At 65.9% G+C, this 53,700-nt stretch carries 45 protein-coding genes, 1 tRNA gene and 1 pseudogene (1 of these 47 cut by a window edge); 11 read left to right on the forward strand and 36 right to left on the reverse strand.

Going from position 1 to position 53,700, the window contains the following annotated elements; genetic code table 11:
- Together D456_RS0114440 and D456_RS0114445 are read left to right on the forward strand one after the other, a co-directional pair.
- Positions 1-187: the end of a hypothetical protein gene (locus tag D456_RS0114440; RefSeq protein ID WP_017576896.1), read on the forward strand. The gene continues 290 nt to the left of window position 1, outside the view; the window shows 187 of its 477 coding nt (coding positions 291-477); its start codon lies beyond the left edge, outside the window; the stop codon is at positions 185-187.
- Positions 188-808: 621 nt separating this feature from the next.
- Positions 809-881, forward strand: a tRNA-Arg gene (locus tag D456_RS0114445).
- A gap of 805 nt (positions 882-1,686) precedes the next feature.
- On the opposite strand, the gene D456_RS0114460 is transcribed toward D456_RS0114445, so the two are convergent.
- From D456_RS0114460 to D456_RS25685, 35 genes are all read right to left on the reverse strand, one after another.
- The gene (locus tag D456_RS0114460; RefSeq protein WP_152442571.1) at positions 1,687-3,066 is read right to left on the reverse strand and encodes an MATE family efflux transporter; all 1,380 of its coding nucleotides are present in this window, start codon (positions 3,064-3,066) and stop codon (positions 1,687-1,689) included.
- A 39-nt stretch (positions 3,067-3,105) separates the two neighbouring features.
- Entirely contained in the window at positions 3,106-5,004 is a 1,899-nt protein-coding gene (locus tag D456_RS25670) for a RiPP maturation radical SAM C-methyltransferase (RefSeq protein WP_083904590.1), read from the reverse strand.
- A gap of 117 nt (positions 5,005-5,121) precedes the next feature.
- On the reverse strand, positions 5,122-6,741 hold the full coding sequence (locus D456_RS25675) for an FAD-dependent monooxygenase (RefSeq protein WP_083904591.1): 1,620 nt from the start codon (positions 6,739-6,741) through the stop codon (positions 5,122-5,124).
- The gene (locus D456_RS25680) at positions 6,738-7,745 is read right to left on the reverse strand and encodes an aminotransferase class I/II-fold pyridoxal phosphate-dependent enzyme (protein ID WP_160166727.1); all 1,008 of its coding nucleotides are present in this window, start codon (positions 7,743-7,745) and stop codon (positions 6,738-6,740) included. Before D456_RS25680 ends, D456_RS25675 begins: the two co-directional genes overlap by 4 nt.
- The gene (locus tag D456_RS26610) at positions 7,742-8,242 is read right to left on the reverse strand and encodes a hypothetical protein (protein ID WP_152442572.1); all 501 of its coding nucleotides are present in this window, start codon (positions 8,240-8,242) and stop codon (positions 7,742-7,744) included. The genes D456_RS25680 and D456_RS26610 overlap by 4 nt, the downstream gene beginning before the upstream one ends.
- A gap of 728 nt (positions 8,243-8,970) precedes the next feature.
- Positions 8,971-10,470, reverse strand: a complete 1,500-nt coding sequence (locus tag D456_RS0114480) for a tyrosine-type recombinase/integrase (protein ID WP_026115889.1) — start codon at positions 10,468-10,470, stop codon at positions 8,971-8,973.
- Positions 10,471-10,749 (reverse strand): MerR family transcriptional regulator, encoded by a 279-nt coding sequence (locus D456_RS0114485; protein ID WP_017576904.1) that lies wholly within the window; start codon positions 10,747-10,749, stop codon positions 10,471-10,473.
- Between the two features lie 305 nt (positions 10,750-11,054).
- Positions 11,055-11,465 carry a hypothetical protein gene (locus D456_RS0114490; RefSeq protein WP_017576905.1) on the reverse strand — a complete coding sequence of 137 codons (411 nt, stop codon included), beginning with the start codon at positions 11,463-11,465 and terminating at the stop codon, positions 11,055-11,057.
- A complete protein-coding gene (locus D456_RS0114495; protein ID WP_083904597.1) occupies positions 11,462-12,376 on the reverse strand; it encodes a DNA methyltransferase in 915 nt (304 codons plus the stop codon). The genes D456_RS0114490 and D456_RS0114495 overlap by 4 nt, the downstream gene beginning before the upstream one ends.
- Before the next feature lie 74 nt (positions 12,377-12,450).
- Positions 12,451-13,149 carry a hypothetical protein gene (locus tag D456_RS0114500; protein WP_239643838.1) on the reverse strand — a complete coding sequence of 233 codons (699 nt, stop codon included), beginning with the start codon at positions 13,147-13,149 and terminating at the stop codon, positions 12,451-12,453.
- A gap of 165 nt (positions 13,150-13,314) precedes the next feature.
- Positions 13,315-13,683: a hypothetical protein gene (locus D456_RS0114505; protein ID WP_017576908.1), complete on the reverse strand. Its 369-nt coding sequence runs from the start codon at positions 13,681-13,683 to the stop codon at positions 13,315-13,317.
- A 71-nt stretch (positions 13,684-13,754) separates the two neighbouring features.
- On the reverse strand, positions 13,755-14,528 hold the full coding sequence (locus D456_RS0114510; RefSeq protein WP_017576909.1) for an ArsR family transcriptional regulator: 774 nt from the start codon (positions 14,526-14,528) through the stop codon (positions 13,755-13,757).
- A gap of 76 nt (positions 14,529-14,604) precedes the next feature.
- Positions 14,605-15,282 carry a hypothetical protein gene (locus D456_RS0114515; protein ID WP_017576910.1) on the reverse strand — a complete coding sequence of 226 codons (678 nt, stop codon included), beginning with the start codon at positions 15,280-15,282 and terminating at the stop codon, positions 14,605-14,607.
- 101 nt (positions 15,283-15,383) lie between these two features.
- Positions 15,384-16,007, reverse strand: a complete 624-nt coding sequence (locus tag D456_RS0114520; RefSeq protein WP_017576911.1) for a hypothetical protein — start codon at positions 16,005-16,007, stop codon at positions 15,384-15,386.
- A gap of 101 nt (positions 16,008-16,108) precedes the next feature.
- A complete protein-coding gene (locus D456_RS0114525) occupies positions 16,109-16,732 on the reverse strand; it encodes a hypothetical protein (RefSeq protein ID WP_152442573.1) in 624 nt (207 codons plus the stop codon).
- A gap of 1,126 nt (positions 16,733-17,858) precedes the next feature.
- Positions 17,859-20,354: an OmpA family protein gene (locus tag D456_RS0114530; RefSeq protein ID WP_239643840.1), complete on the reverse strand. Its 2,496-nt coding sequence runs from the start codon at positions 20,352-20,354 to the stop codon at positions 17,859-17,861.
- Between the two features lie 84 nt (positions 20,355-20,438).
- Positions 20,439-20,849 carry a pilus assembly protein TadG-related protein gene (locus D456_RS0114535; protein ID WP_083904593.1) on the reverse strand — a complete coding sequence of 137 codons (411 nt, stop codon included), beginning with the start codon at positions 20,847-20,849 and terminating at the stop codon, positions 20,439-20,441.
- Positions 20,846-21,277 (reverse strand): TadE/TadG family type IV pilus assembly protein, encoded by a 432-nt coding sequence (locus tag D456_RS0114540; protein ID WP_152442574.1) that lies wholly within the window; start codon positions 21,275-21,277, stop codon positions 20,846-20,848. The genes D456_RS0114535 and D456_RS0114540 overlap by 4 nt, the downstream gene beginning before the upstream one ends.
- Positions 21,274-21,591, reverse strand: coding sequence for a TadE/TadG family type IV pilus assembly protein (locus D456_RS0114545; RefSeq protein WP_017576915.1), 318 nt, complete (start codon positions 21,589-21,591; stop codon positions 21,274-21,276). The genes D456_RS0114540 and D456_RS0114545 overlap by 4 nt, the downstream gene beginning before the upstream one ends.
- Positions 21,592-21,897: 306 nt before the next feature.
- A complete protein-coding gene (locus tag D456_RS0114555; protein ID WP_017576917.1) occupies positions 21,898-22,428 on the reverse strand; it encodes a type II secretion system F family protein in 531 nt (176 codons plus the stop codon).
- 341 nt (positions 22,429-22,769) lie between these two features.
- On the reverse strand, positions 22,770-23,666 hold the full coding sequence (locus D456_RS0114560) for a type II secretion system F family protein (RefSeq protein WP_239643842.1): 897 nt from the start codon (positions 23,664-23,666) through the stop codon (positions 22,770-22,772).
- Entirely contained in the window at positions 23,663-24,973 is a 1,311-nt protein-coding gene (locus D456_RS0114565) for a CpaF family protein (protein WP_017576919.1), read from the reverse strand. The genes D456_RS0114560 and D456_RS0114565 overlap by 4 nt, the downstream gene beginning before the upstream one ends.
- Positions 24,970-25,860, reverse strand: coding sequence for a P-loop NTPase family protein (locus D456_RS25080; protein WP_017576920.1), 891 nt, complete (start codon positions 25,858-25,860; stop codon positions 24,970-24,972). Before D456_RS25080 ends, D456_RS0114565 begins: the two co-directional genes overlap by 4 nt.
- Positions 25,857-26,486 carry an SAF domain-containing protein gene (locus D456_RS0114575; RefSeq protein ID WP_017576921.1) on the reverse strand — a complete coding sequence of 210 codons (630 nt, stop codon included), beginning with the start codon at positions 26,484-26,486 and terminating at the stop codon, positions 25,857-25,859. Before D456_RS0114575 ends, D456_RS25080 begins: the two co-directional genes overlap by 4 nt.
- Positions 26,487-26,606: 120 nt before the next feature.
- Positions 26,607-27,218, reverse strand: a complete 612-nt coding sequence (locus D456_RS26615; RefSeq protein WP_152442576.1) for a hypothetical protein — start codon at positions 27,216-27,218, stop codon at positions 26,607-26,609.
- 257 nt (positions 27,219-27,475) lie between these two features.
- On the reverse strand, positions 27,476-27,985 hold the full coding sequence (locus D456_RS0114585) for a hypothetical protein (protein WP_040699343.1): 510 nt from the start codon (positions 27,983-27,985) through the stop codon (positions 27,476-27,478).
- Between the two features lie 1,259 nt (positions 27,986-29,244).
- Positions 29,245-30,312 (reverse strand): C40 family peptidase, encoded by a 1,068-nt coding sequence (locus D456_RS0114590; protein ID WP_026115893.1) that lies wholly within the window; start codon positions 30,310-30,312, stop codon positions 29,245-29,247.
- Positions 30,309-31,184 (reverse strand): replication-relaxation family protein, encoded by an 876-nt coding sequence (locus D456_RS0114595; RefSeq protein WP_017576924.1) that lies wholly within the window; start codon positions 31,182-31,184, stop codon positions 30,309-30,311. Before D456_RS0114595 ends, D456_RS0114590 begins: the two co-directional genes overlap by 4 nt.
- Entirely contained in the window at positions 31,181-33,505 is a 2,325-nt protein-coding gene (locus tag D456_RS0114600) for a type IV secretory system conjugative DNA transfer family protein (protein WP_017576925.1), read from the reverse strand. The genes D456_RS0114595 and D456_RS0114600 overlap by 4 nt, the downstream gene beginning before the upstream one ends.
- Positions 33,505-35,337, reverse strand: coding sequence for a VirB4 family type IV secretion system protein (locus tag D456_RS0114605; RefSeq protein ID WP_239643844.1), 1,833 nt, complete (start codon positions 35,335-35,337; stop codon positions 33,505-33,507). Before D456_RS0114605 ends, D456_RS0114600 begins: the two co-directional genes overlap by 1 nt.
- Positions 35,334-36,284, reverse strand: a complete 951-nt coding sequence (locus D456_RS0114610) for a PrgI family protein (protein WP_017576927.1) — start codon at positions 36,282-36,284, stop codon at positions 35,334-35,336. Before D456_RS0114610 ends, D456_RS0114605 begins: the two co-directional genes overlap by 4 nt.
- 24 nt (positions 36,285-36,308) lie before the next feature.
- On the reverse strand, positions 36,309-38,129 hold the full coding sequence (locus D456_RS0114615) for a hypothetical protein (protein ID WP_160166728.1): 1,821 nt from the start codon (positions 38,127-38,129) through the stop codon (positions 36,309-36,311).
- Positions 38,130-38,398: 269 nt separating this feature from the next.
- Positions 38,399-38,833, reverse strand: coding sequence for a hypothetical protein (locus tag D456_RS0114620; RefSeq protein ID WP_017576929.1), 435 nt, complete (start codon positions 38,831-38,833; stop codon positions 38,399-38,401).
- An 82-nt stretch (positions 38,834-38,915) separates the two neighbouring features.
- Positions 38,916-39,752, reverse strand: coding sequence for a sigma-70 RNA polymerase sigma factor region 4 domain-containing protein (locus tag D456_RS0114625; RefSeq protein ID WP_017576930.1), 837 nt, complete (start codon positions 39,750-39,752; stop codon positions 38,916-38,918).
- Positions 39,753-40,327: 575 nt separating this feature from the next.
- The gene (locus D456_RS25685) at positions 40,328-41,851 is read right to left on the reverse strand and encodes a helix-turn-helix domain-containing protein (protein ID WP_083904594.1); all 1,524 of its coding nucleotides are present in this window, start codon (positions 41,849-41,851) and stop codon (positions 40,328-40,330) included.
- Positions 41,852-42,053: 202 nt separating this feature from the next.
- On the opposite strand from D456_RS25685, the gene D456_RS0114645 reads away from it, so the two are divergent.
- From D456_RS0114645 to D456_RS0114665, 5 genes are all read left to right on the forward strand, one after another.
- A complete protein-coding gene (locus tag D456_RS0114645; protein ID WP_040699345.1) occupies positions 42,054-42,512 on the forward strand; it encodes a roadblock/LC7 domain-containing protein in 459 nt (152 codons plus the stop codon).
- A complete protein-coding gene (locus D456_RS0114650; RefSeq protein ID WP_026115895.1) occupies positions 42,509-43,357 on the forward strand; it encodes a hypothetical protein in 849 nt (282 codons plus the stop codon). The genes D456_RS0114645 and D456_RS0114650 overlap by 4 nt, the downstream gene beginning before the upstream one ends.
- A gap of 364 nt (positions 43,358-43,721) precedes the next feature.
- On the forward strand, positions 43,722-45,044 hold the full coding sequence (locus tag D456_RS0114655) for a styrene monooxygenase/indole monooxygenase family protein (RefSeq protein WP_017576936.1): 1,323 nt from the start codon (positions 43,722-43,724) through the stop codon (positions 45,042-45,044).
- A gap of 46 nt (positions 45,045-45,090) precedes the next feature.
- Positions 45,091-45,753, forward strand: coding sequence for a class I SAM-dependent methyltransferase (locus D456_RS0114660; RefSeq protein WP_017576937.1), 663 nt, complete (start codon positions 45,091-45,093; stop codon positions 45,751-45,753).
- Positions 45,750-48,668, forward strand: a complete 2,919-nt coding sequence (locus D456_RS0114665) for a beta-ketoacyl synthase N-terminal-like domain-containing protein (RefSeq protein WP_017576938.1) — start codon at positions 45,750-45,752, stop codon at positions 48,666-48,668. The genes D456_RS0114660 and D456_RS0114665 overlap by 4 nt, the downstream gene beginning before the upstream one ends.
- A 959-nt stretch (positions 48,669-49,627) precedes the next feature.
- On the opposite strand, the gene D456_RS25695 is transcribed toward D456_RS0114665, so the two are convergent.
- Positions 49,628-49,894 carry an SMP-30/gluconolactonase/LRE family protein gene (locus D456_RS25695; RefSeq protein WP_017576939.1) on the reverse strand — a complete coding sequence of 89 codons (267 nt, stop codon included), beginning with the start codon at positions 49,892-49,894 and terminating at the stop codon, positions 49,628-49,630.
- A 140-nt stretch (positions 49,895-50,034) separates the two neighbouring features.
- Between D456_RS25695 and D456_RS26620 the strand changes: the two genes are divergently transcribed.
- The 4 genes and pseudogenes from D456_RS26620 to D456_RS24235 all read left to right on the forward strand — a co-directional run bounded on the left by D456_RS26620 (position 50,035) and on the right by D456_RS24235 (position 53,646).
- Positions 50,035-50,400, forward strand: coding sequence for a lantibiotic dehydratase C-terminal domain-containing protein (locus tag D456_RS26620; protein ID WP_026115896.1), 366 nt, complete (start codon positions 50,035-50,037; stop codon positions 50,398-50,400).
- Positions 50,401-50,516: 116 nt separating this feature from the next.
- Positions 50,517-51,647 (forward strand): annotated as a pseudogene (locus tag D456_RS27515) (lanthionine synthetase C family protein).
- Positions 51,648-51,673: 26 nt separating this feature from the next.
- A complete protein-coding gene (locus D456_RS0114685) occupies positions 51,674-52,501 on the forward strand; it encodes a thiopeptide-type bacteriocin biosynthesis protein (protein ID WP_017576943.1) in 828 nt (275 codons plus the stop codon).
- Positions 52,502-52,572: 71 nt separating this feature from the next.
- Entirely contained in the window at positions 52,573-53,646 is a 1,074-nt protein-coding gene (locus D456_RS24235; RefSeq protein ID WP_017576944.1) for a hypothetical protein, read from the forward strand.
- The last annotated feature ends 54 nt before the right edge of the window (positions 53,647-53,700 follow it).

Consider the following 53,700-nt stretch of genomic DNA (forward strand, 5'->3'; position numbering starts at 1 on the left):
CTTCTGGTGGACCTGCCTGCTCGGCCTCCTCTTCCTGCTCGTCAAGGAGAACCGCACAAGCGGCCACATCCAGGTCACGGTACAGCGGGAGGGCCATTTCCACGCCACCACGATCCCCGCGACCTCGCCGGCGGACGCTCACCGTGTCCACCAGCAGGTGAACTACGTGCGCTCCCTCAGTACCTGAACGCGGTGACCCGGTTCCGGTCCCGGGCGCCGCCCGGGGCCGGGTCGGCACTCGGCCACGGGTTCACCACCGGCGCTCCAAACACACGGCGCCGCGCACCAACTCCCGCCCCTCGTCGTCCAAGGCACGGCAAACCCGGGTTTGCCACGCAGGGCATGCATCCATACACGTAGGGCACCCTGGAGTCGAGCGCGGGAGGACCGAGAGCATGTTGTTCATCCTGGTGGCTCTGCTGATGACCACAGGTCAGTGGTGGACCTTCTGATCCTCCCGGATCGCCCGCGCCGACGGCCCCGCTTACTTCGCGAAACGCCGTGGGGGCAGCACAGCGGCACGTGTTAATCACCGGTAACGTGGTACGCGAAGCCCATAGCGACCGGTTTGGCGGAACACACGTGGTAACGAGACGCACCTACGGTTGACGGTCATTGAGAGGCTTTGCCCTCTTGTGGGCGACATCTACGAAATACCGTAGAATGTCTGTTCGGAAGCCACCGGCGCCACGGCACCGTCCCCACCCGTAGGATCGCCGAGTGGCCCCGCCACCCGGCACACGGCGCTCACCCGAGCCGACGGCGAAGCCGGCGCGTCCACCACCGCAGTGGCGACAACTGAACACGAGCACCCGTAGCTCAGTGGATAGAGCACCGGACTTCTAATCCGACGGTCGCAGGTTCGAACCCTGCCGGGTGCGCAACAAAACCCCAGGTCAAAGGGGGTGCGCGAGGGCCTTCAAGGAGGCCCCCGCTTCATTTCGGGCCCATGTGTGCTCCTCGTGTGCTCCCCAGTGCAAGGCCGCGTACATGAGGGCCGAGCATCTCGGGAGAATTTTTCCGTCCCGTGGCCCTCCGGGCTTCGGGCCGGGACGGCCCCGTGTCCGCCCACCAGCGCCCCAACACCCCACAGCCCTACCCCAGGGGCTATCGGAGCGTGTCAGCCGCCCATACGCCCTCAACGCCGTCCCCCACCCCGCGCAACAACACGACGGTCGCTTCCCCCGCCATGGCCATGTACAGGAACATCGACTAGCGCTTCCGCTGATACGTGTCTTGGACGAAGTAGATCATCACGGCCTCAATCCGGTGAATACCACCTTGGGCCTCCGTCGACGGTGGCTCCGCACGGCCAGCCGCGAGGTCGACATCGAGGTCCTCACGCACATCTCCCCGACCCGTAACTCAGCGGGTGAACCACTACGGCTTCACAGCCGTCGGCTACGAGCACGAGCTCGCGCAGCTGGATGAGAAAAGCCGCCGCCCGTGCTACATACCGTAAACGCTGACGATACCGCGACATAGCGGGCAGCTACGCAGGGGACTGCTATAGCCCGTCTGGTTCTATACGCCCCGTGGCCAGGGATTGGTCACCGGAAGCTACACCACTCCAAGAGACATGACCCGGAAAATCATCCCAGCAGTGACGGTGGGTGAGATTGGTCCACAGAAACTATGCTAGAGCCGCTTCTGATCGACGTCATCAGGGAGCAGTATGTGCAGAGATCAGACCTTCGCGCTCGTGCGCAGAAAGGCTCCTCCCTGCCCTATCAGGAGGCCAAAGGTGGTGACTGCGTAAGCGGACCAGAGCAAGGGAAGGCCCCCAACGGAAACGAGAGGGAACGTCAGCAGGACCAGCAAACCATAGAAAATCAGGAATGTGTACATGGCTGGTGTGGTTTGCTTCAGGGCTACCAAGCCCATCCCGGAAACCACCTGAACACTGTCGAAGAGCGCTACCAGGAACACGAGTGGCAGCAATGTGGCGACCATGGTCCGCACTTCAAAGTCATGGGTGAGAACGCTGAGTGCCGGATCGACCACGGACCAGAGGGCCACGGCACTGACCAGGGTGAGAGGAACAGCAACCGAGTAGCCTGAGAGCACTGTTCGTCGAACCTCGGACTGATCCCTCCGCTTTGCGGCCTTGGCAATGTAGGGGACAGTGGACTGGCCTACGGAAAGAGAGGGAAAGAACAGGAGGTTCGCGAAGAGTATGAGAAACTGGTGTGCTGCTGCGGCCTCGGCTCCGATCCGAGTCACCGCCACGATGAGAACGCTCAATGACACGGACTTGATCAGAAGTGTAGAGCCGGTGGGAAGCCCAACCTTGGCGATCTTCCACATCCCAGCCAATCTGGGAATCCCGGACAGCACAGAAACTTTCCCAAGGACAGGTATGCGGCGTACCGTGAACCAGGTGAGTGCCAGCGTGATCGTACTACCGAGGAGCGTCGCCAGACCTGCGCCGGCCAACGCCATACCGGGAAGCGGCCCCAGACCGAGGACAAGCGTGGGAACGAGCGTCAACGACAAGAGCGTGTGGACCAGGCCCAGCATAAGCACGGTGCGGTTCCTGCCCAGGGCGACCAAAAGAACCGTCGCTGATGCTGACAAGGAGACCGTGACCGCATGGCAGCCGATGAAAAGCGGGTAGAATCCCAGCGCAGAACGTGTGCTGTCAGTGACTCCGACTATAGCAGCCAGCATGGGAGTGGAGAAGATGAACAGTCCCGCCGTGGCTCCCATGAGCAGAGCCAACCATATACCATCGCGTATGACCGTGGCCAAGGCAGCGGAATTATCCTCGTTCTCCGCAATAAAAGGCATCGAACCTCGCAGGGATCCTTGAACGACCATAATGGTCGGCGCAAGAAGTGCGGTCACGAGTGCGTGTGCGGCCAGTGCTTCGGTCAGCAGGTTTCCAAGGACTCCGGCGGACACCAGGGCACCAGAAAACGACGCCACCATGGAGAAGTAGAGAGGCAAAGCCTTCTTGAGGATCCCGAAGGAACGCGAAGAAATCTTAATGCCTTGTGTTTCCCTCTCCTCTACCCCCATAACCGCCACCTGCATTTTATCTGTTTTATATTTCAAAATCCTCACAGCATTCTTACATCCAGACACACCAAGTGGCGCTTTGAGTCAGTATTGGTAAGGCAAAGCCAAGGCGAAGACCCTGCCTTGGTCCTCGATGAGAAGCCCTTCGTCCCGGCAACGGTCAATATGGGCGTTGATCTCTTCTTCTGAGGGGGCTTCGGCAAGCTGACCTACCTCCTTCACCAGGCGGGATCGACTCTTGAAGTTATCCATGCAAATGTTGTAGGCATGCGCCTGCCAGCCGCTCATAGAGATCCGACGGGCTGGAGACCTCCTTCTGTCCAAAATTTCCAGCCAACCAGGCCCCCTCCGAGCGAACATCGTAGGTCGTTTCCCCTCCTTCCACAGCGATCTCCAATTTTCCACAGCTTCCGAAAGTTCGGCCAGGGCTGAAGGGCTTGCGACTTCACTGGCATCGGCATCGAAAAAATAGGCCACATCTTCATTTCTGACCCTATTTTCTGGGTACACATGATAGTAGGAGCGCCTTGGTTTGATGTTTTTTATATGTGGACTGTGACCATTAAAATAAGGACTGAAGCGCTCCACCCAAATGGGATTAACGCCGTTAGGCGGCTCCAGGTGATGGAGAAGTGGGATTAGATTGGCTTGGAGACGGTAATCCTCATCACGCTCACCGGGAAACCCGGATAGTATATTCCAGTAGACGGATATATTAAAGTGGAGCGCCCATTTCAAGAGCCGGATATTGATGATCGAATCCGAGCCCTTTCTCATGATCTTGAGAACATTACTACTCAGGCTCTCAATCCCAGGTTGAACAGCGGTGACACCTGCACTGGCAAGGGATTTCACCTGGGCGCGGTCCAAATTAGCCTTAACTTCAAAGAAAAGGGAAAGCGTCCAGTCACTTTCAGCCATATCCTCGCAGAATTTACCCAGATACTTCATGTCAAGAATATTGTCCACCGCAGCAATAGCGGATATTTTGTAATTCCGGAGAAGTGTCTCCACCTCCGTGAAGGCTCGTTCTGGAGACTTCGCCCGGTAGTCCATACCCAGCGCGTTCAAGCCACAGAAGGTGCAGTGGTGCTTAGCCCCCCACCAACAACCACGGGAGAACTCAACGAGCAACTCTACTCGTCGTCCACGAAGGAGGCTGTCTCCCCCGTATTTCTCCAAGGTCTCGAAGTAATCTGTATAATCAGGAGTGGGTATGAGATTTAGATCAACAATGGAAGGTGCTCGCACCTCCTGCGTGGACGGAGTGATCGAATTATGGCGAGAGAGAACTCCCGACATCTTGATCTCTTTCTCACCCAGGGAAACTCTTCGGACAAGTTCAGGGAAGACCTTCTCGCCCTCGCCGATCACTGCGAAATCGATGAAATCGTGCGCTCGAAAAAATTCGACCCCCATAATCCCATCGAAGTTCGCCCCACCAAAGGCGATGGGGATCTCGGGAGATCTCTCCTTGATCATTCTTGCGAGCGCCAACGCTGATACATTCTGCATGAACGTCGAAGAGAAACCGATAAGGTCATATTCCATCCAATTCCTCTGGGAGATTTCGTCGAGCCATTCCGGAAAATTCTCTTCCCTGAAAAGAACAAGCTCCTCCTCGCTGATTCCGAAATCCTTTGCAGTTTCAAGCACTTCGGGGAAATCTGTTATGTATTCCCTGGCGTCTCCGGCGTCAGACCTGTAGGCGGCCCGACTGAAAAGCCACTCACCGAGCAGTGTGACACGCTCAGAACTCAAGTCACTGAAAGACTCGTAAGCCTCAACTCCGAGGTCTACCGCGAGTTCAATGTTCAGGTAGTGGACATCGACCTGATGCCCCTCAGCTTCGAGCACAGACTTCAAGAGTCCGCACTGGATAGATGGAGTGTCTATCCGTGACCAAGGCATGTTGATCAAGGCGATCCTGCAGACACGAGGGGGAAGAACTGAAGACATTTTTTGTGGCCACAACAGTTCCATATCACTAACCTTCGATTTGGGTAACAGAAATATCAGAAACCTACTATACCCGAGACTTCAAGTAATCTTCCTCCAATGGAAAGGTTCACCGCTACGAAGTCCCTTATAGGAAAGAAATCACGAATCTCCTTGTGCTGATCTTAGAAAAGAACCAAAGGAGTCAAATATCGTCTCCGGAGGGCAAACCATGTCTGATTCAGACCTGAATGCCACATAACCGTCCGGGCGGACAATAAGGGCACCGGTTTGGCTCACGACGGGATCCGGCCGGCCATGAGTGACATCCGTGACCTCCACCTCGAGCTGTTGGATCTGGATTTCCGGTACTTTCATGGGTGGGTTCTCTAGGAATTCTCGCCAACCGTGTGCATGCTGGCCAAGGAGGGCCAGATAGCGGTAGTCGGCTAGTTGAAAGGTTCCCAGCTTGCCACGAGACGTACAAAAGAGCCGGTGCGGCGCCCGATAGCCGACCTGACCAGACGGAGCCCCTGGGTCCTCCCAGCAAGCGTCTCCGACCTGACCGTCCTGGTTCGACCCTCGAGAATTGACTCCCATGCCAAAACCAAAAACGGAGGTGATGTACGGTACAGGTTTTCCACGTATCTCGCCCTTGAGATGCCAGGCTTGTCGGTTGGCATAGTAGCCGAAAGCCTGGTGAGCGGCAAAGCGAGCGAAAGCTCGGCGTTCGTTCGAATACTGGTCGAGAGTTTCCACGAAATCTGTTCCCTCGATGACCTCCGCTAGGCGCCAGGCCAACTCGGCTCCATCTTGAATCGCGGAGTTTCCTCCAAAACCTCCAACCGATGGAATGATGTGCGCCGCGTCTCCTGCAAGCAGGAGCCTACCGTCACGCAAGGAACGCGGTACCCGTTCGGCCATGGTCCAACTGGTCACCTCACCTATGCCTACCTCCAGGTCCTCGATCCCTGAGACCTCGCGGACAAGTTCCTCAGCAAACTCCTTGCCCCTAGTAGGGCTTTCGCTTGCTTTGGGAACTTCCATGGAGAGCACATATCGTCCACGAATATCCGTTGAATGCAACGTACCAAGCCCGTGTGTGGGATGACGAATGAAGAAGAGTACCTCTTCGGCCCCAATCGTATCGATAAGGTCGGCAGAGAAAACGATTCGGATGTACGTGGCTATGTCTCCTCTCCCATCGGTGGCGATGTCCATACTTTTTCTCAGAGGGGAGCGCGGGCCATCGGCTCCAACAACCCAGGAACTGTCAATAATCCTCGAAAAGCCTGTCTTTTTGTCTTCGACCACCGCAGTGACACCGCTGTCTCCGTGTCGTATATCCGTGAGGTTGCTTTCAAAGTCCACTCGAACTCCTAGAGCAAGGGATCGGGCCACGAGCATGCGTTCAAGGTTCTCTTGGGAGATCATGCCCCACGCGCTTGAACTTATGTGCGAGGTGTCGGGTGGCGTTGTTCCGAGAGCCTGCAATTGCTGAGTGAAGTCCTCCATGAGTGCCGTACGTCGTGTCCGTGCACGCGATTCGTCTTGCGCGATAATTCCCTCCTCCAAGTCGAGGAGTGCCAGGAGTTCCATGGTCCGCGCGCTGATTCCACGGGCCTTCGGTTGTACCGACGTTGACGCTCTCCTCTCGATCACTGTGGATCTGATATTCCGCTTTGCGAGGAAACAGGCAGTGGAAAGCCCAGCGAATCCTGATCCTACAATCAGAACAGGACTGAACTCTCGTTTTCGAAGTATTTTTTCGCCATTTATCATCTATCGCTGCCTCCTTCTGACGCCAGAGAATTCAGGCCGTCTAGAGTTCGTTGGTTCACAGTCACTCGCAAGAGCCCTATATTCGGGTGAAATTTACTTGAAGTTCTTTCTACTATATCTTCCAACATTCCCCCAGGAATTCCTTTCGCGTATATCGAAATAAAATTGGTCTGCGATTTCTGTATTTCGTGTTTTGGTAGGATTCGGCGAATCAGAGATTCTACGTGGTAGCGAAGAGCGATTGTGTCTTTTATCGCTTCGCGCCTCCAGTTTTTCCCATCCTCCGAGAATAGGGTGATGAGTGTGGCGAGTTGCAGGTGGTCCATGGAGAAGGTGTGCGCCATTTTTGACAGCTGGTGAATAGTTTCGGCCTTAGCGAAGACCAGGCCAAGACGCACTCCGGCCAGCCCATATGCTTTCGAAAGACTCAGAATGGAGATAGTATTTGTTTCTGTCAGCTCCTTTAGGTTCTCCGTATGCGGATCCACAGAGAAGGGATCATAAGTGAGATCGAGCACTACTCCAGAGGAGGCACCCGAGGCATCGAGAATAGACTCTCGCGTGTAGACGAAACCTGTGGGGTTCTCGGGCGAGCACACTACGGTCCAGCTCCCAGGAAAGCTGTAATGAGCCGGATCATCGCCAGAGGGATAATATAAGAATTTCATCCCAAGCTCTTTAGCAATCATGGCGAATCCGAAGTAACTGGGCTCAGGGATGTTAAGAGAGAGACTCTGGCTTTGGACAAATCTGAAGGCCAAGTGTAACCCCTCAGTGCACCCACGGACAAGGAGGACGTTTTCTGCTTCGACCCCATATGAGTCTGCAATGTCCTTGATCAGCTCTGGTTGTATTCGGTCAGGGTACCGACGCCAGGGCGTGTTCCCCACGATTTCGAGGACGCGTGATTTGAACCATGCAGGAGGATCTTGATTAGATTCTGTCAAATCGATACTCGGTGGAGGAGTTTCAAGGGGGATCTCAGATGCATTCTTCTCTTTCACTTGTTGTCCACACTGTCGGCAGAGCGCCCACCTGTCTTGGATTCTCCGGCTGTGTTGATGGACTCGAGGTCAAGCCCCATTTCGTTCATCAAGTAGAGACAGAAGGACCAGCAGCGCGCGCTTTCCTCTGTAAACCTTCCAAAAGTCTGAACATAGTCAGGTATCCACGAGAGGAGTTCGCCAATAGATTTTTCGACACCGATCTCCCCTGCGTAGTCCTTAAATGCCAAAGACGTATGATGTAAGAATTTATTCCCTGGCAATCGATCACAGAGTTCTGCATAGAAGACGGTCTGCAGGATCAACTCATGCCAGACATCATCGGATTCTTGGGTGAGAGGCATGAACTTACTCCCGCCGTTCTTAGAGGCAAGATATAGGAAGCGCATACACTCTTCAATTTGAACTGAAAGAACATCCCCTTTCCGCTCTGCGAACCTCCCCTCCAAATGTTCCTTAATTTCTTTCGGCAAGTACTCCGAAGTAATGTTTTTCATTTATTCATCTTCCTGTTCTGGTATTTGTAATATTTATTCGATCAGGCGGGTTCAGTATTGACACTAAAAAGGGATCCGCTGCCCCATTTTGGAGCTGCGAATCCCCTCTCTTTTACTCGATATCCACCCAGCAGTTCTTGGCGTACTCGGAGAGAGTTTCGTTCCCGTCGTTCTCGATCGAGTCGATGACGAGGTCCTTGACTTCTTCAATAGTCATCAGAATTCCCCTTTCTATTTCTTCCCTGGGTCAGGGTTTTATCATTCTACATTCGTTCAAATTAAGAATCAAGGAACTTGGTCACGTTTATTTATCATGGGGTTTTTGTTGCTCGTGTTTCTGTAGTGACTATAGGGGCTTGTGCTCCATTTTCTGAGAGGAATGATCAGATAAGAGAGCTTTTTTCTGCTGGGCACGTATGGTGCGCACCGCGTGCCTGGGACATGGACAAGGAAGCCATCACACCCGGACATCTGGAACGTAGGGAGAACGCTCCCGACCGAGCTCTGACAGCTGTTGTGCGTGCCTCTCCTGTATCCTGAGTCTGGCTGAACCCGCATGTTCGAACAGCAAGGCGCACCGGTGCCATTTCAAAGGCCATCGGACCTTTGATTTGATGGTCGACCAACCTCCTCCATGAGGAAAACCCAGGCAAGGACGGGCGTACCCGTCTGCTTACCTGGGATCGGTGGCACGGCACCGTGGGGCTCCTGGTGTACCCCGGTATTGGCTACCGCAGCGGAACTGAGCTGCTCGCCTGAGAAGAGGGCGAAGTTCCGCGCAACAGCGCGGCGGTGGCCTCGGCTGCGGTCTTGGCCACGTCCGGGAACACGGTCTGGTAAGTGTCTTGGGTGAAGTGGGCAGTGGAATGACCCAGCTCGTTCGAGACCACCTTCACGTCCGTGCCGGCCGCCAACGCCATCGAGGCAGCACCGTGTCGCAACCCGTGCAGGGTGATCGGCGGCAGTCCCGCCGCTCGAGCGATCCGGCAGAACCAATCACTGACCTGCCCCGGATGCCACCCGAAACCGTCCGACCGGGTGAAGACCAATCCGGAATCGGCCCACCTCGACCCCGCTTCCAACCGGTACTGGTTCTGCAACCGTTTCCACACGCGCAGCACCCGCACCGTGTCGGCGTCCAAGGTGACGGTGCGCCGCCCGGCCTCGCTCTTGGGTGTGGACGTGAAGGTCTCCCAGGACAATTGGACCACTTGGGTGCGGATGTCGGCCTCGCCGTCGGTGAGCCGAGTATTGGCCCAGGGCAAGCCGACCGCTTCCCCTCGCCGTAGGCCCTTGACCGCGACCAGGTGGAACAGCCCGTGCAGCCACGCGTACTTCTTCGCGTGTTCCAGGAAAGTGCGGGTCTGCTGCGGGGTCCACACCATCACTTCCCCCGGCACTGTCCCGTCCTGCTCCCACTGGCGTACCCGGTCCGGGGTCCACACTAGCGGGCGTTTCCTGGGGCAGGAGGGCAGCCGGGCGTGGGAGGCGGCGTTGACGTTCACCGGCTCCTCGGGGCTGCGCACCGCATTGGACAACGCGCTTCGCAGCGTGGCTCGGATCCGGTGCTTGGTCGACAGCGAAATCATCCTCTGGCCCCGCACCGACGCACGTACCTTCGCATCCCGGGAATCCTTGCACTCCAGGATTCGCACGTTGCGCTCCTCGATGGCATCGAACATCGTCTCGATCTGCTGCGAGGTGAGCCGGTCCAGCCGGATCCGGCCCAGGTGCGGCACGAGGTACTTACGGATGTGCCCCTCGTAGGAAGCCCGGGTCCCCCTGGCCAAATCCGGTTTCGCCTTCACCCACCCGTGCAGGTACTCGGCCACCGTGGGTGCTTCCTGGCGCACATCCACGCCAGTGCCCAGGCGTCGGCGTACTTCGGCCACCGACGGGGCCTGGACGCGCCGTTTATGGGTGTCCTGGATCAGGTCCGCGATGTCCACCTCGATATCGGCTTCACCTCCGCCCAGGTTTAGTAGAGCCTTGAGGTGGTCCAGAGTCTGCCAGGCCTGCTCCTGGCTCTCCATACCGGTGCGACGGGCCTGACGGCGCTTGCCTTCACTCGTGCGAGGCAGCTCGAGTTGGTAGCCCCAGTCGCCGTGGCGGGGATTGAACGCCCCGTCAGGGCGCCGCAGCTTCGGACACTGCGCTCCGAGCGCCCGGCCCGAGTTCTCGTCGCGGCATCCGCAGCGTTTGAATACTCGCCCTTGGTGAGAAGCCATCTACATCTGGTCTTTCTGCTGTTCACCGCGCGCACCGCATCCACACCTGTGTGTCGACAGCCCGGGCAGGTGGTCCAGGCCGAGGTGGGCGAGCACGCCGGCTGTGGGCACCACCCACACCTTGCCCGCCCGGTGCGCGGGCACCGGAAAGGCACCCTGGCGCAGGAGCCGGTAAGTACCGGTGCGGCCCAGACCGAGCATCCGCCCGGCCGTGACCGCGTCCAGCACCACCGGCAAGGCCCCCACCTCGTCGAGGCGAACCGGAGTCTTCGCGCTCATCCGAACCACCTCTTCACCAGTGTTGACCTGCACGGATACGGTGCGCGGCCCCGCGCTGTGCGGGGCAGGAGCCATCCACGCTCGATCTCGCCGAGAAGTGCAAGCGGATTGGGTCTTGCGCCCATCGGTTTCACGCTCCCCTCAACTGCCCATCCGTTTCGGGTGGTTTGCCGTCCACACTGGTCAGGGCCGCAAACGGGCTCTGGTCGGCCCCACACACCCGCACGGGCCTACAGGGGCGAGCCCGTGCACAGGGGGCGGTGTAGGACACCACAGCGCCCGACACCGCCCCTGCCGGGTGCCAGTCAGTCCGGGTGTACGTGGCCGGTCCGGGTCAGCCAGGACCGGTAACGGGCCCGAACCCGCTCGGGGATGGCCACCGCCCGGTACCGGGCCGCCCCCACGGCGCGGCCGACCAGGTAGTGCTCGCCCTCCCAAGCCGGGATCCTCCCGAGCCGGGCCCCGACCTCGGCGACCTCGTCGAAGGCCGTGGCATCGTCATCGGTGAGTGGAAAATAAGTCATCTCCACACTCGTATGCGCGCTCACGGGCAATTCGGGGTGCCGCTCGAGGAAGGCAGCCAAGGCGCGCAGGTCCGCGATGATCCGCCTACGCGGACCCCTTCCGGCGGCATCGGTGAAGAACTCCTCCTCCCCTCCCCTTGAACTCTGGACCCCGCGTTCACCGCGCTGGTTCTGGTCGGGTCCCTTCCTCATGCAGCGACCACTCCTTCCCGAACAGTGCGCTCGTGCGCCGCCTCGCCCGGGTTGGCAAAAATCAGGACGTCCTCGTGCTGGACCACGTGCACCGGCCACCCCAACGCGCGCAACCTCCTGGTCTCGATGAGTTGGAAGAACGAGGTGCGCGAGACGACCTCGCCGTCCTTGAGCGCGCACAACAGTGCCGCGCACCGGTCGACCTGCACCAGCCCGGCCCGACGTCCGGCCTGGGCCACCTGTCCGGGAAAATCGATCAGCCGCCCCTGGAACCGGTAAGGGCGGGTGGTCACGACCACGAGCCCGCCCGGGGCCAGCAAGGGTCGGCAAGCAGCCATGATGTGGGTGAAGGAGGCCGCCAACTGCTCCGGGCGCTGGTAAGCGAGGTTGGCCGCCCTGCGATCGCGCTCACGCGTGTAGGTGTGGGCATGCTTTTCCACGCTCTGGGCCCCGTCCCTGCGTGAGCGCACCTGCCCGTGGGTCATCGCCCCGTAGGGCGGAGAGGTCAGCACCAGCTTCACCTTCCCGGCCAAGGTCTCATCGGCCAGGCTGGGCAGAGTGCGAGCCGCCTCTCCGGTGTAGACCCGTCCAATTCCCGGGGCGCCTTGGACCGCAGCGGTATCCAGGTTCAACCTCGCGATCGAGGCCCACTTGGGTTCCAGCTCCACCCCGACCGCACCCCGGCCCAGATGGGCAGCCTCGACCAGGCTGGTGCCGATGCCGCACATCGGGTCCAGGACCACATCTCCGGGCCGGGTATAGGTAGAGATGGCGTGCCGGGCGATCTCCGGGAGCATCCGAGCAGGGTGTTCCATCGACAAGCGGTTGTAGCGACGACCGCGTTGTTGGCGGGCCTGCTGCTGCCCGGTGGCCCACACCGAGCCTCCAGCTCGGCGCGAAGCGTGTGCCATGGATTCCTCACACAGGCACGCCGTCTCGCCCGTGCACTGCTCGTGGTCAGGGCCACAACCATGCATGTGCTGGCTCATGCTTCCACCTCCCCCGCGGTGTTGGCGGCCGGGGTACGGCCCTTCTTCGGAACCCGAAACACCGACACGTTCAGATGAGCGGGCGAGGTGATGGTGGCCGCAGCGTCGGCCACCGAGACCGGCAAAGCCGTATCCATCTCCTCTAGGTCGGAATCGAAATCCCGATCCCGGACGGCAATGGCAGAACCGAGTCCGAGCTCGCAGATCGGAGCGGTCACCGCCACCACGTGCTGCACGTACACCAGCCCCGCGCACGCGGCGGCCCGCACCAGGCCAGGGGCGGGATCGACCACCGATCCATCCGGCGCGTGGCCCACCGGGGTGATGGTGGCGATGATGCCGCCGGGGCGAGTGATCATCGCGGCGAAAGTGACCTGTGCTCGTGCCCTGTGTTTGCGCACTCGCGCGGGCTCATCGATAGCGGGCAAGGCAGCCACCGTGAGGTCGGCCCAGGCCACCTCGTCCTCGTGCTCCGAGGAGGTGGAGGCGACCACCTCGCTGGCGCGCCGGGCCCGTTCGGCCTGGTCGGCGACCAGGCCGGTTCCAGTCAGGTCCGCGATCGTGTCCCCGCATTGGGTGTACTCATGCACCAGCCGTTGAGCCAGCCGCTCGGGCACCGGCTGGCCACGAGCGGGGCCACAGGCCCAGACCGCCAACGGCGGGCGCCCGTGTGCGGAGGTGGTGGTGTGCGTCATCAGGAGCACCTTCTTTCTTCTCGCCCTGATAGCCCCTCAAGAAGACGCCGCAGCGGTGAATGCGACATCGCACCGGCAACAAAGGCCGCGAGAAGGTGAAGGCCCAGGACCCGCACCAGCGGTCGCTGGTGCGGGTCCTGGGCCTTCAGCCAGGGAGTAACCGGGTCAGGGGCGTTGGCCGATCCGGTGGCACGGGCACCCAGCCTGTTGCAGCATGTCCCGCACCAGGAGCGGTAGGGGCAGGGCGAGGATGATCGCGACGCGCTCCAGCGGGGTGCCGTAGCAGCACCGCCCCGTGCCGCGATCGTGCACGCTCAGGTGGTGACCGCACACTTCACAGCACGTGCCAGGGCCGCGCTCGTCGTGTTGCGCCATCCCGGGCCAGTCGCCTTCGATGTAGTAGGCGCGCAGCAGGCGGTGGGTGCGGTTAACCACCCCGACCAGGGTCGCCGTCACGCACAAAGCGGCCAGGACCATGGCGTAGGCCCACCCCGGGCACTCGGGGTCGAGGGCCGCCCAGACAACGTCGGACATGAATACTCCTCAGGGGTATATACGAGGTGGGGGTGTGGGCGGTCGTTGGCCCACACCCCTCGGGTGGTGGGTCAGGCCGGGTGCTTGGCGGAGCGGTACCGGCGGGGCTTGTCGCAGGTCTGCTGCGCCCGCCCCTCCTTGGCCAGGCGGGCGAGGTTGTTCTGGATCGCGCCGATCGAACGTCCGGCCAGCTTGTGGCTGAGAGCAGTCGCGGTGAATTCTTCGGCGGGGTCGGCATCGAGCAGGGCCATGACCATGACCTTCAACTCGCCCGGGACGAGCCGCGTGGACCCGCTGACCGGGTTGAGGTTCGGCTCCGTGGAGTCTGCTGCGGGAGGAGCCGTGGGCACGGGCGGTGCCGGGGGGTGCTGCCCGTGGGAGGTGTCGTGGCCGTGTGCCGGAGTCGTGGCTTCCTCCCCTGAGTCAGCCCTGGGTGCCGACTCAGGCGTGCTCACCTTGCTGCCGCTCCGCTCGGGTGGGGCTGGGACCTTCGGGGCGGGGTCCCGCGCCGGGTCGGTCTCGCCTGAGCCCTCTTCGCTGGTGAGGCCGGTCTCCTGGTCCGGAGACTCTGCTGAGCTGCCGGTGTCCTGCTCGGCTGAGGCGTCGGGCTCGGCCTGCCAGAGGTCGGGCAGGCGTCGGCGACCGTCACGCCCGCCCGGGGTACGCAGGGCCTGACCGTCCTTCTCCAGGGCCGGGAGGTGCGTGCCCAGGGTGGACTTTCCCAACCCTGCGGCTTCGGCCAGCTCGGTGACAGTGACTGGAGTGGTGGCCTCGGCCAAGGTGTCCAGAACGAGAGCGCGGGTCTGCGCGGCCGTACGGCGCGGAGTCGACGTGGTTGCGGTCATGGCGAACGAGTCCCTTCGGTAGGTAGGAGGGGCGCCCCGCCCCGTGTGGCGGGGCGCCCCTGGTCGAGAGATGGGGTCAGGGCCGGGAGTTGCGGTGCAGGTAGGCATCGACCGCCCCGCTCACCCGGCGAACGTTGGCGCTCGCGATGAATTGGTTGCGCAGCGCTTTGGGCCAACCGGTCACATGGCGACCGTGGTCGCTGACCGTGGTCAGGGACAGGCCTCCGCTCTGCTCCTGGAACGGGCTCTTGACCGTGACCGTGATCGTCGGGTTGGACCGGTCGGCGTAGCAGTCCTGCACCATCGGGGTGACTGGTGTGGTGCCATCGCTGGGTGTGGCGTACCGGTCGTAGTAGAACGGTGCGCTGGTCAGGTCGAACCCAAGCTTCTGCAGGTGCTGGCGTGTGCGGGTGACGACCAGGCCGGTCGCCGCCATGGCCCGGACCCTGGTGTCCAGGCACTCGTACGCGGTGCAGTCAACGGCCGCGGCCAGCACCTGCCACGCACGGCCGCCGTACTCGGAGACGCAGTCGGTGAGGTCACCGGCCAGGTCGTGGTACCCGTACACGATGAGCGGGATGTGGCTGGTGAGGTTGAGTGTGCGCGCATGGGTGACGTAGTAGTCGCCTCGGAACAGGTCGGCGACGATTACCCCGCCCGGACCGATCCGCTTCAGGGTGCGCAGCATGCGCGGAGTGATCTCGGCGTCCTCGAGCCAGTCGTAATCTGCGACCTTGGGTGCGTATTCGAACACGTGGGGTTCCTTCCTTGGGCGCGCCGAACACGGCGCTCGGCGCGATAGGGGGCTGTCTTTCCGGTGGCGGGGCCGCCCTGCGGGGCGGCCCCGGTCGGGTGTCAGGGGCAGGTGTTCTTCATGTGGCGCTCCGCCTCCAGGGGCGCTTCCCGCACGAACTTGGGACTCGCCTCGTGCGTGACGAGCTGGGTCCAGGTGGTCACGTAGTGGCCCCGGTCGTACATGTCCAAGGACGCCAGGAGGCTGGCCGGACCTTGCTGGCCGCTGCGGGAAATGAAGGTGATGCGCGGGTTTGTGCGCAGGACGAAGGTGTCCTGAACCAGCCTCGTGCCGTCCGGGGCATAGTTGAGGACGGGGCGGCGGGTCAGGTCCATTCCGCACACGGTCATGTCCCGGCGCAGGGCGCGTGCCAGCGGACTCATGGCCCTGGAGAACGTGGCCCAGTGGTCGAGCTGATCCCAGGTGGTATCGGTGACCGCGTCCGCCGTCTCTTCCCAGTCCCGGTCGTAGCAGTCCAGGTCGTGGAGCAGGTCGTCGTGGCCGTAGATGGGCAGCAGGCCTCGGTTCACCATGTCCAGGTCTCGGGCGTGGGTGACCTCGTAGGCGGCCCGGCGGAGATCGGCGATGAGCAATCCGCCCGGTCCGGTGCGGCCAAGGTCCCTGAGCATGTCCACCGTGACCTCCTCATCGGCGAACCGGTCATACATCGTCGGGACGACAGTCATTACGGGGCTCCTTTCAAGGCGCGCCGAACCCAGCGCTCGGCGCAGTTGTGTGGATGGCGGGGCCGCCCCGCCCTGTGAGGCGGCCCCGAGCGGTGCGGGTGTCAGCGGCCGTGGTGCAGGGCCTGGGTCACCGTGGAGGCGACCAGGCGGCTGGTCGCGGCATAGGTGAGCGTGCTACTGGTGGCCAAGGTCCGGTCAGCAGCCGGCTCGGCTTCTTCCCAGAGACCGCTGGTGGTGATCCGGGTCGGGTCGATGAAACCGAAGGTGACCGTGACGTGCGCGGTGTGCTCACTCCCCGCAAGGCAGTAGTAGTCCGTCATTGCGGGCAGACCGCCGGTCGCGGGCATGGCGAGCGTGGGCGCTGCTGACAGGTACACCCCGGCGGTGGCCAGGTTCCTGCGCAGCTCGTGCACCTGGAGGTTCATCGCGCGGATCCCGTGCCAGTCGATCTGCCAGCCAGCAGCCATGGCGCTCAGGTCCCCGGCCAGGTCCCCGTCATTGGCCTGGCGCCCTTGGCAGGCGTAGTGTGCGGTCAGTTCCCGGAGCCCCTGGTGCCCGCTGATGATCATCCGGTCGGGGGAAGTCGTTTCCCAGGGGTCGGTGACCTCGACCTGGCAGGTGTCCTCGCTCCAGGTCAGGCACGCAGGTGTCTCCTGGTCTCGCAGGTCGGCGATGTGCTCGCGGGTGAGGCGAATCAGCGGCGGGTAAGGCATACTCGTGTGCACAGCACACTCCATTCGCTTGGTGGTGTTGGACCCGCGCCCACCTGCTGGGCTCCACACCTGTGTCGGTGAGCGCGGGCATGTGCGGTGGGGCCGGTCTGAAGGTGACCGCCTTCAGACCGGCCGCATCATTCCGAGGTAGCCAGAACCGGCTGCGCTGGCCGGTACCCCTCGGCGGTCATTTCGGGACACAGTCCCGTACCGTCCAGGTGGCTGTAGGCCGGAGTGTTCCCGAGTGGCACGATCCAGCCAGAAGGCTCGGCTTCGTGCACCTCTTCTTCGCAGTGCGGGCACATCATGACCTCAATTCCTCCTTCTTCAGAACTCATTCTTAAACCCCGAGAATCGCCGGGCGTTTCTCGTTTGCAGGTCGAGGTTCACTTGGCTGACCGTGCTTGTCAAGCTGCCCTGTGAACCTTTTTCTACCCACTTCGAAAACGGCCCCTTATCTCGGGGCGGAGCCCAAGATGACCTTGGGTTCCGCGGGTTTGTCAACTCACGTTTGGAAGTTTTTCCCGCACGCCCCGAAACCGTGCTTCCATCTCGGGAACATGACCATAGGAACTTGGCTCACGGAGCCCTGTCAACTCGAGTCACGGGGTTTTTCAGGAAAATCTTTAGGCGCCCGTTCGCAACGCGAAGGAAGCGCGTGCGCACCCACGCGCGCGTGGAGTCAGTACGGGCATGCATAGGTGCCGATGTGGCAGATTATGACGCCTTCGGAAATCCGTTGAATCTCAACCCTTCACACCCGGGAGGCTCAAAATACTTCAGTAGTGATTGAGCACAAAATGCGAATTGGTGCTTTTGAGGGAGGGTGGGCGGGGAGAGAATGAGAGTAAATAAGAATGAAGGGGAAGGAGTGAACTGGAGACACATTGTCTCTGGTGAGGGGTGCGGGTTCGCCGCCCTACGTGAAGATGACTACCCACTTGGGTAGAAGTCTGGACGGCCGATGGCCCACCTGAGTACACCGTGACCTGCGTGTATGCTGCCGGTAGGGTGGGCCGGCTAAGACCGGCCCACCCAGTGGTCCAGGCAGCGGCCCACCTGACGGCCCACTCGATCCGATCCCGTCTGACCGGGTGGAGTCCCACGTCTGCATCGGGGCGGCGCCGGCGCACTCCTCCTACTGTGACGGCACCCCGCACTCCCCGATGATGCGCCGGCTTTCCTCACTCGGTTTTTCTCCGAGCATCTTGAGCTTGTGTTTCAGGGCTCGGTACGTCTGATGAGCCCCTTCCGGAAGGCCGCTATCACGGGAAAGCGCCATCATACGCTGGTACAGCGGTTCGTTGAATTCGTCGAACAAGACGGCCGTTTCCAGGTACTGCATCTTCTCCTGACGGTCTTCCGCGGACTCGGCGAGCCTGACACACGCGTTCACGGCGACCCGGGTGCACCGTTCCCTGACCGGTTCCACCCACAACTCTTCGCGCTCATGGAGCAGGTTCTCCTTGTGCAACTCCAGGACCCTTATCAAGTACTGATGGGAGTTCTCTTCCACTGTCTTTCTAAGAGCATCGGTCGTGCGGAGGAAGTGCCATAGGTCGACATCGAAGAGGGACTTGTCTATACGGTAGCGCCCTGATTCCTGAATGACGATCGGTGCGCCAGGTGCGTCCAGGAGTGGACGCAGCGTGCTGCGCAGGCTGTGCACCGCATTGCGCCGGTGCGCGGCGGCTTTATCGGGTTTGCCGTCGGCGAAACAGGCCTCGGTGATCTGCTCGGCGTCGGCGCCCTTGGGGTGCAGTGCGAGGAACGACAGGAGGGTGCGGGCCACCGACCGTAGACCTGTCACGGGCTTGCCCTCGAAGGTGATCAACGGTTCTGCGGCGAACAGCCGCACCTGCACCACGTGCCCCGAGAAAGTGGGTGGGGCCTCGCTCGACTCGTGCTCGCCGTCGCTCTCCGGGACGGTCGTTTCGCCTTCGGCCTCCTGCGCGGTTTCCGTGTCGGGCGCTGGTTCGCCGGATTCGGTGTCCGGCGCATGTTCCTCCTTCGCTGCCGGAGGAGGAACGTGGCGCAGTGGGGCAACGATGGCCCTTTCGCCGTTCCCTGAGTTCAGGCGCACACGGTCGGTTTGATCGCACCGCACTTCAACCGACGCGTGAGCTGTCGGACCGAGCACGCACACCGCCACGTCGGAAGAGGCCAGAAGCGGTCCACACAGATCTGCGTGAGCGTCGGCCTCGTCAGCTCCGAACAGGACCAACAGTCGCCCGGTGGCAACCTCATTTTCGGCCTGTTCTACCGGTTCTTCCTCCTCGTGCTCGTGGCGTGCGGAGGACAGAAGTTCGGTATCCACCGCTACGGGCACACCGTGGATGTCGGAGACTGTGTGTATCCCCCGCGGCAGTGCGTCAGCGGTTTCTTCCACGGCGGCGGCGACAGTGCTGGTGGCGATCGTGCGACCTGCGGTGTGATCAGTGGCCACGGCTGCTAGAGCGGCTGCCGCGTACCGGCCCGTGAACGCGAGTCCTCCGCGACTGTTCACCCGAACCGTGTCCGCCACCAGCACGTAACCGTCTTCGTCGAGGGCGCCGCGGGCAGCACCGCCAGGGTCCTGGCGGACCAGCTCCTCCTCGTCAAGCCCTGTGCTCTGGGCGTCTGCAGAGGTGTCGTCGGCCTCAGGGGCCGGAGTCGACCGGAAGGACCGTGACTTGGTCGCGGAGGCCGAAGCACGCATCCGTCCAGTTGCGTACCCCGCAGCCGCGCCGACCGTGCCGGCAACGGTTCCGATCGCCACTGCAGCCGGCGTGCTGCTCTCTCCGCGCCTGGTGTCTGGGTTCACGCTTACCGATTCCGGGGAACCGGTGGCTGTCGCCGCCCCCTCCTCTGCGGGTGCTGGTTCGGGAGAGGAACGGACTTGCTGCAGGTTGTAGGCGATCTCGACCCGGCGCTGCGCCTCGTACGGCATCTGAGCTTCGGCGGTTGGTTCTGCGGCCGCGTCACCGCTGACCTGGATCTCGACAGCGTCGCCCAGGTGCTCGCGCAGGTGGGCCGCTACCGTTTGCGCGCGTTCTTCGGCCAGGGTCTGGTTGTAGGCGGGATCGCCGATCGGGTCGGTATAGCCAGTGACCATCACAGGCGTTTCTGAGTGAGCGAAGGCATCGAGCAACTCGATGGTGGGGGCCAGCGCTTCTTTCTTCTCCGGGGGCAGAACAGCCGAGTCGAAGGCGAACCCGGAGAGTGTGCGGTTCCGTTCGATGGTCTCCGATGCGGTTCCCGTGGCTTCGCCGCTCTCTTCCGGAGTGAGGTCCGGGTCGGCCGGTGCCTGAGCCATGGTGTGGGTGGGTGCGGCCATGGCAACAGTGTGCGTGCTGGTCGCGGCCGTGCCTCCGGCAACCAGGAGCCATACGAGTCGTACCAGGCCGATCCGGGGCGTCAGCCCTCGCAGGGCCGCGACGATGTCACCGGCGACCACGATCAGGTGTGCGGCCCACAACGCCCACAGGGCAACCACGAGTCCCGCGATGACGACCTCATCAGGAACGGTCCCCGAGCGCAGGTACTGAACGAACCAGGTCCAGGAGTTGTGCTCGTCCAGGGGCCAGCCGAGCCAGCGGACGAGCAGAGGCGGCCCCACCAGCAGCGCCAGCGTTGCCAGGCAGGCGCCCGCCAAGGGCCATCGGCTGTAGGACATGCTGCTTTCCTCTCCGTTTCAGCGAACGCGCCCATCAGGGCCGCACACCCCGCACGGCTTTGGTCAGGGCTGCGCAGCGACGGCATCGGCTTCGACTTCGATCCCTTGGGGACCGATCGGCAGCACAGCGGGGGTATAGGTGGTGCGGGCCAGGATGGTGACCTGTTCACCCTCGGTTGTGACCCGCCCGGACACACCGGCTCGATGCAGGTGGTCGGTGGCAGCTTGTTCGGCCGCTTGTGGGGCCAGGACCGCCTCGCCATCTGCCAGGGCGGCCGAGGTATCGACCTGTTGTGCGCCGGCCCGGGCGGCCGCGTGCGCCGTCGCCAACAAGTCGCTCTTGACGACGAGCATCTGTCCGGCTTCCCAGACCAGTGCGAAGACCACCATGACGACGGGGATCAGCAGGATGAGGAACACCGACGCGTTCCCGGCGTCCGCCTCTGTGGCGGTTGCCCGTAGTCTCCGGGTCATGAGGCCTGTCCCCGGTATGGGTCGACGGGAGAGACCGCCGACGTACGCAGCGTGCGTTGGCCACCGAGCCCGCCCAGGTCCACGACGGTGACCGTGCACGCCACTTCCACTTCCGCCGCTCCACCGGCGTCGAAGCGGGATACGTCCACGGAAGCGGTGAAGGGGTCGCAGGACACACCGCGGTCGGCTAGTTCGCCCTCGGCCACCTGCTGAGCCCGGTCCCGGGCCGAGGCGGCGTCGCGCTGCAGCGACGCGGCCCGTGCAGCGGCCAAGGCGGCGTCTTGTGTGGTCAGAGCCGCCGAGACCTGCCGTCCCGCCACCACCATCAGCATCAAGAGCACGACCAGGACTGGGGTGAGCAACATCAGTTCCACCGATGCACCACCGGAGTCTCCACGCCGGCGCCTTCCATCCAATCCGGTGATCATGGTGCGAGGTGTTCGATGGGACCGGAGACCTGCGTGCTCACCGGCAGGGTCGACCCCGGCACAACGCTGACCGCCTGGGCCCGCACCAGCACTCGCGCCTGATCGGGCTCTCGGGTGACGTCGACCTCCACCTGGCGCAGCATCACGCCGCCCAACTGTTCCTGTGCCTGCTCGGCCCGCTGGTGTGCCAGGGCGGTGGAACCGTTCAAGGCCCGTGCGCTCGCGAGGGTCTGGGAGGCGACCGCCTGCACCCGGTGTTGGGCATGGGCCCACACACCCACCTGAACGACACCCAGCACCATCACGAACACCATGGGCAGGATGAAGAGCGGTTCAGCACTGCCCCGATCGCCGCATCGCGTTCGATTCCGGCTTCCGCGCAGGCGGATGCGTGCGCTCACCGGTTCACGCCCAGATCGATGGACTCGGCCGCCGTGGTGAACTCGTTGACCAGGATCGCCCCGACCGCTGTGGCGATGGTGATGGAGACCATGATCATCAGGATCCAGTCGGTCGTCGCCGCTCCGGCGTCACGTTCTACTCGCTGTGATGGACCAATGCGTGTGCGTATCCAACTGTGGGCATACCGAAGAAAGGTCTGCACGCCAGTTTCTCCTTGTCTAGAACCCCGTGGTGATGTGGCTCAGGGCCGCGTAGCTGATGAGAAGAAGGAACCCGGCCACCAGCCCCGTGGTGGGCAGGGTCATCCGCTCGGTGGCCGCGTGCGCGGCGGCTTCGGCCTCGGCGAGTCTGCGTGCTCGCAGGGACTGGGCCTTCGCGGTCAGCGAGGTGCGGGTTCGTGCCCCCGAGGTACCGCCCAGGCGCAAGGACGCGGCCAGTTCTCCGAGCTCGCGGACCCTGGTCTGGGCACAGAGTTCTTCCAGCCCTTCCCACGCAGGACGGTGGCGGATGTTCGCGGCGTGCACGGCTTCTCGGATACGTACCAGCGCGGGGCCGTGTCCGTGTTGAAGAGCCGCTGTCACCGCTCCGGTGGGGCCGGCGCCTGCGGCCAGGCCCATCACCGTCAGGTCCGCCAGTGCGGAGGAGGCCGCGCGCAGATCCGCCTGGTGCTCGGCAGCGGCACTCCGGGCGGTGAGGTCGGGAGCCACGAAGCAGGTCACCACGAGCGTGGCCGCGAACAGCCAAACCATGAGCGACCCCGGCAGAACCCATGCTCCAACCGTGGCCAGAAGCGTTCCGAGTAGGAGTCCGAGCCCCGTGGCGGCGGCCTTCTCCGCCCGATAAGCCTCCACCGATCTACCCGCCGCCGTCAGAACACCGGCCATGCGCGGGCCTGGGATACCGACGTGCGTCAGAAGGCGTCCCGTATGGTTCCCGACCCGGTGCGACCAGCCCTGCCCCGCGGACTTTGGGGGCCCGGGTGCCGGTCGGGGGGTCAGGCGTTCGACCAAACGGGGGCGTCGTATCCCGTAGGCAGCGGCGCATACCCCCGCACCGACCAAGCCCCCGCCCAGAGCCAGTGTGAGCGTACTCATGAAACGCCCTCCACAGGCGCGGTGTCCGCCTGAGCCAGAGCGAAAGGCCGTGCCTGCTGAGGTGGAGAAGCCAGACGGGCCAACCAGAAGAACGCGGCGGCCCAGAGCCCGCCGACCAGAGCGAGGACGAGCTGTCCGGTGGGCGTCCCCAGCGGGGAGAGGAAGGCCGGGTTGAAGGCCGCCATCCCCACCAGCATGACCACGGTCGCGGCAGCGATGATGCGTACCGATGACGCGGTTCTGGCCCGAGAGGCCGAGATACGCTCCACGGTCGTGGCACGGTCCCGAGCCGCGTCCGCCAAACGGCCGAGCATCCCTGCCAAGTCACCGGCCTGTCGGGAAGCCCCCATACTCAACGTGACCGAGACCAGGTCTCCGAGATCTGAGTCGATCTCACGCGCGAAGACCGGCGCCGCTCGCTCCATGGGCTGTCCAACGCGCAAACGCGCGTCCAGAGCCTGAACCTGCTGTCGAACCCGGTCCGGTGCGACAGGCACGGTAGCGCTGACGGCCTGGTGCAGACCGGCTGCTCCGGTGAGCATGTCCCGCAACTGTTCGACCCAGGAGGCCAGAGCTTCGGCGAGGTCGGCCTCGGCCCGGGCGGAGGTATCGGAGCTGAGCAGAGTGGGCAGCCACCATCCTGCTGCGGCCGCCAGCACCGTTCCGACGGGCCACCCCGTCATCAGGCCCACCGCGGCCCCCGTCCCGGTCGCACACGCCAACCGGGTCCACACCCGGCGATCCTGCAGTGAGCCCAGCCACGGAACGTGAGCACCGCTGGTGCGCCGCCACGGGAGGAGGGTCGCGGTGTAGGCGGCGCAGGCGATGCCTGCCCCGCACAGTGCACCACCCAGAATCAGGCCGCCGAGGCCCCAGTCCAACCAGCTCGTCATGTCCACCCCCCGGCCGTGTACCCGGCACGTTCCAGGCGCCGGCCGATGTCACCTCCGGGTGCGCACACAGTCGTCCCGGTGGGCTCGTCGACCGGACGCGTGTACAGCTCGTTGGACAGAACCTGTTCGCCTTCCGCCCCGACGACCTCTCGGATGTTGGTAACCACCCGCTCCCCCGTCGAGGTGGTGTCGATGTGTGCGACGAGGTGTACGGAAGCTCCGATGAGGGTGGCCGTAGCCGAGGCCGTGAGCCGTTCGGGCGCCTGGGCACAGTAGGCGGCGATCTTGGTGAAGACCTGCTGGCTGGAGGAAGCGTGGATGGTGGACATCGAGCCGTCCGTTCCCATACTCATAGCGTTGAGCAGGGCCAGTGTCTCCGGTCCCCGGGTCTCTCCGACGATCACCCGATCCGGGCACATCCGCAGCGCGGCCCGCACGAGCTCTGCCAAGGTCACTTCGCCGATGCCCTCGACGTTGGGCGGGCGGCCCTGGAGGGGCACCACGTCCGCCTCGCTCATGTGGCGGTGCAACCCCAGTTCGAGGGAGTCCTCGACGGTGATGATCCGCTCATCGTCCAAGGTTCCCAGCAGGGCGCGCAGCAGGGTGGTCTTGCCCGCGTTCGTGGCTCCGCTGACGATGATGTTCAACCGCGCGCGGACGGCAGCGACCAGCAGGTTCCGGGAGGGCTGATCGAGCGTGCCTGATCGCAGCAGGTCGCCCAGCCTCAGGTGGCGTTGGGGATGACGGCGGATCGTCACGGTGGGGCGTACAGCGACGCCGGGCATGACCGCCGACAACCGTTCACCGCCGGACAGCTCCATCGAGAGGATGGGAGCGGCGGCGTCGAAGCGGCGCTCGCCGCCGGGTGCACGGGCGGCGGCCCGCTGCACCAGGGCGACGAGTTCGGCGTCGGTTCGTACCACCGCTGGTCGGCGCTCTCGGCGGCCCGCGCCGAAGTCGACGATCGCGTCGTCGTTACCGGTGATGTGGATGTTCTCCACCCCGGGTTCGCAGAGGAGTTCTTCAATCGGCCCCAGGCCCAGGACGCGGTCGAGCACCAGGCGGCGTAGGCGTGTCTCGTCCTGCGGAGTCAGCAGCGCACGAGTGCCTTCGCTGAGAGCGGCACGGGCGCGTCGTTCCAAGAGCACGTCCACCGCGTCGGCGGCGCGACCGGGGTTGACTGCCCCGGAGGGGTCGGCCGCGAGCTGCTCTGTGACCTGGGTAGCGATGGCCGTTGCGGCATCGCGTACCGATTCCCCGCCGGCGTCGGGCGTCGAGGACAGATCAGGTGCGTTGAGAGTGGTCATGCTGCTTCCACCTCCTGCGGACGACGGATCGGACGGGCCACGCCGATGCCGGAGAAGTCATCGCACAGCTCACTCAGGCCCTTCGCGGCCTTGATCAGCGGCATCCACTCCAAGCTTTCGGGGTCGCCCCGTCGGGCCCACCACGCGGCCAAACGATCGCGTATCCGCGCCGCAGGACGGTGGGCACCTCGTACGAGCGCCGCCCCGGACTCGTCCCATGGAACACGCGACCAGACCGGTATCTGCGCCGCGACTTGGGAGATCTCCGCGTCGCTGTGCGGGCAAGGGCCGGTCACAGCCAAACCGACACGCACCTCGTCCTGGCGCAGCGAAGCAAGTACCGGCGCGCATGCCCGCAGCCTTTGTGCGTGCCCCACATCGTTCAAGTCCGTCACGACCACGGCGACGTCGGCGTGCCGGAGCAGGGCCGCCCCCGCAGACCCTGGCACCGCCCTACCGACGTCGACGACGGTCACCCGTCCCGAGCTCAGCAACGCCGGGGTCTGAGCGATGACGTCCACTGCTCGCCCGGCCTCCAACGGATCAGCTGGCGCGGCCACCACACGCAACCCTCCCGGCAGCTCGATGGCATGGCGCAGCAGCGGGGTGAAAGCGGACGGAGTTTCATCGGCATCGGTCTGAGTCCGGGTCTGCGGAGTCATCGTTGCCTGGAGCGGCGCCCTCGAGGCCGCCGCCAATGACACCAGCCCCGAATCCGGGCGCTGGTCAGGGTCGATACCGTGCCAGGCTGCCACGTCACCGCCCGAGGCATCGGCCTCCACCATGACCGGGACGGTCAGCGGGGTGGAGGGCCAGGAGGCAGCGAGCGCGGTCGCCAGGCTCGTCACGCCGGGGGAACCACTCAGGGAGCACACCGCGATGATCATTCCGCGCCCTCGCCTTCTTCAGCTTCGACCTGCTCGTCGACGGGGTTGACGACGGCGAGCCCGACCTCGTCTCTTGCCATCGAACGGGACAGGCTTGTGGCCTCGTCTCTGGGCAGGACGACCTCGACGACCTGCTGTGCGGAGCCGAGCTCGTCTTCCTGGTGCTGCGCCTGGTGAACGACACCGGTCACCGTGTCTTCGTCCTGGGCTCCTTGATCCTCGGAGGTGGCCGTGGGAATGAGGTCGACGGTCGTGCCCTCCTCCATGCCGCTCGGCATGGAGGTCACCGGAACCGAGACCACCGCCTGGCCCCGTTCCGGCCACATCGCGGTATCAGCGACAGAAGCCGCCACCAGCGGTGAACCCTCCGGAACCGGTCGGGTCAGGACCATCCCTTCGGCCATCTCCGGTGCGACCAGCCTGAACCCGTCCGGTTCGTGAAGATCCACCGCACGTATATCGTCCCCGGTCACTGTGTGTCCGGCGGGCAGATCGTCGACCAGTACCGCGACCGTCCGCGTCTCGTCCGCCCAGGTCCCCGCTACGGCGCCCGCTCCAGCCCCGGCCGCGATCAGGACGCCGGCGAGGAGGCCCCACCTCCAACGACGCCGCGAGGTGGCGGCCAAACGGACGGAGCCCCATTCAGCGTGGTCGTCCGACCGATCGGTGCTTCGTTTGTCCCGGTCTTTTTGCCCAGGATCGGCAAGTGAGACCATCCCCGCCCTTTCTTCTCGTTCGTAGAAGCTTCAGCGAATACGTGTGATCACCGAATGGATCTCGCTCACCGCGATGGGGACGGTGGAGGTCGTGGTCAAGCCCTCCAGCTCCCCGCTTCGCCCATCGCTGGTGCTCCACGCCACCTGCCACTCCCAGTCGGCGGCCAGCTCCATCCCGGTTTCGGCCCCTTCCGTCGGAAGGGCCGTATAGGTGTGACCGCAATCCGGGGAAGCCCCGTCCTCGTGCAGGTGCGGCGTATAGACCGTGCCCGGCCCCTGGCAGACGACCTCGTTACCGTCACCCGTGCTCCACACCACCCGTTCCGGGGTCGCGGTCACGTTCACCGACCCCGCGCTCACCGATGCCGTAGCCGTCACCGGCTCCCAGGAGGTGCCGTCGACCCACATCCAGGCAGGCATGTTCACGAATCGGGGTTTGCCCAGGGGCGGTGCGGTTCCGATCTCAGGTTCAGGCGGACTCATCATGGCTCGCGCCTGTTCAGCCAGGGCCGCCGGTTCAAAAGGGGTTTCGTTTTCCTGCTGGCTTCGCCCTGTGCCGGATGTGTCGCACGAGGCGACGCCGGGAGGTGCGGCCAGGGGCCCTTCCTTGTCAGAGGACCGGAACTCGGCGTCGTCGTACACGCACGAGGGCCCCTCGTCTTCTTCGGTACCGCCGCTCTCCGGGTTTCCCTCAGATGCTGGTCCCCGCGCCGGGCTCCGTGGTTGTTCGGGGGATTGGAGCTGCTCCGGGGTGGCCGCCTCGACCTGGCATTCGCCGTTCGAGCATTCGGTGTTGGCCAAGAGGTCAGAGGCTTGCACGGTCGTAGCTGTCACCAGTGTTGCGACCACGCCGACCGCGCCAATTACAGGGAGCTTGAGCGCGAAGGAGGTCTCTCGCCTCAGCATGACCCGTAGTCCTCCAACCAGAGGTCATCCACCAGCCAGCGCTCCTCGGCGAGGACGACTTCAGCGCTGACAACTCGCCGTCGTTCCCCGACGTCTGTGGTCTCGCCATCCTCGATGACAAGCCAGTCCGAACTGTCGACGCAGTCCTCGATACTCACCGTGCTGGGCGAGTCGTCGAGTTCAGTGTCGACGACCTCTGGAGCGAACTCGGGTTCTCCAGTAGCGGTAACCCCCTGAAGCATGTCCGTGGTGAGCTCGAGCGCCTGTCCCGAGGCGTAGTCGGCCAGGTCCGGATGGCCCACAGCGCCCTCACGTGCGCCTTCGACCACCACGTCCCACATACCTCGGTAGGCCTCGAGCGCCGACTCCTCGGGCGAAGAGCTGGGAGAGGCTTCCAGGGCCGGGGGCGTGCTCGAGGCGCTCTCGGGATCGCTCTCCTGCGTCGCACAACTCGTAAGCACGAGCGCGCTCGTCACGGTCCAGCACACCATGGGTGCTCGCATGTCACCACCGATCCATCACCGTCCGCGGCACACACGCCGCGCTTTCGCAAGGTGACCGTAGCCACACGAAGAGTGAACGCACAACCTGTTTCCGAATACTCAACGTGACAGAAAATGTGGAGAACACCACGGCCTCTCGATGTCGCACGCTCTACCTGCGCAAACACCAAAAGGCGGGGGTGCCCGGAAATGGGCAACCCCGCCTCTCTTCTACCTATTCAGGCATGGCAAGCAGGTCGCTGCTGCACCCACTGACGCACCAGGCCCGCCAACTCCTCCCACTCGTCCGGCTGCTCTCGGGTATGGGATGCAGCCGTCGCGCCCGTGGCCCACTGCTTCGGAGAAAGGGCACGCCCCGACGCATGCCTCCTATGCCGCTCCCGCTGCTCATGCTGGACCACGTAGGGGCGAACGCCCCGTACGCCGTCGTCGTCTACACACCACCCCATCGGGGTTGGCACCTCGGGGCGGGGCGACCCAACCCTTGCCCCATGGTCGAGGCGGAGAGACCGGCCTCGGCTGGAGTGAGTCCTCTGTATCTGCCCGTAACGTTGCGCCCATCCTGGGTTCTGCTGCGGCTCCGGAGTCCTTGCTGGACTCGGGGCCTCACGCACGGGCACCGATTCGGTGGGAGTGTTTCGCGGCGTCGGAGTTACTCCGATGATCATTGCGAGTATTGCCCCCACGACCCATCGTGTGTGGTTGACCCAACCGCGTCGGCGTCGCCGGTGCCGACCCGTAACATGGCTCATGATTGCCTCCTGGCTGCTTCAGGGGTAATCGGCCTCGGGCCGGTGTTGGCGCACCGCCCGAGGCGTCTTCTTCGGCTGTGTACTGTTCGCGGGATGCCGTGAGAATCCGAGGTGGGGGCATTGGCTTTGGGGCCCTTGTCCCAAAGTGCACTTCCCCGCCTCGCTCCACACGGGCCAGCGGCTGCTGCTACACGGGTTACTCCTTGTTCAGGACCGACACGAGACCGCTTTCACCTGAAAAACAGGACCGCATAATAAAACCCTCATACCAGACATAAGGAACGCCCAACACGCATACTAGACAGCACAGTTCATCGGGGTGGTACGGCAGCGATATTCCCCCATACTCACGAGAAGTCTCAACCGGTCCACTCAAAAAAGCCACGGAGCTGGAGAGAAATATTTTTACGGAACTACCGGTCCGGTTATCAACGGTCCCGTACCGTCACTAGGCCCACCCCAAGCCGGAGAAGACGGTGATATGGGCTCGAGGAACTCTCAAACCTGTCAGCCCGGCCGCGTAGCCGCGACGAACACGCTGCTGTAGTAGTCGCCGTCGACGGGTTCGACCCGGATCGACTGTCCTGTTCTGGGTGCGTTGACCATCTGCCCGTCTCCGGCGTACATGGTCACGTGCGAGGGTGAACCGCCCGGCGCTCCGGTGTCGTAGAACAGCAGGTCGCCAGGCTGGAGTTCATCGAGCCCGACTCTGGTTCCGGCGTCGACCTGGTCGGTGGTCACCCGGGGGATGTCCACTCCGGCCTGTGCCCAGGCCCGCATCACCAGCCCCGAGCAGTCGAAGGCCCCCGGCCCCGTGCCGCCCCACAAGTAGGGCTTGCCGACCTGTTCCAGCGCCCAGGCGACCGCCGTGCGTCCCTGCTCGCTGCTGGCTCCCGACCCGGCGGTCGGAGAGGAGGCGGCCTTCTGCGCGGCGATCTCGGCGTAATCCTCGATGTGGCCGCTCACATGCTCCACGTAGGAGCGCGAGCGGTTGTAGCGCAGCAGCGCCGCTTCCAACTCGTCCTGGTCGGAGAAGTCCACTCCTGCGGAGTTACTGGCACACAGGTACACCGCCGCGCTCCAGGTCGCGTCGAAGGCGTTGTGCGGGTCGCCTTGGTCGCTTCCCGTTGCGTTCAAACCGTGGGAGTCCCAGGTCGTGGGGATGAACTGCATCGGCCCCACGGCCCGGTCGTAGCCGGTGTCGCCGTCCCACTTTCCGTTGTCGGAGTCGGTGTGGGCTGTGGTGTTGCCTCCGGCCCCTGAACCGTCGAGGCGGGGTCCGATGATCCTGGGCCGTACGTCACCGGATGAGGAGATCTCGCTTCCGGCAGCGTGGTTGGATTCGACTTTGCCGATACCGGCCAGCACCGGCCACGTCATGTTCGTGCACTCGGGATACTCCCCCTCCAGACGTGCAGCCGCCTGTGTGTAGGCCAACAACAAGACGTCCGGTATGCCCTCCACTCCGCCCTCCGGCATGTAGGAGACAGGGTCTTCGCCGTCGGAGAGTGTTCCGATGAACAGCGGCACCAGGAGAAACACCAACACGGCGATCCCGACCACGACACGGATCATGCGCCTCCTGGCTCCGGCAAGCGGTGACGGCGGGCGATGTCGACCAGGGCCAGCCGCTCTGTGGAATCAGTGGTGCGCCACACCTGGTCCGCCGGCCCCTGCGCACGGAGCCGCGCGTGGGTCGTCACGTACACCCCCACGCTCGGCCCGTCGTCAGCCGCCAGACGCACGGCGAGGTGCTCTTCGCGCGTCTGGGAGTGGAGAGCGAACAGCACGATGGAGGGCAGGCCCGACTCGCGGGCCAGGCGCCCGTACCCGCCCATCTTGCGGTGCACCTTGGTCAGGGGTTCGGTCCCAGTGTCGTACTCCCAGAAGGCGTCCAGCTCGCTCGTGCCCTGGTGCCAGCGCATGTAGGCATCAGGACGGACGTAGCGCCCCCACCGTCGGGCGCACTCACGCTCGGGTTCCCAGCGCACCAGTTGAGCAGTCGGCAGGGTACGCGCCGCCTCGGTGGTCAGGACCAGGCACTCGACGAGGCCGGTCATGTGACCGAGTTGGCCGGAATGCGCACGCGCCAGTGCTCGGTCCTGGCGAAAGCCCAGTTCAGCGGGTTCGATTCCTCGGTATTCGGCGACCAACGCGGCGCCCAAAGGTGCGAGAACCCAGTGGACGGGGGCCCGGAGGCGCCCGTGGGGACGGAACCCGTCCATGAGCCCGTACTGGTGCAGCAGGAGCAGTCTTCTGCGAGCCCGGCGTGCGTCGGCTCGGGGGAAGTACAGCCGGTGGAGGTGGTGGGTCGTCATGACGTGGTGGTCATGCAGTCCGGCCAAGATGCTTTGGTCTCGGGGTGTGACCCTGCGCGCCAGCCAGAGGAGTTTGCCCGCGTAGTCGCTGAGTACCGGCCGCCGTCCTGTTTCGTCTGGTTGGTTCATGTGCGTCCTCCCGGACCTCGCGGGTCGTCCAACGGCTGGTGTTGGCCGGCGCTGTGTCTGCGTGCGGTTTCGCGGACATGGGTTGCTCGGCCCGTGATTCCTGGGGGCAGGGGGCGGGTGCGCACGGTGGCCACTGCATGTTCCTTGGCGCCCACCAGCGGGCGCACCGCTGCCTGGTAGGCGCCCAGGTGAGTCAGGTCGTAGGCGCCCAGCACGGGCTCGGTGTGCTGGTGGAGATTGGCCGCGTCATCGGGTGAGGCGGTGAAGTAGATCTTGGTGCGCGCGTTCGCCGAGACCGCTTTGCGCAGGTCGGCGGGCAGTTGCCCCAGTTCCTGGTGGGCCAGGGCCAAGCTGAGCCGGTAGCCGCGGGCCTCGGCCAGCATGTCTTCCATGCTCCCGGGCAGATTGAGGAAGTTCTGGCACTCATCCACGTAGGCGCACAGGTCCTTGCGCTGGTGTTCGGGTGTGTGGATGCGAGCGGTCACCGCTTGCCAGGTCGCGGCGAGGGCGAACGAGCCGATCAGGCTGGAGGTGTCCTCGCCCAGGCGCCCCTTCGGCAGGCGCAGCAGGACCAGGTGGCCGGTGTCGAACAACGACGGCAGGTCGATGGTGGAGGGGCCCGAGGCCACGACCTGGCGCACCCATCTACGCAGGAGTGCCGTGCGGAGTTTGTTGAGGATCGGCCCCGTCACCGTTGAGCGCGCGGAGACGGTGAGCTTGCCGTACCAGTCCCAGAAGTCGGCCAGGGCCTCGTCCACTCCGGTGTGGGCGGTGACTTTGCCCAGCACCTTCTGGCGCAACTGGTCGTCGGCGAGCAGGCGTGGGATGTCGCCCAGGGTCAGGGCAGGGTCCTTGGCGCGGGTCAGAGTCAGCGTGGCGGCGCGCAGTATGTCGTCGGTGCGCGGTCCCCAGTAGTCGGCGTAGATCCGACGGAAGATGCCCACCACCGTGTCACTGGTGAAATCCGGGTCTCCGCCTTGCAGCAGGTTCAGTCGGGGCGGCAGCGCGTTGTCGTCGGGGTCGAAGAGCACCACCCGGTCCGCCGCGTCCTGGGGCAGTCGGGCCAGGATGTCGGTGACCAGGTCCCCGCGCGGGTCGATGACCAGTCCGGCGCGGCCTGCTTTCGCATCCTGCAGGACCAGGTTGGCCAGCAAGGTGGATTTCCCTGAGCCGGTCTTGCCGAGGATGTGGGTGTGCTGGCGGGCTTCGGCTACCCCCAAGGCGATCGGGCGCGGTGTGCCGGCGTCGGTGTCGCCGACCAGGCGTGTGTGCTCTCCGCCGCGTGGAACAGCCGGGGAGGGGGCGGAGGGCCGTGCCCCTGCCCTGACCAGTCCGGGGACGGCGGTATCAGTGGGCAGGTGTGCGATCCCGGCCAGTTCGGCGGTGGAGAGAAGGAACCCGTGCCCCAAGAAGCGATGGGTCGAGCGCCATCGAGGGGCGAGCATGCGTTGGCGGTGCAGGTGGTTGGTGCCGCTGGTGAACGCCGCGAAGGCCGAGGCCACCCCGTGTGCCCGTCCCCGCAAGCGCTCCTGGGCCGCTTGACCGTGCTGGTCTGTAGTCAGGACATAGGCAATGTCGCAGGCCAGACGGGGCGAGGACGCTTTGGTCAGAATCGAGCGGATGTCGTCGCCGATCCCGGGGAGAGCCGCCGATCTGGCGTGTGTGCTGCTTCGGACCGTGGGGTCCAGAGCATCGAGGGCCATCATCATGGCACCCGTGTGCCCGTTCAGGCGGGCCGCAGCCCGGCGGGCGCGTGCGCTGCGTCGGCCGGTGGCCGGCCGTGCGGTGATCTGGACCAGGACGTGTTCGCCTTCGGTCAGCTCATCGAAGGCACCCAGCAAGGGACGCAGTGGGTCGTCGTCGAACTTGGTCCGCAAGGGGTAGACCTCACCTCGTCCCAGCCGCAGGAGGCCGCCGGTGCTGTAGGCCCCGTCGGGCAGTGGCGAGGTGTCGGGGGTCAAGTGCCGGGTGGAGGTGGTTGCCCCGGGCCAGGCCGAACTGACCGCCCGCTCCACCGTTCCGGGAGGTATGGTCCCGGGGACCCAAACCCGGAAGCGCACACCGGCGGGCGAGGCGCGGATTTCCAACGCCAGGTGGGGTTGGATCAACCATCGGGACCATCGGGGTTTGAGCAGTCCCATGGCGTGTTGCCAAAATGCGCGGGCGTTCTCGAGACTGGCTTCGGGTGGGGGCAGGACCTCCACCATCCGAGCGTTCCGTGACAAGTAATGGTGGCGGACGAGTCGCCACCCGGTCACCACCAAGCACACTGTGGCACCCACCAGAGGGATGAGCGCCAGGATGAGGAAGAAGCTGGCCATCATGCCTCCCCTGCGGGATCGTGCGTTTCAGGCCCGTGGTCCGGATGGCCGCTCTCCTCGGGTTGTTCGTCGCGGAGGGCGGCGAGTTCAGCTGGGTCGGAAGTGATCAGCCGGTGTTCGGCCGCAGAAGCCAGTGGACCGAAGCCCACTCGCTGGTGCCCGGCTACCAGCAGCGCACACCCTCGGGGCGCGGTGTTGACCAAATGGGTCTCGCCCGAGGAAAGGTGGAAGGTCTCCGCGACTCGGTCGAGGTTCTGCGGGGCCTGTTTGAGCAGGATCTGCGTGGCGGCGTTGGCGATGACCACCCGCCCCAGTTCCGAGTCCAGCACGTCGCCCACGTCCTGGGTGATCAGGGTGAGCCCCACCCAGTGCTTGCGGCCGGCCTTGGCCAACCTGGCGAGGTAGCGGGCCGCGGCCGGGTCCTGCAGGAGAAGCCAGGCCTCGTCCACCACGACCGCGCGGGGCCGCGTGGTCGTGGTGGCGGTGACGTGCCGCCATGTCGCATCCAGGGCCAGGAGCATCCCCACGGTGCGGACTTCGTCGGGCAGTTCTTTGAGGGAGACCACGCTCAGGTGGCCACCAAGGTGTGTGTTGCGGGAGCTGTCGAACAGGGCCGCGTGTGAGCCGCGTGTGTAGGGCTCCAGCCGGTCCGCCAATTCCTGCGCTGCTCGACCCGTTTCCTCTCCTTGTCCCGGAGCGTTGGCCAATTCCTCCAACGCGGCGGCCAAGTCCGCCAATACCGGTGGATCCTGCCCCCAGGTCGAGGCATCTCGGGTGATCCCGACTTCGGCGTAGGCGGTGATGACGGCCCGGTCCAGCACCGTCTTCTCGGTCGCGGACAGCTCGCCGACCATCGCGGCGATGAGAGTGTGCACGAACAGTGCCCGGTTGGTGAAGGCCTGTTCGTCGACGCCCTCCGGTGGGAGAGCGAAGGGGTTCAAGCGTCCTTGCGGAGTGCCCATGCGTAGGACGGTGCCGCCGACCGCCTCGGCCAGGCGCAGGTACTCCCCCTCGGGATCGATGACCGTGGCCTGTACCCCCACCAGCAGCGAGCGCAGCAGTTCGAGTTTGGCCAGGTAGGACTTGCCGGCCCCGGAACGGGCCAGGATCACCGAGTTGTGGTTGTCCAGACCGCCGCAGAACCGGTCCCAGGCCACCAACCCGCTGCTGTGGGTGTTGGTGCCGTACACCACCGTGGTCTCCCCCAGGTCGGCGACCAGCTCGGGAGAGGTGAACGGCAGCAGAGTAGCAGCGGCGTCGGTGTCCATCGAGCGGCCCGCCTTGAGCAGGTCAGTGCCCAGCGGCAGGGTGGAGATCCACCCCTGTAGCGAGCGGAAGGTAGCGGGGACGGCGTCCACCAGCAGGGAGGCGCACAGTGCGTGCACCTGTTGCAGCTCGGCCTCCAGCGCCTCCAGAGTGGGAGCGTGCACGGTGATGTAGGTCGCGACCCTGAACAAGCGGCCCTGACCGGTGGCGATCCGGTCGGCGATCTCGGCAGCGTCCGCCGCCGCGGTGATCTGGTGCGGGTCCTCCACTCGTCCCTGAGCGGTACTGGTGCGGTGGGCCGACTCCAGGCGAGCCCTGCGTTTGCGCAGCCGAGTGGCGGCGGTGGCAGCGGGCACCGGCTCCAGGTGGAAACTGATGTCGAGCTGGCCCGGGTAGGCCAGGAGCGGTTCGGCCCACCCAGCGGTCACTTCGCGCGGATATCCAATGACCACGAGAGTCTGGGCCACACCGCCCTCGATCTGCACATGGCGGGCCCCGACATGGACCGCCGGCCCGCCCAACGCGGGCGATCCGGTCCGAGGCCACAAGTTCTGGAAAGGCTTCAACGCTCCCCCTGGTGTTCTCCGGCGGTGTCCATGGGCTCACCGGCGTGTGGGTCCGGGTCGGTCAGGCTGGTGCCCGGGGCGACCATCGATTGCCGCAGGGCTTGTTCAGCCCCGTCCTGGCCCAGGACCTGGGTGCGGATACCCAGGGTGGTCAGGCGCTCAGCGGTGTCCGTGGCCCGGCGCAGCAGGGATGGCCCGGCGCGCCGGACGGGGCCAGCGGCGGTGACCACGACCAGCACCTGCTGGTGGGAGAGCTCGTGCGTGGCGTCCAGCTCATCCAGGAACTGCGCGTGCGCCAAGGCGGTCTCGGCCAGGGCCTGGTGCGGAAGGTAGTGCGCGTTGTCTCGGACCATCGCGGTGAACTCGGCCAGGTCGGCCCGGCGACGTTGGACCAGGATCTGTGCCGGCTCGGACAGAGCGTCCAGTGCGCCGGCGAACGAAGACAGGACCTGGTCCTGCTCACGTCCGGACGCGAGCTGGAACGGCAGCGTGGTGCACGCGATCACGGCCGCGCATCGCCCACGGAGGTCGATCGCCCCGTCCGTACTGATCGCTGAGGCAGGCAGGCGCAAGGGCTCCAGACGGGGTGCGCGCCGCAGGAGGGGTGCCCACCGGGGCAGAGCCGATATTTCCCCTGAGGGCGTGCCCACCAGGTGCTTGGGTGCCCGGGCCCAGGCCAGCGCGCTGGCGGCGACGCGCTCCAATCCACGGCCACCGTGCTCGCTCAGGGCGATGGCGATGACCACCCCCAGGACGGGGGCCAGGAGTATCGCCAGCACCCACAGCGCGAGAACATCCTTCAGCATCAGGTAGGCGCCCCAAGCCCCCAACAGTGCCGGGGCGATGAGCAGGCACTGGCGCGCGGTCAAGTTGAAGACCAAGGGTTCAGGGCGGTCGATGTCAGCGGGGATGCGCCCCCGCCAGGCCGAAGTATCCTCTGCGGCCACACGGTGTCCTTCCTCGTTCAGTGATCACTTGGTGTTCTTGTCAGGGCGCTCGAAGAGCCCGTACTGCTTCCACGGGTTCTTCGGGTTGGCGAACAGCGCCCTCTGTCCCTTGACGTGTGGCGGCTTGTTCCAGGTCAGCGCCGGCATCTCGGGCAGATGGCGCAACCCGGCCGAAGGGCGGGATTGTGGTTCGGGCAGGTCTGAACGTTTGCGCTGGCGCTTACCGGGCACTCGCTTCTGAGGTGGTATCGGCAGCACTTCTTGGCGCCACCGGCGCCGGGGCGCGGCAGCCGGACCGGCCTTGTCCGTACTCGGCGCCGGACGCGGGAACAGGGCTTGTTGGCCATACTTCGGAGAGCCGGGCATACCTCCCACTTCCAGTGCGCGTCGGCGGGACGCAGGAGATGTCGGCAGCGCACCCCGGCGCGCCGCAGGAGGCCCCGGGTGTAGTGGCGGGGGTGTTGTTGAGTGCGGGTGCGGTGCCGACGGCGATCCGGGCGGCCCCGGAAGACCGGGCGGTCCTCCGGCCTGGGGGCTGGGTCCTTGTGGTCCATGACCGGGACCACCAGGCAGTTCTCGCCGTCCCCCTTCGACCAAGGCGCCCGCCGGTTCGCGCGTCTCCTTGCGAGGCCTGTACCACCACGTCTGGGGCTGAAGCGGCTGCAGCCCGCCAGACGGGGGCTTCTTTCCGCGAAAGGGCCCGCCCCCTGAAGCAGAGGCTGAGGCGGAGCGGATCAGTGACCGGCCCTGAGCTCTTTGACGTGTGAACCCGGGTGATTTCGGAAGGCGAAATCCTAGGTCCAAGCCGTTCTTGAGCAGGCCGGACGTGCGCACGCTCCCTACGGAGCGAAAGGCCATCATCCAGGCGATGTTCTTCAGTAGCGCGGCGATCGGCGACGTGCCGGGGTTGGGCTGCCACACCAGCTTCATCACCCAGGAGCTGATCCTGATCTGCACGTAGAGCAGCACCAAGAACAGCATGATGTTCAACAGCCAGTCCGTGTCACGCACCTCTGTTGTCTCGGGCGAGGTCAGCACGGTGCTGGCCAACATCACGGTCTCGGAGCTTCCGTCCAGGACCAGGGCTTGGCCGTCGGGTTCCTGGGGACGTTCGTTGAGCGAACCGAAAATGGTCATCTGTCCTTCGAAGATCAGCCTGACCATGGCGATGAAGACGAGACTCTGAGCAATGGGAATCGCGCACAGCGCAGCCATGGATCGCCACCACAGCTCTGCGAGCCGGTTGGTCTGAGGGAGGGCGTGAAACATCAGCAGCATCGGGGCCGCGACGACCAGAACGATGACCATACAGATGCGCACAGCCTCGGTGAGGATCCACACCACCAGCAGCACGACGACGACCACCAGCAACAGAAGGATGAAGACGAGGGCTTCTTCAAGCAACACGTCCGTCTGATCCCGGAGGTTCTCGGCCGCTTCGCGAGCGTTGATGCCCTCAGCACTGATCGCCACCGCGAGCTGGTTGGAGGCCTGCACCAGCTCCTGCGCCAACGGGAAAGAGAGATTCGAGGCGATGAACCCGAAGACGAGCCGGGGCAGGATGTCTGCGACCGAGTAGCGGGTCTGCACGGTCTGGTAGCACATGGCCATCAGCCCGCCTGCAACGATGAACAGCACGTAGAACACGTTGCTGGTGGCCAGGATCCCCCCGTGCAGAGCCTCCATACCCGCGGTCGGTACCGGGGTGCGGAAGGCCTTCTCCGCCAGCCATCCCAGGGCGGGGTTCAGGCCCGAGATGACGAAGTCGGCGAACCAGTTACTGACATGGCACCCGGGGTCGACCATGCCGCAGTCGAAGACTTCCCCTTCGGTCTCCAACTCCACCGAACCGTCAGGCTCTGCCTCTTCCTGCTCCTGTTCACCCAGCGGAGGTTCGTCCTCGCGCGGGTCCTCCGGGGGCGGAAGAGGTTCGTCGGTGATCTCGGGCTCGGAGTCGGGCTCCTCCTCTTCCGGTTCTGGCTCCTCCTGAGGTTCGGATTCTGTCTCCGGTTCAGGGTCCTCCGGCGGCGGAAGCGGATCATCGGACGGGGGAGGCAGGGGCTCGTCCGTAGGCGGTTCGGGCTCGCTCGGCAGCCGTGCCCACGCGGTGGGGCTCATGTTCCATCACCGCCCGCGCTGACGACCCAGTCCAGGATCTCCATCAGCACCGTGGCCAGGATGGCGATGCCGTATCCCAGCGCCGCCCCGGTCAGAGCCCGCTTGGCGCCGTCGACCGCCCCGGGCTCGCCGTTGGCGACGAGCCATCGGACCCCGGCGATGGTCAAGAACAATGTTCCCAGCGCCGAGGCCAGCGCGATGAGCACCAGTCGCACCCGGTCCACGACCGCGCGGATGCGCACCGTGGTCTCCTCGGCGGACTCATCAGGACCTTCTTCAGCCAAGACCTGTTCGCCGGCCCACACGCCGGCGGTGTCCGCACTGAGCAGAACATCGCCGGCCACGATCACCCACGTTGCGCCCGCCACCGTCACGGTCACCAGCACACACCGGCGCAACGCCCGTGTACGGCCGCGTTGTTGTGTTCGCACTCGCCCCACCTGCTCCTTCCTGCCGGATGCGGGCACCAGGCGCCGCCGCTGGAGCGTGGGGCCTGGTGCCCGGATCTGCCCCCTAAGAAGCCAAGGGCAAGGGCGAATGCGACACAGGAGTCGGACGCGTCTTCTCCGACACCACCAGGCCCATCCCTCGGTGGCGTTGGACGGGCGACTCCCCAGTACGTACGAGGGCGTCGGCGAACGTCACCTCGCCCGCGTGGACAGCCGCGACGAGCCGGGCCTCGGCGCGTTCGCGGCGCTTGGCCAGGGCCTTGTAAGCCACACCCAGTTCCTGAGCGATCTGGGCCAGCGGCTGGTTCTCCAGTCGGGTGCGGGCGATCAGACGAGCCTGTTCCGTGGAGAGCACGCCATTGCGTACTGCGGAGACCAGGAGCAGCTCCGGACTTTCGCTCGTACTCGTATCCGGGCTTTCCTGACGGCCGAGGTCCTCGTCGGGGAGCGGCGCTTGCATCTCGTGCTTGCGCGCCGAGAGCGCGGCCCGATGTGCGGGACGGGTCAGGTACCAGGCCAACCGGGCGTAGTCGAGGTTGATGGTGCGCACCCGGCCGATGACCTCGCACAGGATCGCCGACTCGACCGACTCCACACCGCCCGGTGTCAGGTTCCGGGTGGTGCGCCGGGCCACCGAGCGCAGCGCGGGCATGCACAGGCCCAGCGCTCCGAGCATCCAGTCCTGGGACAGACGGGCGGCGCGGATGGTCTCCCGCCAGACCGCGTCGCGGACGCCGTAGGGGGTACCTCTGGTCATCAGGAGCTCGCGCAGTTCATGCAGCGAGTATGTTCGCTCGTCCAACCAGGGGTGGACGGTGGCCCCGCGGAGGGTCAGGTGGGTGGGCGCCAGGTGGGCGAAGTGGATTTCGACGACTTCCAGCGGCGATGGCGTGTGAGCCACGTGCGCTCCCTCGAGTTTCCGGTGTTGAAGGACACCGGCATCACACAGGGGGCGTTTCTCAGCGGGCTCTCAAAGGCCGTTCGCCGGGCACTCGGGCCACGCTCAGTAGGTACTCACGTCCTGCTCGCACAGGTAAAGAATGCGCCAAGCTCCTGGATCCGCAGAAGCCGGTGCAGTTCCTCGACCGTGACATGCACACTCACCTTGACCTGCAGGGGAAGTCGTCGTGAGTATGTGGTGAGCGCACCGCTTCTGGTGTGCACGCCGCAAGGTGTGGAGGTACGGCGGAGTTTTTCGACACGGGGCACACCAGCGGCTGGGTGATCAGAGAATCCTGTTGGGCAGGAACCGCTCGGAGCCATTCAAACTGACCAAGCTCACGCCCCAGCCCGCTCTCCAGCGACCCCTTCAGCCGGGCTTTCCTGTTCGAGGAGCGCTCGGGCCGACACGACCCTGCTCTCGAGATCACGAGGCTCAGGAGTGGTGAGCGTTCCGCGCAGTCCGAGTCCGTCCAGGCTCGGAAACTCCACGCTCCACGTATGCCGGTGCTCTGCGCTCATACGCCAACCATGCGGTCATCGAGCCGTTGCTTTACTCGGTATGTTCCCCGCCCGGTTGGGGCGGTTGCGCTCGTCCGGTCGGGAGTTGATCCGTCCCCGGATATCGCGCGCTAGAGGCGCTTCCGCGAGGAAATTTTCGAGTTCTTCAACTGAACGGTTAGCTGCATAGGGTTGCAGGTCAGCGCGCAAGCGGGTGAGGCGAACGCGTACGCGTGCCGAGCGCAAGTGCTCGGCACGTTGAATGGTGGTTCGGGCCAAGGCGCTGGCGGCTTCGGGGTCGGCCTCGGCTGTGCGCAGGTGTGCGCTGGCGTGGAGAAGACCCGCGATGGTCCGGTTGCGTCGACGAGAGCGCGGGGCCGCGGAGAGGAATCGGTGGGTGTGTTCGATAGCTCGCCGTCCCTGGCCCAAGTCATGGAAGCAGTGGGCGAGCTGAAGGTCCACCTCCGAGCCGTCGAAGGAGGCCATCCATTCGGGGCCGTCCCGGCGCCCTGCGTGTTGGAGAGCCTCTTCCATTTCGTGGAGCGCTCGAGCACAGGCAAGTTCGTCGCCGAGTGAGGCCAAGGCTCGAGCCCGCCCGGCTGCAAGCATCGCTCGCACGGCAGGAGTGGCCTCATCCACAGCACCGCCTGTGGCAATGCATGCCAGGTCCAAGGCGTGGCCGAACTGCCCGAGCAGGTTGGCGTGCTGGCTCAGCATGATGAGGGCGTGGGCCGCGAGCAGGCGATCCGATCCCAGGTGGGCGAAGGTGAGTGATTGCAGAAAATACTGGCGTGCCAGGTGGTGGAGTCCGGCGTCTTCGGCCATCGCTCCGGTTTGGGCGGTAAAGCGGGCGCCGGCGCCGAACAGGCGCTTTCCCCTTTCGGTCGTGTAGTCGCTCTGCAGGAGGGGGCCGATCTCGCTGTGCAGGTATTGCACCGCGGAGGTGCGTGCGTGTGCGCCGCCGAATTCATCGTCCAGCTCGGTAAAAAGTACGCACGTGCGGACGATGGCGGCGATGTCGGTACCGCTCACCTGGTTATTCGACGCATGGTTTCGAGGGAGGAGGGGCTCGGGCGGCGCCGCGAGCCAGGCCAGCGCCACGCTTTTCAGGTGGTCCAGTGAGGGGCCGGGCTCGGGGGGTGTGTGTGCTTGCAGATCGCCTGCCCAGAGCGCGGCTGCCTGGCGTAGGAACTCCGGGAGCGTTGGCGGGAAGGAGGCTGCCGCGACCGGGGCGGGCCCAGGCGGATTCGCCTCTGTGGCCTGGACTGTGGGCGCGCCGAGGCCTTCCAGCGCCAAAGCGATGCGTTCGCTCCGGCGAAAACCGGCCTGCCCGTTCAGGAGTTTGCTGATGGTGGCTTGGGAAGCGCCGGTCATTTGGGCCAGAGCGATTTGGGACAGGGTGGTCTGTTCCCGCAGCACGCGCAGGAGTGCACCAAGGTCTCGGTGGGCGAGCGCGGCGCGCGCGTCAGGACGCTCCCACACGCGCGGGGGGATGCAGGCGCACCGCACGCGGGTACCCGAGCGGGGTAGACCGCAGTGTCCGCACGGATGCTGGTTCACTGATCTCGTCCGCTCTGGAGACGGTACAGGTTCGGCTGTGTGGGCGGATGTCGGTGGGCGAACACGCCCGCCAGCCTAGTGTCCGGAGTGACTCGTCGGCACCTTATACACCATGGGGCGGGGGAAGTCTATTCATCGCTGCGTAAAAAAATCTTGTGGTGGCGAATAGCCTTACGGTTGGAGGCTTTGCCAGAGTGGGCCCATGAGTTCGCAAACCCCCACTGTGACGGGCAGCGGGCCTGGCCTCCTCCACGAGCGTGTACGCGCTTTCGCGTCCGAGCACGGGGTGGACGTGGTGCTGCTGTCCTCTGACGGCCGGTTGATCTCGCTGGGCGGGTCCATCGCTGTGCCCAGCGCCGAGCAGATCGCCGGTACTGCTTTCACGATGATCAGCTACGCCAAGCGCATAGCCGACTGGACCCAGCGCGACGGCGCAAATCTGCTCTCGGTGCGTTATACGTCCGGGACATTGACGTTGCTGGCCGCCTCCGACCGGGCCTGGATCGCGGTAGGCAACGCCACCTCGAGCAATGGCGCCTCGACCGAGACCAAGCACATCGCTTACCAGGCGGCGCGCTTTACTGAGCAGATCCGGGACCTTCTGCCCGCTACCGGGGCGATGGCCCTGCCCAGCCCCGTGAGCGCGGAGGTGGCCAAGTGAGCGTCAAGCCTACGCCCTACCGGCCCGCCCATGAGCCCATGCCCGCCCTGAGCGACCACACGCTGGTGCGCCCCGTCGGCCCCGCACCCGAACCCGTATGCCCCTTCACCGTCGACGCCGCGCGTCTGTGGCACGCAGCGGCCGCCGCGGAGCGGGGCGCGCTCAGCGTGCTGGAATTGGCGGCGCACGCCCAGATGAGCCGGGGCGCGGTCGCAGTGTCCGTGACCGAACTGGTGCGCCAGGGCCAGGCCCGGGTCAGCCGCCCGATGGCAGACCCGGTCCTGACCCATCTGAGCGACAACCTCGGGCCCACCTACTACGACCCCGCCCTGGCCTCGGCCAAGATCCTGGTCCTGGGCAGCCATGAGCGGATGCGTAACCGATTCATTGCCGCCAACGCCGCTGCGGTGCGGGTGTGGGAAAGCGCCCCGGCCCGCCCCGGCCAGCAGACCTGCCTGACCATGGCCCGCATGCGGTTGGCGATGGTGGAACTGTGTCTGCTCAGCGTGGCCGACCCGGCCGAGTGGCCCACCCTGTGGCCAGGGACGGTGCGCGATGCTTACGCAGCCGTCGTGGTGACCAGGGCCCACACCTGGCAGCAGGAAAAGGAGCTGGTGGAGACAGCCCGTGAGCATGGGTTGCCGGCCCAACTCGTGGTCGACCACCCTCAGGGGCCGGGCCCGGATCTGCAGGCCCTGACCACTGGTCTGGGCCTGACGCCGGATCAAGTGACACTGTGCGATGTGGACTCGGGCCCAGGCGCCTACGGGGCGGTGCGCGACGTGGTACACCGAAGCTGCCGGTTCTCACCGGTTCCGCGCACCTTGGTGCCGGATCCGTATTGAGTCCTTCCCCTCTCCGAGGGGCCGGGGCGACGGCCGACCGGCTTTTGCTTCAGCGGAGACCGCCCCTGCCAGGGGAACTCCCGTGGAGGGCCGAGGTCAACTCCGAGCACAGAGGCCCGACCGATCGCCTTTGGACGTCTGTGAGCGGTGACCACGATGCGGCAGTTCCTGCGGCAAGGGGCCCGCTGAGCTGGGCGGGGTGGAGGGAAAGAACCGCAGCTCTCGGTTCAACGATGCCCGCAGGCCCCTCTCACCCACGGCCTGGCCCCACTCACTCGGCCGAGTGTCGTGTCAGCACAACAAACCCTGAAAGGAGAAGGGGCGTCTTCTCCCCGCTTGACGGCGGGGTACACCCGACCCTCTCATGACGAAGATCCTGATCGTGGGGGCCAGCCCGGCCGGCCTCCACCTGGCCCACGGCCTACTTACCCACGGCTACGACGTGACCATGCTCAACGCCCGTACCAGCGGGGAGATCCGCACCTCTCAACCTTCCACCACCCAGTTCAGCCTGCCTACGGCTCTGGCCCACGAACAGCAGGCCGACCTGGCCCGGTGGGAGCACGTGGCCCCCCGAATCAGCGGAGCCCGCCTGCACCTGCACCCGCCGAACATGCCCACCAGCACAGTGGAGTCAGCCTTCAGCTCCTACGGGGTCTCGGTCGACCACCGCGTCAAAATCGCCGACTGGCTCGAGTACCTGGAGGACCGGGGCGCCAAGGTCGTCATCCACGGGGCCACCGTCGGCGACCTGGACTACTTCTCCCGCATGTTCGACCTGGTCATCCTGGCCATCGGCTACGGCGAACTCGGCGCCCTCTTCGACCGCCACACCAGCGGACAAGCGCCCCCGCCCCGAGCGGTGGCCCAAGCCATCATCGAGGGCGTTCATCCGAGCCCCCACGTACAGATGCACCCGGCCGCCCCTCCACGTCACGCGCCCCCGGGGTACCTGCCCGAACCGGTCGCCAGCGACTACGCCGAAGTTGCCTCCACCCCCGAACTGCGGGCGATCCTGTCCCCGGTGCTGACCGACGTGGGCCCCCAGCACGTCCTCCAGCTCGTGGGCGCCCCCGGCGGACCGATGGAAGGCTGGCCCGACCGCCCCCGCCCCGAAGAGATCTGGCGGTGGATGAGCGAACTGACCGCCAAACACACCCCGCACCTGCACCAGCGCCTCGAAGAGGCCTACCTGCCTGCCTCAGAACAAGATGCCAGCGTGCACGCCTACACCCCCCACGTACGCGCCCCGGTGGCGACCCTGCCCTCGGGCGGACACGTGTTGGGCATGGCCGAGGCAGTTGTCAGCACCGACGACCCCGTGGCCGCCCAGGCCGGGAACATGGCCATCGCCAGCTCCCAGCACTACCTCGCCCGCATCCTCCACAATACGCAGGGACCGTTCACCCCCGCCTGGATGCACGAAACCTTCGAGGGCCTGTGGCAGGGCGAGCCCACCGCTGAGTACCCCTTCGCGGGAATGGGCCAGGCCTGCCTGGGACTGAGCCAGGTCCTCGACCAGATCTGGGACCCACAGGCACCAGCCCACCTGACCGAGGTCCTGGGCGCGGCCGCCACCCACCAGCAGGTCGCCGACCGGTTCCTGGGCGACCTCGACGACCCCCGCCGCTACACCTGGCTGTATGAGCCCGAAAACGCACGCGCTTACCTGAACACCCTCACCTGACACCCCACCCCCTGATTTGCCCTGTCCCCGTCATCATTGGAGCCCCGTGTCTTCCGACACCTCTACACCCGCCACACGCTGGTGGGGCCCCCGCCTGGTCCAGCGCCTGTACGGCCCCCTGGTAGTGCACGGCACCTACCGTTTCCTGTGGCGCTGCCACGTGCGCCACGTGCTGGGGCTGTACTACAGCACCATCCGCGACGGCGACACGGTCCTGGAGATCGGGCCCGGCGACGGCGGCCACCTGGACCGCGTCGACCGCCAGGACCTGACCGTGCACCTGATGGACGCTTTCCCCGGCTCCATGGCCGCCGCGGCCGAGCGCCTGGCGCGCTACACCCCTACCCAGCACCTGGCCAACGCCCTGGAGCCTTTTCCCCTGGCCAAGGAAAGCGTCGACGCGGTCATGCTGTCCATGGTCGTACACTGCCTTCCCGGAGAGCAGATCGCAGACAAAGAAGCGGTCTTCGATGGTGTGGCCGGCGTCCTGCGCCCCGGAGGCCGCTTCGCCGGAGCCACCGTCCTGTCCCAAGGAGTCCCGCACACCCGGCGCAGCCGCGCCGGCTTGGGACTGCTCAACCGCCAGGAGGTCTTCTCCTGCCATGACGACTCCCTGGCCGATCTGGAAACGGCCCTGGAGAAGCGCTTCGACCAAGTGCAGGTGAGCACCGTCGGGTCTGTGGCCCTGTGGCAGGTGATCGGGCGATGAACAGACCCGAGCCCAGAGGCGCAGCCCTGACCGGGATCGGCGTGCGCCTACCCGGCCCCACCGGCGAACCGGTGCGCGGGCCCCGCCAACTCTGGAACACCCTGCTGTCCGGTTCCAGTGCTCTGGGCCGCTACCCCCAGCACCGGTGGGAGCACATGGCCCGTCGCCTGCACCCCGATGACCGCCCCCAAACCCCCTGGCCGGTGGCGCCCCTGCAGCTGCCGGACCAAGTCGAGCACACCGCCTTCCACCTGTCGGCGGCCGAATCCCAACGCCTGTCGGCCACTCAACGTCTGGTCCTGGAGGTCGGCGCTGAGGCCCTGGAAGACGCCGGCCTGGACCCGGCCACGCTGGCCGGGCCCGACACCGGCCTCTACGTAGGCAGCGCCAGCCCCGATGAAGCCGTCGAAGCGTTCAACGAGAACGCCCGCCCCGGGCTGGCAGACCTATCCGCCGGAGGGGCCGGCATGCTGGCCACTCCCCTTTCGCGCTGGTTGGACAGCCGCGGTCCACTTCTGACCATGGACACCTCCTGTTCCTCGTCGTTGTACGCCCTGGATGCGGCCCGGCGTGACCTCGCCGACGGCCGGGTGAGCACGGCCCTGGTGATCGGGGTCAACACGGCCCGCACCCCCGCCGTAAGCCGGGCCTTCGCCCATGGGCCCGTTCTGGCCCCGGAACCGGTCAGCCATCCCTTCGACACCGGAGCCGAAGGTTTCGTACGCGGCGAGGGCGCCGTAGCTGTCGTCCTGCGCAACCAGCACGAAGCCGACCAGGACCGTGATCGTCTCTACGCACTGCTGACCCATACCCGCACCGGCGCCGACGGACGCTCAGCAGCCGCCGGCGCCCCTTCCGCCTCAGCACAGGCGGAATTGTTGACACGCACCTATTCCGAGGCCGACATCACCCCGGACGAAATCGGTTACCTCATCGCCCACGGCACCGCCACCCGAGCTGGCGACCACGCTGAAGCCCGGGCCCTGGGCCGAGTCTTCGACCGCGGCGAGCACACCCCGCTTTGGGTGGGTTCGGTCAAGGGCGCCTTCGGCCATTCCGAAGGCGCGGCCGGGCTGCTCGGGGTGGTGGCAGCAGCTTTGAGCCTGCACCACGGGCATATTCCACCCACCGCCGGACACCGCGTCCCTTCCCCGGCCTTGGGGCGCCACCATCTGCGCGTACCCACCCAGCAGATGCGCTGGCCCCGCGCCGTGGACTCTGCCCGCCGCGCCGGGGTCACGAGCCTGGGCTTTTCCGGCGCGATCGCACATGCACTGCTGGAACAGGCCCCGCCCCCTCGACCCGGCCACGAGGACACCGACCAACAGCCGGCCCACGTGTGGGCGCTGTCCGCAACCTCCAAGGCAGCCCTGGCCGAGCAGGCCGGCCGGCTGCACGAACAACTCACCCGCCCCGACCCGCCCAGCGCGGCGCGTGTGAGCGCCCACCTGGCCCGGCGCACCGACCGACGCGGTCCCTGGCGGGCCGCTCTCGTCCACGCACCCGGCAGCAACGGGATCGCGGGCTTGGAGGCATTGGCCCAAGGGCGCGCCCATGAGGCCCTGGTCGGCCCCGCCCGGGCGGGAACAGGGCGTCTGGCGTGGGTCTTCGGCGGGCACGGCGCTGCCCGTCCAGGCATGGGCGCACAGCTCTACCGTGCGGACGAGATCTTCGCCCGCCACATGGACCGGGCCCACCAAGCCTTGGTCCAACACACCCTGGCCCCCTGGCATCCGGCCCGGGGGGCGGCCCAGGGTTTGGCACAGACCCAACAGGCCACCTGGGCCATGCAGACTGCGCTGGCCGCCACCCTGGCCGAGCGGTGGGAGCTGACCCCCGAGGTGGTGGTGGGGCACTCCCTGGGTGAGGTGGCCGCCGCCCAGGTGGCCGGAGCTCTGGACGTGGACCAGGCGGCCCGGCTGGTGGTGGCCCGATCCGAGCTGCTGGAGCGCGTGGCCCCCACCGGGGGCATGCTCTCGCTGGAAGCCGACAGTGCTACTGCTCGGGCACTGGCCGCGGCCCACGGTGTGGAGGTGGCCGCGGCCAACGCCCCCTTGCTTCAGGTGCTCTCCGGCCCCCGGGAGCGGCTTGAGGCTGTCCGTGTCCAGGCCGAGCAGGACGGATACACCGCCCGGGAGCTGCCCGCGGCGCCCCCGGCCCACAGCCGCGCCGTCGAACCGGTTCTGGGCGAGCTCGCCGACCGACTGGGGCGGCTGCGCGCCCAGCCGCCGCGGGTGGAGATGGTCTCGACCGTCTCCGCCACCAGCGTCCAGGACCTGAGCACCGACTACTGGGTACGGCAACTGCGTGCCCCTGTCGACTACGAGGCGGCCCTGGCGTGTGTGGCCCGCCAGGGACCGGTGTTGGTGGCAGAGCTCTCTCCGCACCCGGTGCTGGCCGTGCCCACCATGCGTATCGCCGCCCGCCACCACCTGGATGCGCAGGTGGCGACCCTCGTCGACGGAACCGACGCCGAAAACCAGGGCCTGGCCCGCCTGGCCGCACGGGCCCACGGCCACGGACTCACCCTCCATCAGGGCGATGGCCCCCATCCGCCTGTGGAACTCCGACCGCGCACCTGGCGGGCCCACACACCCGCAGACTGGCCCAAAACACTGGCCGGCCTGGAGCCGGACGAAGCATGTGCGGCGCTGGCCGCATGGGTCCACCAGTGCGTGGATGAGCTGGCCCCTGGGCCCGTGCGCGAGACAGACCGCGACACGGTACTCGAAGAACTCGGCCTCAACAGCATGCACCGCCTCATCCTTCGCGCCGAGATCCTGTCCCATCTGCCACCCGAGACAGCCACCGCAGTGGAACAGAACCCCACCATCAACGGCATCAGCCACACCCTGGCCCAGACCCTGATCCGTGCGGGAGATCCGGCCGCACGGACCAGGGTCGGGAGCAGCTGACCCACGGCCCGGTGCCAGTCAGGGACCTGTGACTGGCACCGGGCCTCGCCCACGCGCGCGAGGTGGTCCACGCGTTCAACGAGCGGGGCTCGGAGGCGCTGGGACCCAAAATGGAACCGGGGCCCGGCCCCGACTATCAGCACTGAAACACGCGAGCACATCGACCTGCTCGCCCGGACCCTGTCCGCCGAGTGGGACATCGTCGGGCAGTCGACCTGGTGCCTGGCCACCCCGGCCCGGCACCTGATCGAGGGCGGGATCGTCGCGGCGATCAGCCGCGAGCGCCTACGCCGAATCCTGCGTGAGCAGAGCGTGAGCTGGCGGTCCACCAAGTGGAAGAGCTCAAACGACCCCGGCTTCATCACCAAGATGTAGCGGGTGCTGGAGCTGTACGACCACCCGCCCTCCGACGGGGTTCAGGGGATGCACGCGAATGGTTTCCGGAGCCGGGCCGTGTGGGTGTACCGGTGAGCCTACGAGCCGCACGTGTGGGAAGAGAGACCCCGCAGCACAGGATTACGTGAGGCTCGAGTGTGGGCCGAGTCAGCGCCCGAGGCCGATCATGTGAGAACCCTGATCGGGGGCGTCTCGCTGACTCCGGCCGGTTATCCACAGGCCGCGGGTTGGGGCGACGCGGCGCGCGGAACCCATCGTCGAACCGGCCATCTCCACCACGGCCTCGGAATTCTCCTTGGACAATGAAAAGCGTCCACGATGCCCGGTGTCAGACGGCGGCCTCTGGTTCCGGGCCGCGGACGCGGGTAGAACAGAGCTGAGGGCCGCTGCGGCGGCTCCAGACCGGCTTCAGTAAGCCGGGAGAGGGCCTTTACGTGTTGGCGGGGCGGGTCGGGCTGCGACGACATGGTGCACGGCCATGAGCGCCCGTTCGATCATGTGGGTTTCGGTAATCCCCATGTTCAAGGCGCCCATGACCGCCCTTCCGCGAAGAACGCTCTACGCTAGGACTCTGCCGAACCATCGGCCAGCACACCGGAGATCCGCAACAGCTGGCCCTGCCGGTTGCTGACGTAGATGCGGCCGTTGTCGCGGTCCAGCCCGAGACCGGCGACCGTGCCGAGACCGTCGGCCACCACGTGCTGTCGGCCCTTGGCCTCGCCATCAGCCACGACGACCTCGTGCAGCTTGCTGCCGGCCCAGTCGCAGACGTATACGTTACCCGCGCCGTCCAGCGCTACGCGGACGTTGCGCCCGAGATTGGTGGCCACGACCTGCGGGGTGCTGTCTTCTGCTTCCAGGTCGACCTCGTACAGCTCGCCGCGGTCGTACTGGCCGATGTACGCCTTGCCGCCGTCCAGCGCAATTCCGGCGGCCCTTGGTACGTCCCAGGTCCGCTGCGGCGGTGAGCATGACCGACCTGGTCCGCCACCTCCTCGGAAACGCATCGGATGCCCGGCGGTGGCTCATCGACCACGCACCCCCGGGCGCCACCGACCGCGGCGAGGCCGCACGGACGATCACGCTCACCCACCCCGACCACGACAGCTGCCCTGCCCCGATCCGGGACGCCTGGCAGCACCGCGTTGAAGCGGCCCGCGCCTACGCCAAGGCCCTCGCCAACCTCGGCTTCGCCGCCACGCAGGTGCTGCCGGACCTGTTACACCTGCACTCGGCCCGGCTGTTCGGCCCAGACCCGGACGCCGAACGGGCGTGCTTGGCGCTGGCACGGGCCGCTGCTCTGAGCTGGAACGCCCGCACCAAGGAGCCCCAGTGACCACCATCCGGATCCGGGCGCACACCACCGCGCGGACGATCCTGGACGACCTCGCCGACCCCGACCACGTGCGGTTCGTGCCCGGCAAACCGGCCCTGCGCACGCATCCCGCCTCGGTGGGTGGCGGGGCCGCGGGGGTGGCGCTGGCCCACATCGAGGCCGCCCGCACCGGACACGGCCCATGGGAGAGCGCCCGCACATGGATCGCCCGCGCCCTGGCCGGACCGGTCAACGGCACCAGCACCGCGACCCTGTGGGCCGGTGCCCCGGCCCTGGGCCTGCTCACTGCCGTCGCCGCGACCTCGCCCACCCACCTGGCCCGAGCACGCGCCCGCCTGGGCGAGGCCGCCACACGCCTGACCCGCCACCGGTTGGACCAGGCCCATACTCGGATCGACCGGGGCCAGCGTCCGTCCCTGGCCGAGTTCGACCTCATCCAAGGACTCACCGGTCTGGCCGTCTACCACCTGCACACCCATCCCGAGGCCCCGATCACCCGACAGGTCCTCGCCTACCTGGTCCGGTTGTCCCTGCCGCTGCCCGACGACCCCCACCAGTTGCCGGGCTGGTGGACCGAGCACTCCCCCCACAACCGCCTCGATCCCGACTTTCCCGGCGGGCACCTCAACCTCGGTGTGGCCCACGGAATCGCCGCCCCCTTGGCGGTCCTGTCGCTGGCGCTGCGCCACAGGGTCACCGTCGACGGACACACCGACGCCATCGGCCGGATCCTCGACGTCCTCGACACCCGGCGCCACACCGGCCCGTGAGGGACGTGGTGGCCCTACTACCTCAGCCCCCAACGGTGGGAGAGCGGCCCCACCAACGCCGCCTGCGAGCAGCGGCCCACCTGGTGCTACGGCACCCCCGGCCTGGCCCGCGCCCAGCAGCTCGCCGCGATCGCACTCAACGACCCGGGTCGGCGGGCCAGGGCCGAGAAGACGATGGCCGACTGCCTGCGCGACGCCTTTCAGCTCGACACCCTCGCCGATCTCGGGCTCTGCCACGGATGGGCCGGGCTGTTGCACTGCGCGTGGCGCATCAACGCCGACGCCCCCGACGCGCCGCTGGCACAGGACCTGGACCGGATCGCCGCCACCCTCCTGGACCGACTCGAAGTCGACGATCACCACGATCTGGATCCGGAGTTCCTCGACGGCCGCGCCGGCATCGCGCTGGCCCTGCACACCTACGCCAACGGGACTGCCGCTGGCGTGCCCTGGGACGCCCACTTGGCCCTGGCCTGACCCCGTGCTCTTGGAAGGAGCCGCCCATGCTCAACGATGCCCCCGCCGCCGACGTGTGGTGGCAGGTCAACGTCGAATTCCCCGACCCGGCCACAGCCGAACAGGTCGGCGTTCACCATCTGGCACCGGCCCTGCACCAGTCCAGCAGGGAGTGGTTCCTGATACGCAAGAAGGGCGCCTGGCGCTGCCGCACCCACCTGCCCCACGCGCCAGCGCTACAGGCAGCCGTGCGGGAACGGGTGTGCGGGCTCTTGGACGAACTCATCCACGCCGGACACATCAGCGGGTGGACACCCGTGGTGTATGAGCCCGAGATCCGCGCCTTCGGCGGCGATGAGGCGATGGCCGCAGCCCACACCCTCTTCTGCGCCGACACCCATCACCTCATGGCGTTCCTCGCCGCGACCGAGCAAGGCCCGGACCGGCGCAAAGAGATCTCGCTCCTGCTGTGCCACACCCTGATGCGCGCTGCGGGTCTGGACCACTATGAGCAGGGCGACGTGTGGGACCGCGTGGCCGCCACTCGCCCCCTGCCTACCGCCGGGCCGCCCCCGGAGAAGGTCCACCATCAGGTGCACCGCCTCCTGAGCGTCGACCCCGGCCCGCGCGGCGCACACTTCTCTTCGAGCGGAGCCTTCGCCGGATTCGCCCCATGGGCCCGCGCGTTCCAGGACTGCGGGCGCGAGCTGGACGACCTGCACACCCGCGGCCGACTGGAACGCGGGCTCCGCGCGGTCCTGGCCCACCACGTCATCTTCTGCTGGAACCGCCTCAGTATCCCGGCCCCCGCCCAAGCGGTGCTCTCCCACGCCGCGGCCCGCACCATCTTCGACCCCGAAACAGTGAGCCTGTGACCGGCCCGGCACTCCCTCCTGCGACCCGTCACATCCCGCTGGTCCCTCGCCCCCGCCCTCCGGCGCTACCCATGAGGCAGCGGCTCACCGAACTCGACGACCTTTTGCACAAGGCCGGCCAGACCCGCGGCTCCGAGGAGGCGATGACCCGGGCCTGCGAGACGATGAACAAGGCCGCACTCATCGCCAGCGACCTCGGCCAACCAGGCCTCGCCGAGGCCCTGTGCTGGCAGCAGTACGAGACGTTCACACCTGCCACGCCCTTGACCGCGAAAGCGGCGACCTTCGCCTTGCAACCTCTGGTGAACCTCGGCCGCCTCGCGATCCGCACCGGAAACCCCTCCGACGCCTACGCGGTGCTGGAATCGCTGTTCGAGGCCGCCGATCGCGGCGGTCCCGCGCACGTACTCGGCCGGAGCTGCCCGGTGGGAGAGCTGGTCGCCACCCCGGGTGAACGTGCTGAGCTACGCCGGTTCCTGTGGGCGGTCCTGCTCGCCGACGGCACCCGCGCCCTGTGCGCGGCCGGGCGTTGGCAGGACGCGATGAACCACCTGCGCCGCTACAACGGCATCGGCACCCGGCTGTTGGATGGCCGCCAGGTCGCCGTGCTGGTCGCGCTCCGCCTCGACGGCCCCGACACCGCTACCGACTTGCTCGCCGAGACTGACGCCTCGCAGGCATGGGAGCACGCGGTGGCCGCGTGCCTGACCGCCGCGACCGACCAGGTGGCCGGACGGGATCCGGTCGGAGCCGTCACCACCATGGTCGACGCCGTCCACCATCTGCCCCCCACACCCGGTGGGGCGGTGTTCGCGACCCGGCTGGGCGTACTGGCGTGCGAACTGGCTCCCGACCAGCACACCCTGGCCGCACACCTGATCACCAGCGCCCTAGAGACCACGGACGCACACGCCGCCGCTGCAGTCCTGGACTCCCCAGTCCTGGCACCACAGTTGACCCAAGAACAAAGTCAGCTACTACAGGAACGCCTCGCTCAGGCACAGCAGACCGGGACATCAAGCGCGTTGCAAAGAGAACTGGTGAAGGTTGGTGACAGAGCCACTGGACTTCTCATGCGTGGTGTCCAGGCCTCGGGGCTTGGCAGCTCGGGAGGGGAGCCAGGGCGTCTGCCACACGCGCTCTAGTAGTACTTTGTTAACTCGTGTCGGGGGTGCTGCTGTGCAAGCGGTTGGTGACAG

It is taken from the genome of Nocardiopsis kunsanensis DSM 44524 (genome assembly GCF_000340965.1).
Classification (GTDB): domain Bacteria; phylum Actinomycetota; class Actinomycetes; order Streptosporangiales; family Streptosporangiaceae; genus Nocardiopsis; species Nocardiopsis kunsanensis.

Coding starts and splice junctions, on each gene's coding strand:
- D456_RS0114595 (WP_017576924.1), bottom strand. CDS start 31,184: ATGAACCAACCAGACGAAACAGGACGGCGGCCGGTACTCAGCGACTAC.
- D456_RS0114555 (WP_017576917.1), bottom strand. CDS start 22,428: ATGGTTTGGCTGTTCGCGGCCACGCTCGTGGTGACCTGCTTCGTGGCT.
- D456_RS24235 (WP_017576944.1), top strand. CDS start 52,573: ATGAGGCAGCGGCTCACCGAACTCGACGACCTTTTGCACAAGGCCGGC.
- D456_RS0114495 (WP_083904597.1), bottom strand. CDS start 12,376: ATGGCACACGCTTCGCGCCGAGCTGGAGGCTCGGTGTGGGCCACCGGG.
- D456_RS25675 (WP_083904591.1), bottom strand. CDS start 6,741: ATGATAAATGGCGAAAAAATACTTCGAAAACGAGAGTTCAGTCCTGTT.
- D456_RS26610 (WP_152442572.1), bottom strand. CDS start 8,242: ATGAAAAACATTACTTCGGAGTACTTGCCGAAAGAAATTAAGGAACAT.
- D456_RS0114510 (WP_017576909.1), bottom strand. CDS start 14,528: ATGACCGCAACCACGTCGACTCCGCGCCGTACGGCCGCGCAGACCCGC.
- D456_RS0114505 (WP_017576908.1), bottom strand. CDS start 13,683: ATGTCCGACGTTGTCTGGGCGGCCCTCGACCCCGAGTGCCCGGGGTGG.
- D456_RS0114480 (WP_026115889.1), bottom strand. CDS start 10,470: ATGGCTTCTCACCAAGGGCGAGTATTCAAACGCTGCGGATGCCGCGAC.
- D456_RS0114585 (WP_040699343.1), bottom strand. CDS start 27,985: ATGCGAGCACCCATGGTGTGCTGGACCGTGACGAGCGCGCTCGTGCTT.
- D456_RS0114600 (WP_017576925.1), bottom strand. CDS start 33,505: ATGGCCAGCTTCTTCCTCATCCTGGCGCTCATCCCTCTGGTGGGTGCC.
- D456_RS0114655 (WP_017576936.1), top strand. CDS start 43,722: ATGACGAAGATCCTGATCGTGGGGGCCAGCCCGGCCGGCCTCCACCTG.
- D456_RS26620 (WP_026115896.1), top strand. CDS start 50,035: ATGACCGACCTGGTCCGCCACCTCCTCGGAAACGCATCGGATGCCCGG.
- D456_RS0114485 (WP_017576904.1), bottom strand. CDS start 10,749: ATGAGCGCGAAGACTCCGGTTCGCCTCGACGAGGTGGGGGCCTTGCCG.
- D456_RS25080 (WP_017576920.1), bottom strand. CDS start 25,860: ATGATCATCGCGGTGTGCTCCCTGAGTGGTTCCCCCGGCGTGACGAGC.
- D456_RS0114545 (WP_017576915.1), bottom strand. CDS start 21,591: ATGGTGTTCGTGATGGTGCTGGGTGTCGTTCAGGTGGGTGTGTGGGCC.
- D456_RS0114685 (WP_017576943.1), top strand. CDS start 51,674: ATGCTCAACGATGCCCCCGCCGCCGACGTGTGGTGGCAGGTCAACGTC.
- D456_RS0114590 (WP_026115893.1), bottom strand. CDS start 30,312: ATGATCCGTGTCGTGGTCGGGATCGCCGTGTTGGTGTTTCTCCTGGTG.
- D456_RS0114535 (WP_083904593.1), bottom strand. CDS start 20,849: ATGACCCGGAGACTACGGGCAACCGCCACAGAGGCGGACGCCGGGAAC.
- D456_RS25670 (WP_083904590.1), bottom strand. CDS start 5,004: ATGGAACTGTTGTGGCCACAAAAAATGTCTTCAGTTCTTCCCCCTCGT.
- D456_RS0114540 (WP_152442574.1), bottom strand. CDS start 21,277: ATGATCACCGGATTGGATGGAAGGCGCCGGCGTGGAGACTCCGGTGGT.
- D456_RS0114520 (WP_017576911.1), bottom strand. CDS start 16,007: ATGACTGTCGTCCCGACGATGTATGACCGGTTCGCCGATGAGGAGGTC.
- D456_RS0114645 (WP_040699345.1), top strand. CDS start 42,054: ATGAGTTCGCAAACCCCCACTGTGACGGGCAGCGGGCCTGGCCTCCTC.
- D456_RS0114500 (WP_239643838.1), bottom strand. CDS start 13,149: ATGACGCACACCACCACCTCCGCACACGGGCGCCCGCCGTTGGCGGTC.
- D456_RS0114665 (WP_017576938.1), top strand. CDS start 45,750: ATGAACAGACCCGAGCCCAGAGGCGCAGCCCTGACCGGGATCGGCGTG.
- D456_RS0114560 (WP_239643842.1), bottom strand. CDS start 23,666: ATGACGAGCTGGTTGGACTGGGGCCTCGGCGGCCTGATTCTGGGTGGT.
- D456_RS0114490 (WP_017576905.1), bottom strand. CDS start 11,465: ATGAGGAAGGGACCCGACCAGAACCAGCGCGGTGAACGCGGGGTCCAG.
- D456_RS0114565 (WP_017576919.1), bottom strand. CDS start 24,973: ATGACCACTCTCAACGCACCTGATCTGTCCTCGACGCCCGACGCCGGC.